52 protein-coding genes, 6 tRNA genes and 1 riboswitch (1 of these 59 only partly in view) are annotated in these 56,493 nt (G+C 53.4%); of the genes, 32 read left to right on the forward strand and 26 right to left on the reverse strand.

Annotated features, from left to right (window positions below; translation table 11 throughout):
• Positions 1-194: 194 nt before the first annotated feature.
• Positions 195-1,439 carry a serine hydroxymethyltransferase gene (gene glyA / locus RMR24_RS08365; RefSeq protein WP_310614624.1) on the reverse strand — a complete coding sequence of 415 codons (1,245 nt, stop codon included), beginning with the start codon at positions 1,437-1,439 and terminating at the stop codon, positions 195-197.
• A 25-nt stretch (positions 1,440-1,464) separates the two neighbouring features.
• A riboswitch (ZMP/ZTP riboswitch) is annotated at positions 1,465-1,593 on the reverse strand.
• Positions 1,594-1,620: 27 nt separating this feature from the next.
• Positions 1,621-2,451, reverse strand: coding sequence for a lytic transglycosylase domain-containing protein (locus tag RMR24_RS08370; RefSeq protein ID WP_310614682.1), 831 nt, complete (start codon positions 2,449-2,451; stop codon positions 1,621-1,623).
• An 83-nt stretch (positions 2,452-2,534) separates the two neighbouring features.
• On the opposite strand from RMR24_RS08370, the gene RMR24_RS08375 reads away from it, so the two are divergent.
• Entirely contained in the window at positions 2,535-5,249 is a 2,715-nt protein-coding gene (locus RMR24_RS08375) for a DUF349 domain-containing protein (RefSeq protein WP_310614625.1), read from the forward strand.
• Here RMR24_RS08375 and RMR24_RS08380 read toward each other — a convergent pair.
• The 4 genes from RMR24_RS08380 to RMR24_RS08395 are packed head-to-tail and all read right to left on the reverse strand — an operon-like array spanning position 5,246 to position 7,915.
• A complete protein-coding gene (locus RMR24_RS08380; RefSeq protein WP_310614626.1) occupies positions 5,246-6,079 on the reverse strand; it encodes a UDP-2,3-diacylglucosamine diphosphatase in 834 nt (277 codons plus the stop codon). The genes RMR24_RS08375 and RMR24_RS08380 overlap by 4 nt on opposite strands.
• An 11-nt stretch (positions 6,080-6,090) precedes the next feature.
• The gene (locus RMR24_RS08385) at positions 6,091-6,597 is read right to left on the reverse strand and encodes a peptidylprolyl isomerase (RefSeq protein WP_310614627.1); all 507 of its coding nucleotides are present in this window, start codon (positions 6,595-6,597) and stop codon (positions 6,091-6,093) included.
• A 53-nt stretch (positions 6,598-6,650) separates the two neighbouring features.
• Positions 6,651-7,253 carry a peptidylprolyl isomerase gene (locus tag RMR24_RS08390; protein WP_405023327.1) on the reverse strand — a complete coding sequence of 201 codons (603 nt, stop codon included), beginning with the start codon at positions 7,251-7,253 and terminating at the stop codon, positions 6,651-6,653.
• Positions 7,250-7,915 (reverse strand): tetratricopeptide repeat protein, encoded by a 666-nt coding sequence (locus RMR24_RS08395; protein ID WP_310614628.1) that lies wholly within the window; start codon positions 7,913-7,915, stop codon positions 7,250-7,252. The genes RMR24_RS08390 and RMR24_RS08395 overlap by 4 nt, the downstream gene beginning before the upstream one ends.
• Before the next feature lie 101 nt (positions 7,916-8,016).
• On the opposite strand from RMR24_RS08395, the gene cysS reads away from it, so the two are divergent.
• The 6 genes from cysS (at position 8,017) to RMR24_RS08425 (ending at position 13,387) form a co-directional block, all read left to right on the forward strand.
• Positions 8,017-9,390 carry a cysteine--tRNA ligase gene (gene cysS, locus RMR24_RS08400; RefSeq protein ID WP_310614629.1) on the forward strand — a complete coding sequence of 458 codons (1,374 nt, stop codon included), beginning with the start codon at positions 8,017-8,019 and terminating at the stop codon, positions 9,388-9,390.
• A gap of 2 nt (positions 9,391-9,392) precedes the next feature.
• Positions 9,393-10,037, forward strand: a complete 645-nt coding sequence (locus tag RMR24_RS08405; protein ID WP_310614630.1) for a DNA-3-methyladenine glycosylase 2 family protein — start codon at positions 9,393-9,395, stop codon at positions 10,035-10,037.
• A gap of 21 nt (positions 10,038-10,058) precedes the next feature.
• Complete coding sequence (locus RMR24_RS08410; protein ID WP_310614631.1) at positions 10,059-11,036, forward strand: acetyl-CoA carboxylase carboxyltransferase subunit alpha; 978 nt, start codon at positions 10,059-10,061, stop codon at positions 11,034-11,036.
• A complete protein-coding gene (tilS, locus tag RMR24_RS08415; protein ID WP_310614632.1) occupies positions 10,999-11,967 on the forward strand; it encodes a tRNA lysidine(34) synthetase TilS in 969 nt (322 codons plus the stop codon). Before RMR24_RS08410 ends, tilS begins: the two co-directional genes overlap by 38 nt.
• A 35-nt stretch (positions 11,968-12,002) precedes the next feature.
• Positions 12,003-13,271 carry an aspartate kinase gene (locus RMR24_RS08420; protein WP_310614633.1) on the forward strand — a complete coding sequence of 423 codons (1,269 nt, stop codon included), beginning with the start codon at positions 12,003-12,005 and terminating at the stop codon, positions 13,269-13,271.
• 23 nt (positions 13,272-13,294) lie between these two features.
• Positions 13,295-13,387: transfer RNA gene (locus RMR24_RS08425), tRNA-Ser, on the forward strand.
• Between the two features lie 254 nt (positions 13,388-13,641).
• Here the strand turns inward: RMR24_RS08425 and RMR24_RS08430 are convergent.
• Positions 13,642-14,127: an Lrp/AsnC family transcriptional regulator gene (locus tag RMR24_RS08430; RefSeq protein ID WP_310614634.1), complete on the reverse strand. Its 486-nt coding sequence runs from the start codon at positions 14,125-14,127 to the stop codon at positions 13,642-13,644.
• A 108-nt stretch (positions 14,128-14,235) separates the two neighbouring features.
• On the opposite strand from RMR24_RS08430, the gene mdeB reads away from it, so the two are divergent.
• Entirely contained in the window at positions 14,236-16,839 is a 2,604-nt protein-coding gene (mdeB, locus tag RMR24_RS08435; RefSeq protein ID WP_310614635.1) for an alpha-ketoglutarate dehydrogenase, read from the forward strand.
• A 12-nt stretch (positions 16,840-16,851) separates the two neighbouring features.
• Here mdeB and RMR24_RS08440 read toward each other — a convergent pair whose 3' ends face one another.
• The gene (locus RMR24_RS08440; protein ID WP_310614636.1) at positions 16,852-17,037 is read right to left on the reverse strand and encodes a hypothetical protein; all 186 of its coding nucleotides are present in this window, start codon (positions 17,035-17,037) and stop codon (positions 16,852-16,854) included.
• A gap of 274 nt (positions 17,038-17,311) precedes the next feature.
• On the opposite strand from RMR24_RS08440, the gene RMR24_RS08445 reads away from it, so the two are divergent.
• The gene (locus RMR24_RS08445; protein ID WP_310614637.1) at positions 17,312-18,361 is read left to right on the forward strand and encodes a S8 family serine peptidase; all 1,050 of its coding nucleotides are present in this window, start codon (positions 17,312-17,314) and stop codon (positions 18,359-18,361) included.
• A gap of 157 nt (positions 18,362-18,518) precedes the next feature.
• Positions 18,519-19,925, forward strand: coding sequence for an EAL domain-containing protein (locus tag RMR24_RS08450; protein WP_310614638.1), 1,407 nt, complete (start codon positions 18,519-18,521; stop codon positions 19,923-19,925).
• An 18-nt stretch (positions 19,926-19,943) separates the two neighbouring features.
• Here RMR24_RS08450 and RMR24_RS08455 read toward each other — a convergent pair whose 3' ends face one another.
• The 6 genes from RMR24_RS08455 to RMR24_RS08480 form a co-directional block, all read right to left on the reverse strand.
• Complete coding sequence (locus RMR24_RS08455; RefSeq protein WP_310614639.1) at positions 19,944-20,399, reverse strand: hypothetical protein; 456 nt, start codon at positions 20,397-20,399, stop codon at positions 19,944-19,946.
• A gap of 8 nt (positions 20,400-20,407) precedes the next feature.
• Entirely contained in the window at positions 20,408-21,547 is a 1,140-nt protein-coding gene (locus RMR24_RS08460; RefSeq protein WP_310614640.1) for a S8 family serine peptidase, read from the reverse strand.
• Between the two features lie 86 nt (positions 21,548-21,633).
• Positions 21,634-23,853 (reverse strand): CHASE2 domain-containing protein, encoded by a 2,220-nt coding sequence (locus RMR24_RS08465; protein WP_310614641.1) that lies wholly within the window; start codon positions 23,851-23,853, stop codon positions 21,634-21,636.
• On the reverse strand, positions 23,850-25,175 hold the full coding sequence (locus RMR24_RS08470) for a FecR domain-containing protein (RefSeq protein ID WP_310614642.1): 1,326 nt from the start codon (positions 25,173-25,175) through the stop codon (positions 23,850-23,852). Before RMR24_RS08470 ends, RMR24_RS08465 begins: the two co-directional genes overlap by 4 nt.
• A complete protein-coding gene (locus RMR24_RS08475; protein ID WP_310614643.1) occupies positions 25,168-25,875 on the reverse strand; it encodes a response regulator transcription factor in 708 nt (235 codons plus the stop codon). The genes RMR24_RS08470 and RMR24_RS08475 overlap by 8 nt, the downstream gene beginning before the upstream one ends.
• Before the next feature lie 9 nt (positions 25,876-25,884).
• A complete protein-coding gene (locus tag RMR24_RS08480; protein WP_310614644.1) occupies positions 25,885-26,721 on the reverse strand; it encodes a shikimate dehydrogenase in 837 nt (278 codons plus the stop codon).
• A 194-nt stretch (positions 26,722-26,915) separates the two neighbouring features.
• Between RMR24_RS08480 and RMR24_RS08485 the strand changes: the two genes are divergently transcribed.
• From RMR24_RS08485 to RMR24_RS08500, 4 genes are read left to right on the forward strand one after another with little or no spacing between them, the layout of a single operon-like run.
• The gene (locus RMR24_RS08485; protein WP_310614645.1) at positions 26,916-27,287 is read left to right on the forward strand and encodes a polymer-forming cytoskeletal protein; all 372 of its coding nucleotides are present in this window, start codon (positions 26,916-26,918) and stop codon (positions 27,285-27,287) included.
• A gap of 15 nt (positions 27,288-27,302) precedes the next feature.
• Positions 27,303-28,343, forward strand: coding sequence for a M23 family metallopeptidase (locus RMR24_RS08490; RefSeq protein WP_310614646.1), 1,041 nt, complete (start codon positions 27,303-27,305; stop codon positions 28,341-28,343).
• The gene (locus tag RMR24_RS08495) at positions 28,312-28,815 is read left to right on the forward strand and encodes a polymer-forming cytoskeletal protein (RefSeq protein ID WP_310614647.1); all 504 of its coding nucleotides are present in this window, start codon (positions 28,312-28,314) and stop codon (positions 28,813-28,815) included. The genes RMR24_RS08490 and RMR24_RS08495 overlap by 32 nt, the downstream gene beginning before the upstream one ends.
• A 26-nt stretch (positions 28,816-28,841) precedes the next feature.
• Positions 28,842-29,570 carry a hypothetical protein gene (locus RMR24_RS08500; RefSeq protein WP_405023328.1) on the forward strand — a complete coding sequence of 243 codons (729 nt, stop codon included), beginning with the start codon at positions 28,842-28,844 and terminating at the stop codon, positions 29,568-29,570.
• Between the two features lie 69 nt (positions 29,571-29,639).
• On the opposite strand, the gene hemH is transcribed toward RMR24_RS08500, so the two are convergent.
• Positions 29,640-30,737, reverse strand: coding sequence for a ferrochelatase (hemH, locus tag RMR24_RS08505; RefSeq protein WP_310614648.1), 1,098 nt, complete (start codon positions 30,735-30,737; stop codon positions 29,640-29,642).
• A 20-nt stretch (positions 30,738-30,757) separates the two neighbouring features.
• On the opposite strand from hemH, the gene RMR24_RS08510 reads away from it, so the two are divergent.
• Entirely contained in the window at positions 30,758-31,453 is a 696-nt protein-coding gene (locus RMR24_RS08510) for an HAD-IA family hydrolase (RefSeq protein WP_310614649.1), read from the forward strand.
• Here the strand turns inward: RMR24_RS08510 and hpnE are convergent.
• From hpnE to RMR24_RS08525, 3 genes are read right to left on the reverse strand one after another with little or no spacing between them, the layout of a single operon-like run.
• The gene (hpnE, locus tag RMR24_RS08515; protein WP_310614650.1) at positions 31,406-32,680 is read right to left on the reverse strand and encodes a hydroxysqualene dehydroxylase HpnE; all 1,275 of its coding nucleotides are present in this window, start codon (positions 32,678-32,680) and stop codon (positions 31,406-31,408) included. The two genes, RMR24_RS08510 and hpnE, sit on opposite strands and share 48 nt — an antisense overlap.
• Positions 32,681-32,697: 17 nt before the next feature.
• The gene (gene hpnD / locus RMR24_RS08520; RefSeq protein ID WP_310614651.1) at positions 32,698-33,537 is read right to left on the reverse strand and encodes a presqualene diphosphate synthase HpnD; all 840 of its coding nucleotides are present in this window, start codon (positions 33,535-33,537) and stop codon (positions 32,698-32,700) included.
• 46 nt (positions 33,538-33,583) lie between these two features.
• The gene (locus tag RMR24_RS08525) at positions 33,584-34,363 is read right to left on the reverse strand and encodes a squalene/phytoene synthase family protein (protein WP_310614652.1); all 780 of its coding nucleotides are present in this window, start codon (positions 34,361-34,363) and stop codon (positions 33,584-33,586) included.
• A gap of 94 nt (positions 34,364-34,457) precedes the next feature.
• Between RMR24_RS08525 and RMR24_RS08530 the strand changes: the two genes are divergently transcribed.
• The 9 genes from RMR24_RS08530 (at position 34,458) to RMR24_RS08570 (ending at position 44,841) form a co-directional block, all read left to right on the forward strand.
• Positions 34,458-35,546 (forward strand): efflux RND transporter periplasmic adaptor subunit, encoded by a 1,089-nt coding sequence (locus RMR24_RS08530; protein ID WP_310614653.1) that lies wholly within the window; start codon positions 34,458-34,460, stop codon positions 35,544-35,546.
• A gap of 7 nt (positions 35,547-35,553) precedes the next feature.
• On the forward strand, positions 35,554-38,673 hold the full coding sequence (locus RMR24_RS08535; RefSeq protein WP_310614654.1) for an efflux RND transporter permease subunit: 3,120 nt from the start codon (positions 35,554-35,556) through the stop codon (positions 38,671-38,673).
• Between the two features lie 53 nt (positions 38,674-38,726).
• Positions 38,727-38,813, forward strand: a tRNA-Leu gene (locus RMR24_RS08540).
• Between the two features lie 60 nt (positions 38,814-38,873).
• Positions 38,874-40,187 carry a trigger factor gene (gene tig / locus RMR24_RS08545; protein ID WP_310614655.1) on the forward strand — a complete coding sequence of 438 codons (1,314 nt, stop codon included), beginning with the start codon at positions 38,874-38,876 and terminating at the stop codon, positions 40,185-40,187.
• 20 nt (positions 40,188-40,207) lie between these two features.
• Complete coding sequence (gene clpP, locus RMR24_RS08550; protein WP_310614656.1) at positions 40,208-40,816, forward strand: ATP-dependent Clp endopeptidase proteolytic subunit ClpP; 609 nt, start codon at positions 40,208-40,210, stop codon at positions 40,814-40,816.
• A gap of 28 nt (positions 40,817-40,844) precedes the next feature.
• Positions 40,845-42,110 carry an ATP-dependent Clp protease ATP-binding subunit ClpX gene (gene clpX, locus RMR24_RS08555; RefSeq protein ID WP_310614657.1) on the forward strand — a complete coding sequence of 422 codons (1,266 nt, stop codon included), beginning with the start codon at positions 40,845-40,847 and terminating at the stop codon, positions 42,108-42,110.
• 57 nt (positions 42,111-42,167) lie between these two features.
• Positions 42,168-44,585, forward strand: a complete 2,418-nt coding sequence (gene lon, locus RMR24_RS08560; RefSeq protein ID WP_310614658.1) for an endopeptidase La — start codon at positions 42,168-42,170, stop codon at positions 44,583-44,585.
• Positions 44,586-44,642: 57 nt separating this feature from the next.
• Positions 44,643-44,718, forward strand: a tRNA-Gly gene (locus tag RMR24_RS08565).
• 49 nt (positions 44,719-44,767) lie between these two features.
• Positions 44,768-44,841 (forward strand) — tRNA-Cys (locus RMR24_RS08570).
• A 55-nt stretch (positions 44,842-44,896) separates the two neighbouring features.
• Here the strand turns inward: RMR24_RS08570 and RMR24_RS08575 are convergent.
• The 3 genes from RMR24_RS08575 to RMR24_RS08585 are packed head-to-tail and all read right to left on the reverse strand — an operon-like array spanning position 44,897 to position 45,857.
• Entirely contained in the window at positions 44,897-45,298 is a 402-nt protein-coding gene (locus RMR24_RS08575) for a hypothetical protein (RefSeq protein ID WP_310614659.1), read from the reverse strand.
• Positions 45,295-45,591 (reverse strand): DUF1330 domain-containing protein, encoded by a 297-nt coding sequence (locus RMR24_RS08580; protein WP_310614660.1) that lies wholly within the window; start codon positions 45,589-45,591, stop codon positions 45,295-45,297. Before RMR24_RS08580 ends, RMR24_RS08575 begins: the two co-directional genes overlap by 4 nt.
• 14 nt (positions 45,592-45,605) lie before the next feature.
• Entirely contained in the window at positions 45,606-45,857 is a 252-nt protein-coding gene (locus tag RMR24_RS08585) for a DUF3297 family protein (RefSeq protein ID WP_310614661.1), read from the reverse strand.
• A 49-nt stretch (positions 45,858-45,906) separates the two neighbouring features.
• Between RMR24_RS08585 and RMR24_RS08590 the strand changes: the two genes are divergently transcribed.
• On the forward strand, positions 45,907-46,362 hold the full coding sequence (locus RMR24_RS08590) for a hypothetical protein (protein WP_310614662.1): 456 nt from the start codon (positions 45,907-45,909) through the stop codon (positions 46,360-46,362).
• Between the two features lie 134 nt (positions 46,363-46,496).
• Here the strand turns inward: RMR24_RS08590 and RMR24_RS08595 are convergent, their stop codons facing one another.
• The gene (locus RMR24_RS08595; RefSeq protein WP_310614663.1) at positions 46,497-47,075 is read right to left on the reverse strand and encodes a twin-arginine translocation signal domain-containing protein; all 579 of its coding nucleotides are present in this window, start codon (positions 47,073-47,075) and stop codon (positions 46,497-46,499) included.
• Between the two features lie 155 nt (positions 47,076-47,230).
• Here RMR24_RS08595 and RMR24_RS08600 point away from each other — a divergent pair, with 155 nt between their 5' ends.
• From RMR24_RS08600 to RMR24_RS08610, 3 genes are all read left to right on the forward strand, one after another.
• Positions 47,231-49,159 carry a radical SAM protein gene (locus RMR24_RS08600; protein ID WP_310614664.1) on the forward strand — a complete coding sequence of 643 codons (1,929 nt, stop codon included), beginning with the start codon at positions 47,231-47,233 and terminating at the stop codon, positions 49,157-49,159.
• A 75-nt stretch (positions 49,160-49,234) separates the two neighbouring features.
• A tRNA-Gly gene (locus RMR24_RS08605) sits at positions 49,235-49,310 on the forward strand.
• 63 nt (positions 49,311-49,373) lie between these two features.
• Complete coding sequence (locus RMR24_RS08610; protein WP_310614665.1) at positions 49,374-50,300, forward strand: DUF535 family protein; 927 nt, start codon at positions 49,374-49,376, stop codon at positions 50,298-50,300.
• Positions 50,301-50,323: 23 nt separating this feature from the next.
• On the opposite strand, the gene RMR24_RS08615 is transcribed toward RMR24_RS08610, so the two are convergent.
• Entirely contained in the window at positions 50,324-50,707 is a 384-nt protein-coding gene (locus RMR24_RS08615) for a hypothetical protein (RefSeq protein ID WP_310614666.1), read from the reverse strand.
• A 154-nt stretch (positions 50,708-50,861) separates the two neighbouring features.
• Here RMR24_RS08615 and RMR24_RS08620 point away from each other — a divergent pair.
• Together RMR24_RS08620 and RMR24_RS08625 are read left to right on the forward strand one after the other, a co-directional pair.
• Positions 50,862-50,951, forward strand: a tRNA-Leu gene (locus RMR24_RS08620).
• 29 nt (positions 50,952-50,980) lie between these two features.
• On the forward strand, positions 50,981-51,610 hold the full coding sequence (locus tag RMR24_RS08625; RefSeq protein ID WP_310614667.1) for a DUF6806 family protein: 630 nt from the start codon (positions 50,981-50,983) through the stop codon (positions 51,608-51,610).
• Between the two features lie 85 nt (positions 51,611-51,695).
• Here RMR24_RS08625 and RMR24_RS08630 read toward each other — a convergent pair whose 3' ends face one another.
• The 3 genes from RMR24_RS08630 to ilvD all read right to left on the reverse strand — a co-directional run bounded on the left by RMR24_RS08630 (position 51,696) and on the right by ilvD (position 55,356).
• Positions 51,696-53,246, reverse strand: a complete 1,551-nt coding sequence (locus RMR24_RS08630; RefSeq protein WP_310614668.1) for a fumarate hydratase — start codon at positions 53,244-53,246, stop codon at positions 51,696-51,698.
• A gap of 87 nt (positions 53,247-53,333) precedes the next feature.
• Complete coding sequence (locus RMR24_RS08635; RefSeq protein WP_310614669.1) at positions 53,334-53,639, reverse strand: c-type cytochrome; 306 nt, start codon at positions 53,637-53,639, stop codon at positions 53,334-53,336.
• Between the two features lie 25 nt (positions 53,640-53,664).
• A complete protein-coding gene (gene ilvD / locus RMR24_RS08640) occupies positions 53,665-55,356 on the reverse strand; it encodes a dihydroxy-acid dehydratase (protein WP_310614670.1) in 1,692 nt (563 codons plus the stop codon).
• 83 nt (positions 55,357-55,439) lie between these two features.
• On the opposite strand from ilvD, the gene lgt reads away from it, so the two are divergent.
• Both lgt and RMR24_RS08650 read left to right on the forward strand, forming a co-directional pair.
• On the forward strand, positions 55,440-56,255 hold the full coding sequence (gene lgt / locus RMR24_RS08645; RefSeq protein WP_310614671.1) for a prolipoprotein diacylglyceryl transferase: 816 nt from the start codon (positions 55,440-55,442) through the stop codon (positions 56,253-56,255).
• Between the two features lie 108 nt (positions 56,256-56,363).
• A protein-coding gene (locus tag RMR24_RS08650; protein ID WP_310614672.1) for a GntR family transcriptional regulator crosses the window boundary here: on the forward strand, positions 56,364-56,493 show its beginning. 539 nt of this gene lie beyond the right edge of the window; only the first 130 of its 669 coding nucleotides appear in the window; the start codon lies at positions 56,364-56,366; the stop codon falls past the right edge of the window.

The following is a 56,493-nucleotide window of genomic DNA, read 5'->3' on the forward strand; positions in this document are numbered from 1 at the left end:
AAAAACCCCCCTGGGGGGGGGGTGGTGTTGGGGGGGGTTTTTTTTTCCCACCCCTCATTAACCACCCCCCCCCCCCCCCAACCCGTGCTGTCTCCGGCTAGAAATCTTCACGAGCGAACCCCTCACGAAGACCAAATACAAAACGAAGCAGACAAACAAAAACCCCGCCACAAAGGACGGGGGTTAAGGAAAAGTTACTTGTAAACAGGAAACTTAGAGGTCAGTGCATGCACCTTGGCACGCACAGCGGCCAAGTTGGCTTCATCGTGCGGGTTGTCCAACACGTCAGCAATCAAGTTAGCCGTGATACGGGCTTCTTCGTCCTTGAAACCACGCGTTGTCATCGCTGGCGTGCCAATGCGCACACCGCTGGTGACGAATGGTTTCTCTGGGTCGTTGGGGATGGCGTTCTTGTTGATCGTCATGTGGGCTGCACCCAAAGCCGCTTCGGCTTCTTTGCCGGTGATCTTCTTGGAGCGCAAGTCCACCAACATCACGTGACTTTGTGTGCCACCGCTGACGATGCGCAAGCCGCGTGCGGTCAAAGTTTCGGCCACGATCTTGGCGTTCTTCACCACTTGAGCTTGGTAGTCTTTGAACTCAGGTTGCATGGCTTCTTTGAAAGCCACGGCCTTGGCCGCGATGACGTGCATCAAGGGGCCGCCTTGCAAGCCTGGGAAGATGGCGCTGTTGATGGCTTTTTCGTGTTCAGCCTTCATCAAAATGATGCCGCCGCGTGGGCCGCGCAGGCTCTTGTGGGTGGTGGAAGTGACCACGTCAGCGTGCGGAACGGGGTTGGGGTATTGGCCTGCGGCGATCAAGCCTGAGTAGTGGGCCATGTCGACCATGAAGATCGCGCCAACTTCCTTAGCAATTTTGGCAAAGCGTGCCCAGTCGATGTGCAAGCTGTAGGCAGAGGCGCCAGCAATGATGAGTTTGGGTTTGTGCTCGCGGGCTTTGGCTTCCATCGCTTCGTAGTCGATGGCTTCGTTGGCATCCAAGCCGTAAGAGACGGCGTTGAACCACTTGCCAGACATGTTCAGCGCCATGCCGTGGGTCAAGTGACCGCCTTCGGCCAAGCTCATGCCCAAAATGGTGTCGCCGGGTTTCAAGAAAGCGAGGAAAACCGCTTCATTGGCAGATGCGCCGCAATGGGGTTGCACGTTGGCGGCTTCAGCGCCATAAATTTGTTTCAGGCGGTCGATGGCCAATTGCTCGGCCACGTCCACGTGCTCGCAGCCACCGTAGTAGCGCTTGCCGGGGTAGCCTTCGGCGTATTTGTTGGTCAGTTGCGAGCCTTGGGCTTGCATGACGGCAGGAGACGCGTAGTTCTCGCTGGCGATCAGCTCAATGTGGTGCTCTTGGCGCGCGTTTTCGGCCTGAATGGCGGCCCAAACTTCGGGGTCGGTTTGTTCGATCAAGATGTTGCGGTTGTACATACTGGCAGTCCTAGAAAAAGGTGTTGTTGGCTGCCCAGGCGAACGGCAAAACACCTCTATAAATAGAGGCTGTGCGCTTCCCAGTGGTCATACATCCACGTCAGCGGTGTGCGGCAGATGCCCCACACGCCTATCGCCAGTTGCGCACACTTTGGAGTTTACCGCGCTTCCAAGGCCTTGTTTATTCGGCCTCGTCCTTGCCGAAGGGGGTCAAGCGCTGGGCTTTTTCCCACAAACTCTCCAAACGGGCAGTAGCCGCTTGGGCTGCGGTGGAGGGTGGTGGTGTCAAGGGCACTTTCACGCCTTTGGCCACTTGCTGTAAGCGAACGTTTTCAGCCAGTACTTTGGCCGTATAGCCTTGGTCGTCTTTCAGGTTGCCCGCGCCCACATAAAGTTTGAGGCCGCCCTCGGTGCTGCCCGCGCGGTTGATGCACTCTTTGAGCACGATCACGCCCACTCGCAAGTTAGCCACAGGGTCAAATGCGGCCAGGGTACCGCCAAAGCCTTGGTACTTTTGTTCGTGCACCTTGGTCATGACTTGCATCAGGCCTTGTGCCCCAACAGGGCTTTGGGCGAAGGGGTTAAAGCCCGACTCCACAGCCATCACGGCCAAGATGAGGGTGGGTTCAATTTGGTTGTCTGGTCCCACATCGTAGGCTTCAGCCACCAAGGCGCTCAAAGGCTCTGGGGCTACGCGGTATTTTTTGCTCAACCAGTAGGCAAGGTTGGCTTGCTGTTTGGGTAGGTCGCGGGGGTCGGTGGCGGTGGCGCGGTCGACCGCATCGGCATCGGTCGCGATGCCTGTTTCGTCATATTGGCGCTCTTGCAGCCAGCTGATGACCTTGGCTTCGGTCACCACGCGCAGGTCGGGGCGCACGGTCAGCGCCACGACGAAAAAGAAGATAGACAGACCCACCACGGCCAAGCCATTGTGAGAAATGGCAAAAAAGCCTTGCGCCACGTCAGCTGCAAAGGTACGTAGACCTAGCTGTAATCGGGCGATGAGGGTAATAGACATAAATTTATTAAATAGGAAGTAGCTGAAATTTTAAAGCCTCGGCGACAATCTCCTCTAATTTACTGTGAGCCCTACTTGTGACTGATTCCTCTAACAAATCCATCGACCTCGCCACCCTAGATACTTTGACCGGTGGCGCCTTTACTGTTTCTACCTCGGCTGACCGCACTGCGCGCTTGCGCGACTGGCTGGCTGGTCAGCCCACCTTGGCGCAAGTGCAAGCCGCATTTGACGAAATGAGCCACCGAGACAAAGGTGCTGCCAAAGTGCTGCGCGAAAAGCTGGACGAGCTGCGTCGCAGCAAAGACCAAGACGCCTTGATAGTCGAGTGGGCCGCCAAAGGCGAAGCCCTTCGCGATGCGCCCCATATCAATTTGGCAGACGCCATGGGCTGGCAGCGCGATGCTGCCAAAGCAGGCGCTCCGTTGTCTCGCGAACCCTTGGCCGGTTTGAAAACCGCTTTGGCCGAGCGCGTGAAAGCCATTGAAGACTTGCAACACCAAACCCAAGTGCAGCGCGAAGCCGCTGTGCTGTTGGCCCAACGCATTGAAGTGTTGTCGACCAAACCTTGGCAAGACGCACTGGCCCAGCGCGAAGCGCTGCAAGTTGACCTCGACCGTTGGGTTGCCCAAGCCCAAGCCTTGGCCGCAGATGCCCAATGGCCCAGCGTGGACGCCAAGTTTGCGTCTGCTTTGCAAACCAGCACCCAACAAGTGCAAGCCGTGTGGACCGCTTTTGGCGAAGCTTTGACCTTGACTGAGGCTGCTGCAGCCGATGCAGCCGCACCTTTGCCTGCTGTGCCTGCATGGTCTGACCAAATTCGTGTGTCACGTGGCGAAGTGCTGCCGCAAGCTGCTGCACCTGCCAAAGCTACGAAGCCAGCGGCTGCTGGTGTGGATGCGACCCGCAAGGTCAAGCCCACCGCTGACAAAGCCGTGGTAGACCAAAAGCGTTTAGAGCTGGCCATGCAAGCCGAGGCTTTGTTCAAGCCTGCGCCTGCGGCCAAGCCTGCCAAAGCCAAAGCACCTAAGGCTGATGAAGTGACGCCAGTTCAAGAGGTTGAGGTTGTCGAGCCAGTGGCAGTTGAAGTCACGCAGCCAGCACCTGTTGTGATTGAAGTGACTGCACCTGAAACAGCGACAGCCGATGTGATCACGCCAGCCGCGCCCAAAGCCGACGACGTGGCCCGCGTGCCAGCCGTGGGTGGCCGCAAGATGCAAGAAACCTTGCGCAACTTGCGCGAGCAATGGAAAAAAATCGACAAAGAAGCGGCGCCCAACCCCGCGTTGTGGAAGCGCTTTGACAGCGCTTGCAACCGCGCCCACGAAGTGGTGGACGCATGGCTCAAGGAGGCCCGAGCCCAAACCACCGCGCACAAAGCCCAACGCTTGGCTTTGATTGAAGAAGTCAAAGCATGGGCGGTTGAGCATGCCAACGGCCCCGATTGGAAAGGCGTCGCACGCCAATTGCACCAGTTCGCCCAGCGCTGGCGCGAAAGCGGCCACTTGAGCGAAAAAATGTTTGCCGAGTTGCAACCCGTTTGGAAAACCGCCATCCACGCTGCACACGAGCCGCTGGAAGCGATGCAAAAAGCCAGTCTTGCCCGCCGTCATGCCTTGATTGCCGAAGCACAAGCTTTGGGGGCAGGGCCATCGCTGCGCGTGGACGCTGTCAAAGCTTTGCAACAACGCTGGCAGGAAGAAGCTCATGCTGTGGTGCTCGACCGCAAGCAAGAGCAAAAACTGTGGGATGCCTTCCGTCAACCGATTGACGAAGCATTTGCCCGCAAGTCATCGGTGCGCGAGCAATCGCAAGCCGCACTGACACCGCACGACAAGGCCGTGCTCGATGCTGCCAAGGCTTTGGATTCAGCCACCGCCAAAGGTGATGCCTCCGCCATTCGCGCGGCCATGCAAATGCTGGAGCAAATCGCACGCGGTGAAGCGGTCGCACCAGTGGCAGCCCCTGCGCATGCAGCGGCAGAACCCGCTGCTGAGGTTGCGACAGATGCCTCAGCTGATGCTGCATCAAGCGATGCAGCGCACAGCTCGGACGATGCAAGCTCTGAAGAAAACGCAGAAAACACAGCCGATCACTCTGCCGAAGCTGCAGAGCCTGCGGCAGAAGTCGCACCCGTCAAACCTAAAGCTGCGCCACGCCCTGTGGTGGCTGTACGTGGTGACGACCGTCCAGGCCAAAAACGCACCGAGGCCGCGCCTGCTGGCCGTGGCCGCGATGGCAAGCCTGGCGGCAAATTTGGCGACAAGCCAGGTTTTGGCCGTGACGCTAAACCCGGTCGCGATGGTGGCCGCGAAGGCTTCGCACCGCGTGGTCCACGTTTGGGTGATGCAGCTTTCCGCGCCCAACGCTTTGCCTTGGAATCAGCCCAAGACGCGCTGCGTCGCTTGGCTGCACAAGCCCACGGCGAAGTTTTGACCCAACTTATGCACGCTTGGGAAAAACGCGATGCAGCTCAATTGCCAGCGGCGCAAGCCATTGGCAACAAGCTCAGCCCCGCACAACGCACGCAATGGTCGCAAGCTTTGTCGGCTCAGCCGCAAGGAGAGGCGGTCACGTCCTTGTTGCGTTTGGAAGTTGCCGCTGATCTACCCACGCCTGCTGCGCAAATGGATGCACGTCGTGCCTTGCAGTTGCAAATGCTCACACGCCGCAATGACCCATCGCCTCAAATGACGTGGGCCGCTGATGCGGCGCAGGTCTTGGGTGGTGCGTATGACGAGGCGGCAGCGCGTCGTTTGCAAGCTGCGCTTAAGGTGTTGTTGAAGCGTTAAACAGCGCTCAGTGGCAATCGACAAAGCCCCCTCGTGGGGCTTTGTGCTTTTTGGCGAAGCCAACTCAAGGTCTCAAGCCGAGGTGGCTTGGCATCAGCATGCCAATCGCTCAATACCCAGCGGCTTAAGCCCTGGCCCAAGTCGTGCACCGCAGGCTTGTGGGTGTGGCCGTGCAGCAGCACTTGGGCGTCAGCAGCAATCAGCCATGCGATAGCGGCTTGCGTGTCTACGTCGGCATAACCAGTGGAGTTTGGGTTGTTGAGGTGGCTTTGTTTGCGCGCTTCGCTTGTGTTTCGAACGTTGCGCGCATAGGCCTGGCGATCGGCTAAAGGTTTGGCCAAGAATGCTGTTTGCCAATCGGGCTGGCGCACCTGAGCACGAAATGCCAAGTAGTCGTGGTCGTCCAAACACAGGGCGTCGCCGTGGCTGAGCAGGATGCGCGTTGGGTTTGCACGATCCGCAGAACCAAAGTCAAGCACCGTGGGGTCGCTCAAGGCTTGCATGCTCGTCGCGTTCAGTAGCGCATTCCCCACCAAAAAATCGCGGTTGCCGCACATGAAATACACAGGTATGCGCTGCGCCGTGGCTTTGAGCACGGCGATGCATTGCAGGGCGAATGGGTCATGGGTGTCGTCTCCTACCCACACTTCAAACAAATCGCCCAAGATGAACAGGGCGTCTGCTGGTGTGTGCGCCATGTGCAGCGCCCACGCGTCAAACGTGGCGGGCTCTCTGGCGTCTAGGTGCAGGTCTGAGATGAAGTCAACGCGTTGCCAATTTGGCTGTGCTTGTACGCAGGGCACAGGCTGGGGCAGCGGCGGCGTTGACATCAGCTGAGGGCTTACAGCGCAACAGCTTTTTCGATGACCACGTCTTCTTTTGGCACGTCGTCATGGAAGCCTTTGCGGCCAGTTTTGACGGCGGCGATTTTGTCGACCACGTCATTGCCACTCACCACTTTGCCAAACACGGCATAGCCCCAACCTTGTTGGCTTGGTGCTTTGTGGTTCAAAAACTCGTTGTCAGCCACGTTGATGAAGAACTGCGCGGTGGCCGAGTGTGGGTCAGAGGTGCGGGCCATGGCCAGCGTGTAGTGGTTGTTTTTGAGGCCATTGTTGGCTTCGTTCTCAATGGGAGCATCGCACTCTTTTTGCGTCATGCCAGGTTCGAACCCGCCGCCTTGCACCATGAAGCCGGGAATCACACGGTGAAAAATGGTTTTGTCGTAGTGACCTTTGTTCACGTAGTGCAAGAAGTTCTCGGCGCACTTCGGCGCTTTTTCAGCGTCGAGTTCGATGGTGATGACGCCGTGGTCCAAGATGTGCAGTTCGACTTGTGGGTTGCTCATGGTGTGTTCCTTAAATGAAAGAGGGGGTGTTTTTGATTGCTGCAAGCCCGTGCTTAAAGCACGCTGGCCGATTGGATGATGATGGGTGTGCGTGGCACGTCCGATGGGAAGGGCCCGCCGAAGCCGGTTTGCACCGTTTTAATTTTGTTGATGGTTTCCATGCCAGACACCACCTTGCCAAACACGGTGTAGCCGGGTTGTTGGGGGGTAGGGTCTAAAAAGCCGTTGTCCATCACATTGATGAAAAACTGAGACGTGGCCGAGTTCGGCACATTGGTGCGCGCCATGGCGATGGTGCCCACGGTGTTGCGTGGTCCGCCTTTGGCTAAGGCTTCTCGGCCTTCATGCTCAACGGGGGCACGTGTGCGGCGTTCGATATAGCGCTGGTCGTAGCCGCCGCCTTGCACCATGAAGTTGCCAATCACGCGGTGAAAAATGGTGCCGTCGTAGTGCTTGTCGCGCACGTATTGCAAGAAGTTGTCCACAGTTTTGGGGGCTTTGTCGGGGTAGACCTCGACCACAAACTCGCCCGCGTTTGTGAAAAATTTCACGCGGGGCGCGTCTTGAGCCGTGGCGGTTTGGGCCAAGCCCATAAAGGCTAGGGCGCACAAGCTAACTGTGCAAAGTGCACGACGGGTCAATGATGAAGGTGTCATGGTTTGTCTTGGGTAAGGTCTAGGACGGGTTTGAGTCGTTCAATTTTCAACCCGATGCCACGTTGCTTAGGGTCAATGCTCAAAGATCGCTCATACGATTGACGCGCCATGTTGACCAGCAGGTCGCCCATGTTTTCGTGGGCTGCCGCGTAGTTAGGGTTGGCACGTAAGGCCGCATCCAGAGACGCTTTGGCATTGGGGTAGTCACCTTTGGCTGCGTAAATCACGCCCAAGTTGTTGTGGGGCTCAGCCAGTTCTGGGTATTCACGGGTGAGGTCAAGGTAAACCTGTTGCGCCATGTCGGGTTGGTTGAGCTGTTCAAAAAGGAAGCCTTGCCAGAAACGCATTTGCGGGTCACGTGGGTTGTTTGCCAAACCTTTGTTGACCAACATCAAAGCTTGTGGGTACTTGGCTTGGCGCAGTAGCTTGCGCACATCGTTGTGTGGTGTGCTGATGACGGTGGGCATCATCGACTGGCCAGGCAGCCACTCCAAAGCCTCTACGCTTTGGGCTTGTGCGGTTCCCGCTCCAGCAATCATCAGTGTCAGGCCCAGCGTCAGGCAGCGCAGCCCTTGGGTATTCCAAAGCTTGTGTGTGCTGGCCTGATGCGCTGGAAGCGAAGCCAATGACTTGGCTTGGGAGGGGATGTGAGGGTTTGTCATGTGCTTTGTATACTGGTGGCATTGTAAAACAGAGGGTCTGAACGACTCTTTGGCTTTCACCTCATTACCGACCCTTCATTGCGGTCTCTGACCATTCACTCATGACGCTTCGCATTCACAACACGCTTTCGCGTGCGCTGGAGACCTTTTCGCCGATCGAACCTGGCCATGTGCGCATGTACGTGTGCGGCATGACCGTGTACGACTTGTGTCATTTGGGTCATGCCCGTTCGATGGTGGCGTTTGACGTGGTGCAGCGTTGGCTCAAAGCCAGTGGCTACCGCGTGACTTATGTGCGCAACATCACAGACATCGACGACAAGATCATCAAGCGTTCTCTTGAAAACGGCGAAACCGTGCGCGGCCTAACCGACCGCATGATTGAGGCGCTCCACCAAGACGCCGACGCTTTGGGCATCGAGCGCCCCACCCACGAGCCGCGTGCCATGGACTATGTGCCGCAAATGCTGTCGATGATTGGCACTTTGCAAAACAAAGGTTTGGCCTACAAAGCCAGCAATGGCGATGTGAACTACGCCGTGCGTAAGTTCGCGGGTTACGGCAAGTTGTCAGGTAAGTCGTTGGACGAATTGCAAGCGGGTGAGCGCGTGGCGGTAGACGACGGCAAGCAAGACCCACTGGACTTTGTGCTTTGGAAGTCTGCAAAGACAAGCGAACCCGACGAAGTGAAATGGGCCAGCCCCTTTGGCGCAGGCCGTCCTGGCTGGCACATCGAGTGCTCGGCGATGAGTTGCGAGATGTTGGGCCAGAGCTTTGACATCCATGGTGGTGGTGCTGATTTGCAGTTCCCACACCACGAAAACGAAATTGCCCAAAGCGAAGGTGCGAACGGCCAAAAAATGGCCAACGTGTGGATGCACAACGGCTTCATCAACGTGGACAACGAAAAAATGTCCAAGAGCTTGGGCAACTTCTTCACCATCCGTGATGTGCTCAAAGAGTTTGACGCCGAGACTGTGCGGTTCTTTGTGGTGCGCAGCCACTACCGCAGCCAGCTCAATTACAGCGACGTTCATTTGAACGATGCCCGCGGCGCGTTGAAGCGCCTTTACACCGCGCTGGGCACGGTGAGAGCTGATGCCGTGACGATTGACTGGGCCGACCCACATGCCGCACGCTTCAAAGCAGCGATGAATGAAGACTTTGGTACGCCTGACGCCGTGGCGGTGTTGTTTGAACTTGCCAGCGAAGTCAACCGCACGGCTTCAACTCAAACGGCAGGCTTGCTCAAAGCCTTGGGTGGTGTGTTGGGCTTGTTGCAAGACGACCCCAAAGCCTTTGCCCAAGCAGGCGCAGGCGTGGACGAAGATGCCATTCAAGCGCAAATCGCGGCACGCGCAGCTGCCAAATCTGCCAAGAACTTTGCTGAGGCCGATCGAATTCGCCAAGCCTTGGCCGCCGAGGGCATTGTGCTCAAAGACTCGCCCACGGGCACCACGTGGGAGCGTGGCTAACTATGGCCACCACCGAAAAAATCATCATCGCCACACCCGAGTATTGGGCAGAGGCTTGTAAACACCTGATGAAAAAAGATCGGGTGATGAAGCGCCTCATCCCTCAGTTTGGCGAAGCCTCTTTGCAGTCCCGCGGCGATGCGTTTGTGACGCTGGCACGCAGCATTGTGGGGCAGCAGGTTTCGGTCAAAGCGGCACAAACCGTGTGGGACCGCTTCGCTTTGCTACCTCGCAAAATCACACCCGCCAATGTGCTCAAGCTCAAAGTAGACGACATGCGTGCCGCTGGTTTGTCGGCCCGCAAGGTCGAGTACATCGTCGACTTGGCGCTTCACTTTGACAACGGCGCCTTGCATGTCAAGACATGGTCGGAGATGACGGACGACGCCATCATCGACGAACTGGTGGCCATTCGTGGCATTGGTCGTTGGACGGCTGAGATGTTTTTGATGTTCCACCTCATGCGGCCCAATGTGCTGCCGCTGGACGATGTGGGGCTGATCAACGGCATCAGTCGCAACTATTTTTCGGGCGAGGCGGTCAGCCGCAGCGAAGCACGAGAAGTGGCGGCACCTTGGGCCCCCTATTGCAGTGTGGCGACTTGGTATATTTGGCGATCGCTGGATCCGCTGCCCGTGTCTTATTGAGCAGCTAAGGAGTATTTGATTTTGGCTAAAAGAACTTTCCTCGACTTTGAACAACCGATTGCTGAACTAGAAGGCAAGATCGACGAGCTGCGCTATGTGCAAAGCGAGTCTGCGGTAGATATTTCGGACGAGATTGACCAGCTCAGCAAGAAAAGTATGCAGCTGACCAAGGACATTTACAGCGACCTCACGCCTTGGCAAATCACCAAGATTGCGCGTCACGCTGAGCGCCCTTACACGCTGGACTACATCAACGACATCTTCACCGACTTCGTGGAAATGCACGGCGATCGCCACTTTGCGGATGACATGAGCATCGTCGGTGGTTTGGCCCGCTTCAACGGCAATGCTTGCATGGTCTTGGGTCAGCAAAAGGGTCGCGACACCAAAGAGCGTGCTTTGCGCAACTTCGGCATGAGCAAGCCCGAGGGCTACCGCAAAGCCTTGCGTTTGATGAAGACCGCTGAGAAGTTCAAGCTGCCCGTGTTCACCTTTGTGGACACACCTGGCGCTTACCCCGGGATTGATGCCGAGGAACGCAGCCAGTCTGAAGCGATTGGCCGAAATATTTTTGAAATGGCCCAACTCGAAGTGCCCATCATCACCACCATCATTGGTGAAGGTGGGTCGGGCGGCGCGTTGGCCATCAGCGTGGCTGACCAAGTGTTGATGCTGCAGTACTCGGTGTACTCGGTCATTAGTCCTGAAGGCTGCGCCTCGATTTTGTGGAAAACCTCTGACCGTGCTGAAGACGCGGCCGAAGCCTTGGGCATCACCGCCCATCGCCTGAAGGCATTGGGCTTGGTTGACAAAATCGTGAACGAACCTGTGGGCGGCGCACACCGCGATCCCAAGCAAATGTCGGCTCAGCTCAAGCGTGGCTTGAACGACGCTTGGCGTCAGGTGAGTGACCTCAAAGTCAAAGAGTTGCTCGACAAGCGTTACGACCGTTTGCAAAGCTATGGCCGTTTCACCGACACCAAAGCTGACGCCCGCTAACTTCCCCTCGCTGGACGCGCTCCAGCATCTTGGTCCTTTTGCCGTTGCGCTGAGCGGTGGGGCCGATTCGACCGCCTTACTCGTTGCTTGTGCCATTCGTTGGCCGGGCAGGGTGCATGCGGTGCATGTGCATCACGGGCTGCAAGCGGCTGCAGATGGTTTTGAAGCACATTGCGTAGGGCTATGTGAACGCCTGCAAGTGCCACTGGTGGTGCAGCGGGTCAACGCAGCCCACGCCGCCGGTGAAAGCCCAGAAGACGCTGCCCGTCAAGCCCGCTACCGCGCGTTAGCCGAAGCGCTGCAATGCAACTGGGGTGGACACATTCAACACATGGCCTTGGCCCAGCACGCGGATGACCAAGTCGAAACCTTGCTGCTGGCGCTTTCACGAGGTGCAGGCTTGCCGGGCTTGGCATGCATGCCGGCAGTGGCTGAGCGCCATGGCTTGACGTATCACCGTCCTTGGTTGAATGTGCCCGGGCAGGTCTTGCGCGATGCCTTGAAGGCCGCAGACGAAGCGTGGGTAGAAGATCCCAGCAACACCGACACGCGCTACACGCGTAACCGCATCCGTGCCGAGCTGTTGCCTGTCATTGAGCAAGCGTTTCCCGCATTTAGGCAAACCTTTGCACGCAGTGCTTCGCATGCGGCGCAGGCCCAAGCCTTGTTGCAGGAAGTGGCTGAACAAGATTTGCAGCAAGTGGGCCATCCACCTGCCATTAAAGCGTTGCAGCTGCTGAGCGAGGCTCGGCAATCAAACGTGTTGCGCTACTGGCTGGTGCTAGAGCACTCTCAAGCCAGTGCCGCGCAATTGCAGGCATTGCTGGTGCAGGTGAAAGCTTGCACCACAGGTGGTCATCACATCGACATCAAGGTAGGCCGTGGCTTTGTGCGGCGTGATGGGGCGGTGTTGCGTTGCTACAATCTGTAGGTTTTTTGCCCATAACACAACAGTTTTAAATAAATATGGCATTGATTGTTCATAAATACGGCGGTACGTCGATGGGCTCGACAGAGCGCATTCGCAACGTCGCCAAGCGCGTAGCCAAGTGGGCCCGTGCAGGTCACCAAATGGTGGTGGTGCCTTCTGCGATGAGCGGTGAGACCAACCGGTTGCTCGGCCTCGCCAAAGAATTGGCGCCCTCCAAAGCCGACTCGGCCTACAACCGCGAACTCGACATGCTTGCCTCCACAGGTGAGCAAGCGTCTTCTGCGTTATTGGCTATTGCGCTGCAAGCCGAAGGCCAGCCTTCTGTCAGTTACGCTGGCTGGCAAGTCCCGATTCGCACCAATAATGCCTACACCAAGGCCCGCATCGAGTCGATTGACGACAAGCGCGTGCGCGCCGATTTAGACGCAGGCAAAGTGGTCATCATCACGGGCTTCCAAGGCAAAGACGAAAACGACAACATCACCACCTTGGGCCGTGGCGGCTCTGATACCTCGGCCGTGGCCGTGGCAGCAGCGCTCAAAGCCAAAGAGTGTTTGATTTACACCGACGTCGATGGCGTGTACACCACCGACCCGCGTGTAGTGCCCGAAGCGCGTCGCTTAGAAACACTGTGTTTCGAAGAGATGCTGGAGATGGCATCTTTGGGTAGCAAAGTTTTGCAAATTCGCTCGGTCGAGTTTGCAGGTAAATACAAGGTGCCGCTGCGCGTGCTGTCCAGCTTCACCGCGTGGGATATTGACATCAACGAAGAAGCCAAATCGGGCACGTTGATCACCTTTGAGGAAGACGAAAAAATGGAACAAGCAATCGTATCGGGCATCGCATTCAACCGCGATGAGGCCAAAATTTCTGTGGTCGGCGTGCCAGACAAGCCAGGCATCGCGTATCAAATTTTGGGCGCTGTGGCTGAAGCGAACATTGAAGTGGACATGATCATTCAAAACATCAGCAAGGATGGCAAAACTGATTTCAGCTTCACCGTGCATCGCAACGACTTTGCGCGTACTACTGATTTGTTGAAAGAAAAAGTGCTGCCAGCCTTAGGCGCCAGTGATGTGCAGGGCGACACCAAGATTTGCAAAGTGTCTATCGTTGGCATCGGCATGCGCAGTCATGTTGGGGTGGCCAGCAAGATGTTCCGCTCATTGAGCGAAGAGGGCATCAACATCCAAATGATCTCAACATCTGAAATCAAAACTTCTGTGGTGATCGACGAGAAATACATGGAACTCGCGGTTCGCGCGTTACACAAAGCTTTTGACTTGGACCAGCCTGCCGCCTAAGTTAAGGCATAATATGCCCTGCTGGAAACGTGACCGAGTGGCCGAAGGTGCTCCCCTGCTAAGGGAGTATGGGGTGTAGAGCCTCATCGAGGGTTCGAATCCCTCCGTTTCCGCCAAGCTGTTGTTTGTAGAAGTCTCTGGAAGTCTACAAACACCCTGAGAAGCCCCGTAAACACTACGTTTCGGGGCTTTTTTTGTCTCTGAAGGTATTTCTAGGTCTCTCCAAATCCACACCCTTTTGTTGGTAGATTTGTGGGTATTCTCACAATCACTTGTTGGTATTTCTGGAAAACATGGCACTTGCAGACATTCAGATTAGAAAAGCAACCAGGCCTTCCCCCAAATCTTAAGGTTGCAACCGATTTTGCAATTAAAGGTTATGCAAAGGAAGTGCAGTTTTGTAGCGCACTTGTTTAAGTGCAAAACTGGATCTGATTTTTTCTACTTGTGCAATTGGAGAAATTTGTTCAAGTATGAAGCTCTCTAATGCGGGCATATCAGACACTGCTACGCGCAACAAGTAATCTGCATCGCCCGTCATCAAGTAGCACTCCATGACCTCGTCGCGTAAAGTGATTCGCTCTTCGAACTCTTGAAGTGCTTGGCGGCTTTGCTGTTTAAGACTGATTGAAATAAATACGTTCAGATGGAGCCCGAGTTGCTTTGCTTCTAGCAACGCAACATATTTACGAATTAAACCGCGTGTTTCCAGCGCCCGCACTCGAGCGAGACACGGGGAGGGGGAAAGGTGAACCCGGCGGGCGAGTTCCACATTGGACAGGCTAGCGTCAATTTGCAGTTCTTCCAGAATCTTCAAATCGATCGCATCTAAATTATTTGTGCTTTGATTGATCATAAGTTTGAAACTATATGCTGAAATTCGTTCTTTTCATGCTGCATTTCAACATCAACTGCCTAGCGATTGTCCCTACAGTGATATCCATCATTTCGGTTAGTCAATGCCATGAACACTAAGTCAAATCAAAGTTATTACAACCCTTCCACTGTTGATACTGATCCCGCAGAAACGCAAGAGTGGCGTGACGCCTTGTTGTCACTCGCAGTGACTGATGGCCCGGTCCGCGTTCGTCACATTCTCGATGAACTGGTCCGATCAGCACGAATACAAGGGATTGGCTGGCAGCCTGAACTGAACACGCCCTATATCAACACAATTGCAATCGAAGACCAACCGGCTTTTCCCGGTGATCTCGCCATAGAGGAGCGCTTGGCCTGTTTTATGCGATGGAACGCCTTGGCTATGGTGGTGCGTGCAAACAAAGCTTATGGCGAACTCGGCGGACACATCGCAAGTTACGCCAGTGCAGCTGATTTGTTCGAGATGGGGTTTAACCATTTCTTTCACGCGCGGACCGCAACGCACCGCGGAGATCTCGTTTTGTTTCAGCCACACAGTGCACCCGGTGTGTATGCCCGTGCATTTCTTGAAGGTCGTTTGAATGAAGCCGACTTGCTGCATTACCGCCAAGAGATCACAGCGCCTTCAGTGGGTGCACGAGGACTCTCCAGTTACCCGCACCCTTGGTTGATGCCAGATTTTTGGCAGTTTCCAACAGGCTCAATGGGTATTGGTCCGATCAGCTCCATCTATCACGCTCGTTTCATGCGATACCTGACCCATCGCGAATTGTTGAATTGTGATGGTCGCAAAGTTTGGGGTGTCTTTGGCGATGGAGAAATGGATGAACCAGAAAGCATGAGTGCGCTCACTCTCGCTGCTCGAGAAAAACTCGACAACTTGGTGTGGGTCGTTAACTGTAATTTGCAGCGTTTGGATGGCCCTGTTCGTGGCAATGGTCGAATCATCGATGAGCTGGAAAAACTCTTTGTGGGTGCTGGCTGGAACGTCATCAAGTTGGTTTGGGGCAGCGACTGGGATGGTCTATTTGCGCGTGATACGACTGGCGCTTTGGCGCGTGCCTTTGCTCAAACTGTGGATGGTCAGATGCAAACTTTTGCAGCTAAGGACGGTCGCTTCAATCGCGATAACTTCTTTGGCCAAAACGAAGAACTCTCACGCTTGGTCGAGGGCATGACGGATGAGCAAATTGATAACCTTAAACGAGGTGGTCACGATTTAGTAAAAATTCACGCTGCTTACGCAGCTGCCGCAGCCCATAAAGGCCAACCCACTGTGATCTTGGCTCAAACCAAAAAGGGTTATGGCATGGGTTCTGCCGGTCAAGGCAAGATGACGACGCATAGTCAAAAGAAATTTGATGAGACCGATCTCATTGAATTTCGCAACCGATTTGACCTTCCGTTGAGCGATGAACAAGCAAAAGGTTTGGAGTTCTTGAAACCTTCAGAAGACAGCGCTGAGATGCGCTACCTGCGTGAGCACCGATCGGCACTTGGTGGGGCTATGCCAAAGCGCGAAACCACTTGCGAATTGATTCCTGTGCCAACGATTGAAAGCTACGCTCAGTTTGCCCTCAAGGCTGATGGCAAGGAAATGAGCACCACCATGGCGTTTGTGCGCATGCTCGGCACACTCCTGAAAGATCCAACCTTGGGTCCACGCATTGTGCCTATCGTCGCAGACGAGGCACGTACATTTGGCATGGCCAATTTATTTAAACAGGTTGGCATTTACAGCAGCGTTGGACAACGTTATGCGCCTGAGGACATTGGTTCTGTCCTCTCGTATAGAGAAGCCTTAGAGGGACAAATTTTGGAGGAAGGTATCAGTGAAGCCGGCGCTATTGCCAGTTGGACTGCTGCTGCCACAAGCTACAGCGTTCACGGCTTAGCTATGCTGCCGTTCTATATTTACTATTCCATGTTTGGATTTCAACGTGTGGGCGATGCAATTTGGGCGGCTGCTGATCAGCGTGCAAGAGGTTTTCTGCTGGGTGCCACTTCAGGTCGTACGACCTTAGCCGGCGAGGGTCTTCAACATCAAGACGGAAGCAGCCATTTGGTGGCAGCAACGATCCCAAATTGCAAGGCCTACGATCCTGCTTTTGCAGGTGAACTCGCAGTGATTGTTGATGCGGGAATGCGAGAGATGTTGATTGAGCAAAAAGACGTTTTCTATTACGTCACGCTCATGAACGAAAACTATGCAAATCCAGATTTGCCAGAAGGTGCTGCTGAGGGGGTGTTGCGCGGGGGCTACCACTATGGCAGCTATGGCCCCAAGGATGCTCAGCGTGTTACCTTGCTTGGCTCTGGAGCTATCTTCACTGAAGTGATCCAAGCGGCTCAAAAATTAGCTGAGAGTGGCATAGGCGTTGATGTTTACAGCATTACAAGTTGGAGCCAATTGGCCCGAGATGGTATCGAGAACGAAGGCGAAGATTCCAAACCTTACTTGGCTCAACTGCTCAGGGGTAGTGCTGGTCCCATCTTGGCTGCCAGTGATTATGTGCGTGCTTTGCCTGAAAGCATTCGTGCTTATTTACCCGCAGATCGCGCTTACCGTACGCTTGGTACAGATGGTTTTGGCCGCAGTGATACCCGTGTTGTGTTGCGTTCGTTTTTTCAGGTGGATGCTCAAAGCATCATGTCTCGAGCCATTGTTGAGTTGGGTTTGAGTTCATAAGCTAATAGGTATTTACAGATAAGGAGGATTGCCACTGGTTCTTGAAATCAAGACGGCAATTGGTAACAAACCAAGCGAAAACACAATCGCGCCAATATTCTTCCAATCGTCGGTTTGCATCAAGCAAAAACCAACTGCCACTATTGCCAGCGCAAAGGGCACAGACTGACTTAACTGAATGTTAGGTAGCTTTCTCATGCAGTGAATTTTGCACTCAAAAAGTGATTACTTTTTTTGGAAGTGCAAATCTTAAAAATTAACAAATTCAAAACCTAAATGATTCACGTCAAATCACGCGATGTGTCAAATGGCAACAGGGGTTGATGAAAGTAATCATATTGGTGGAATTGCAGTTTTAAATTGATAAAACTAACATTCGTTCAGCAAAAGCAATTTTTCTGGATGTTGTTAGATAAGGTCAATTTCAGTGGTTTCTTCGTCGCTTTTTACGCGTCAATGTCTGTCAATTTTGGTGCTGCTTGCTACATCATGTGCCGCGACTGCGCAAGAGTTGCCTTGGCACCTGGGTGCATTGAATCCTTCTGCTGAAGTTGCCCCATCTGCGATCAATACCGCATCGGTTAAGCCTGGACCGCATGAGGTGGTGGTGGCTGTGATTGACAGTGGCGTACTGGCAAGCCATCCAAGTTTAGAGGGCCGTTTGCTGCCCGGCTTCGACATGTTGTCTGCGCCGATGAATTTGCGTGGTAAACGCTCAGCCGATTTTTCACCCGATGTCCGTGATGCCACATGTGGTGACCGCGTGACTTCCGCCATCTTTCGCACGCATGGCACTGAAGTGTCGAGTTTGATCGCGGGTAACGGCAAAGATGGCGTTCGAGGTGTTAACCCCAATGCCAAAATTTTGCCCATTCGTCTGTTTGGTTCTTGCCCCATGACGCGAGCCGATTTGTTAGATGCCATGGCTTGGGCCGGTGGTTTGCGTGTAGCTGACGTGCCGGCTAATCCTCATCCAGCTCGCATCATTAATTTGAGTTTTTCAGGCGGTAAACGTGTGTGCGGACCAGATTTACAAGCTTTGGTAGATCGTTTGACCAAAAAGAACATTTTTGTGGTCGCTGCTGTTGGAAATACATTCGGCAAAAAGTTAGTAGAACCATCAAATTGTGACGGCGTCATCTCTGTGGGAGCCATCGATGCCGAGAACAACATTGAGAACTACTCAGCCTTGGATACACGCACAGTGATTTATGCCCCGGGTGGCGGCAAGAACTTAAGCGGAAGTGCGCCCTGGCACGCAAACAAGCTTAAAGTGGCTTCGTTTGATGTGGATTTCAAAGGCGATGAGACCCCCATGGGTGCTGCGCGCGGTGTTGGGACAAGTTATGCAGCGCCATTGGTGTCGGGCTTCTTGTCATTGCTGCTGTCAACGCGTGCGGATATGACGCCTGCAGAATTCCTGGGTGAGCTGCCTAAATTCACACGACCTGTTAACCGGACCGATAAATGCCCTGATTGCATGCCAAAGGGCTTAGCAATGGCACCTGTGACTTCTCGTTGATGTCAAAATCAAGCGCTTTGATCTCTTGACGCTTGAATTTGTGTTATTTAATAGTTTTAAAGTATTATTTAAAGTCGTTATGACTTAACAAGATTTATTATTATTCTTGTAAATCTACTTCTAAAATTCTTCGAAATCGATTGGTTTGGAGAGTTTTATGAATAAAAGTTTTATTAGATTAGCAGTCATCGCTACTACTTTAATTGGTTCTTTAGTATTGATTTCATTGCTTGTGTTCGGTGCTGTACGTCATGTCGTTATCAAAGGCAATGAGCGGCTCGTTCATTCTGTCGCGCAAAGTGTATTGCCGGCATTGTTGGTCAATGACACCCAGCAGGTCGAAACCATCATCAAAGCTTTAGCAGGCTATCCAAACATTCAGACGGTCGATTTAGTGAGTGCTCAAGGCGAGCCGATTGCAAGTTATGCACGAGCCGGCTCAGCGCACGACTTGATGGGCGCTTCATTCAAGTTGGCATCAGCAGAGAATGACTCAAATCAGGTCTATCTGACAGCTCCAATTACCTTTGATACCTTAATCGTTGCCAATTTACACATTGCTTTGAACTTGTGGCCAACGTACTTACGCATCATGATTTGGTTAGGGGTTTTGTTGATTGTGCCCAGCATCATTTATGTTTTTATCAAGCAGTATCGAGTTAAATTGCGTTTCGAGATCTTAAAAAGCCATGATGGTTCTGATCAAGGCAGTGACTCATTTGATATGAAGCATGCAGTGAGTTCAGCCATGGAGGATGCTGGCATCAGCCTTGAGTATCAGCCAATTCAGCGCATGAGCGATTCAAATCTGTTTGGTATTGAGGCCGTGGTTTGCTGGCGCCATCCTTCAGGTCAAACGCTCCACGTTTCGCCTTCTAATTTTGTGACATTGGCTGAAAGCAGTGGCATTTGTTTGCCATTTGATGACTGGTTTTTGACCATGGCATGCATGCAGGCTGCAGCTTGGCAAGATCGATATGGTCCTTTGATTTTGACCCTCAATATCAGTGCAGCGCAATTTAGCAATCCTGCTTTCGCCCAAAAAATACGCACTGTTTGTGAAGCTACCCAATATCCTTATCAACTGCTTGAGTTAGAGGTTGATGAGTCTGTGATGTCTCGTGAACCACGGCGTGCGCAGTCATGTGTTCAGAACTTCGCAGCCCTGGGCTTAAGCGTAACGGTCGATAATTTTGGCTTATTGAAAAGTTCGCTTGATTTGTTAGAGGTGTTGCCAATTGATAAAGTAAAACTTAGTCATAAGCTGATCAAAGGTATGTTGTTCGATGCGCCAATTTCAGATTTGGTTGAGACATTAATCAAGCATGCAGCTGTGCATGATGTCCAAGTCATGGCAGATGGTGTTGAGTTTGGCGATCAGTGTCATCTTTTGCAGCGTATGGGTTGCGTCTTGGGGCAGGGGACTTTCTTTTACTCCCCGCTAACAGCCAGTAACTTTGAGTCTTTTTTGGCATCACGCCCATTCGGTGTGTCTGCAAGCTTAGTGCAACCGATGAATGGCAAGACCAATTCCCAAGACTCTCTCGGTTTTTCGATCGTGTGAATTAGGAAGATCGCCGCTTTAGAAACAAGGTTGGACCTCATCGGTATGGATAGCTTCGTCTAAATAGCCAACAGCTGGAAAATGCTGCGCAATACAACCGATCATCTGCTGCTCAGTGACAACAAAGTGCAAATTGTTCTGAACGATTGAGCTCTTTCGCGCCAGCGCTTGAATTGCCGAGGTTTGAAGCCCGAGCGATGCCAACGCATCTGAAGTCAGACCCTGATGACTAGGCATGAAGCAGGACGATAAAGGCAGACCACCGATACGAACTGGAATACCCGAATAAATATCAATCAAATCGCTTACGGATACACCAATCACATCGGCTGATGAGTTGAAGGATGCGATAAAGAACTCGCTTTCTTGCAGGTGGCGCGATGAGGATACGTCTTCAGCTCTTTGTTTATTTCGTGAGCAATGCCATACGGGATCTGCCCAGGCCGTAAAACTGAAGGTGAGGGTACAAATCAAGAACCATCTCATGGTTTAGCTACCCCAGAGTTGGCGGTCAGTCCTTTTGGGAAGCAGTCAGCACACTTGTCTGATGAGGGAACTTGTCGCAAAAAGTTGGGTAGTTCCTTTGATAAATCAGCGGGTTGTTTGTTTGGATGGTGCGATAACCATAAAGATATGAAGCCTGCAACGATAGGCGCCGCATAGCTTGTTCCAACACCTCGTTCGATTGCGGCTGCACGTTCATTGCCTAGAAAATCTAAATCGTAGGTAGCCACCATGAGTTTGTTGACTGCCCAGTGCGCATCTACTGAAAGTCGTTTGCCACCTCCAGGTGCGTACAGACTTATGCGTGGATCTAAGGCTGAATAAATTTCGATGTTGTTTTCTGCATCAAGTGCACCTACTGAAAAAACGCCGTTGCAGTTGGCCGGTTCTGGTAGCGGTTTGTGGAAGTTGTTTCCTGCTGCTGCAACGATGAAGATGTTCTTTTCAATCACACGGTTGAGTAGTCGTTGCAAATCAGCGCTACAAACAGACAAGCCTCCGGCAATGCTCATGTTGATGATGTTGGCTGGGTATGGGTTATCGGGAACGCCTGCGACAGGAAATCCGGCTGCCCATGCAATTGAATCGAGTAGGTCTGTGCGCGTCATGCTGCACGCGCCAAACAGTCTGACAGGTAAAACGCGAGCTGAAGGATTCACGCCATAAACGCCATCTACGCCGTTCGCGGCAATGAGACTGGCAACTTCTGTACCGTGCGTTCTGAACGCACCTGAAACGAGGCGTTGGCTGCATCGAGAATCGCGCGGGTCTGGTGAAAAGTCTGTTGATCGACCACCTCGAAGATTGTTAGGGGCCGAAAGCATGTCATATCCAGGGAGCAGCTGGCCATTCAAACTGGGGTGGCTGGCGATGACACCACTGTCAATGACTGCAACGACGATTCGATGCGCGCCAGGTTTGATATGAGTCGTATTGATGGCTGCTGGTGCTGCGTTCTTGGGCTGCAGGCTGCCTAGGTGCCAAGGCTTGTCTGAAGCAGCTTGAGTTAAGGCTGCAAAGACAAGTACGCCCGCTGAAACGATGTGTTTTAGAAGTACGGCCCCACAACTTTGCAGGCCGCCATTCATGCAAGAGGGGAGTTTTGCATCACTTTTCATACCCTCCGATTTTACATTTAGAGGAAAAATATGAGTACTAAAAAGCTATTTTATTTTAATTGAACTTGACAAATCTCTGCACAGGGTCATTCAGATGAGTTTGTGATCTCGCAGGGCAGTGTGATCGTGACCGTTGCAATCCCATGTGTTGGAATTGTGCGTTCGATGGTGCCATGGTGTTTTTGAATCACGTTGTCCACAAAGTCTAGGCCCAAACCAAAGCCTGGCATCGATGGTATGAGGTGTGAAGAGTTTTGCGCATCTGCCACTTGATTGGATATGGAGATAGCAACTCGTGCAGAGTCTTTTTCAGTGCGCTCGCTGCAAGTGGTTTTTATTTTGATGCTAGTTTGGGGCGCGGAAAATTTAACGGCATTAAAGACTAGGTTGATCAATGCACGCACTAACAGTCGTGTGTTGGCCGTCACAAAGACGGTTGATGCATCGCTGTGGTCTTGGAGCGTAATGTCTTTGGCTTTAGCTAAGTCTGCAACTTCTTCTAATGTGTCATTGATTAGATTGTCCAGAAGCACTTGCTGAACCGTATATTGGGACGCTTCAGCTGAGATGGTGAGGATGAAGTCATCCATCATATTGAGCAAGGCTCTCGCATGATGCGTGATTTTTTTCTCAACGTCATCAGCCGCATTCATGGCTCGGTTTGTGAGCGACAAAATAGATGCGATCGGTGTACGCATGTCATGCGATAAAAATTGCAATGCACGGTCGCGTTGTGTTTGTGATTGTCTTAACTCAGAGATATCCATCAAGATAATCAACCGAATGTTGCTTTCGTTAGGGGAGTTGAGTTTTGTAGCTTTGAGTATGAAGTCACGTCGGCCCATGCTTGTGTTGAGTTGCAATACGCTTTGAGTCGAAGCGCTTGCATCTATTTTTTCTAGATGTGTGACGGGGATGTTCAGATGCTTTGCAAACTCTGCCAAGCCGCTGCCTACTTGGAAGGCGTGTGCCGTGAAAAGTTGCCTTATTTTTTGGTTGCAAAGTAAAAGCTGATCTTGTGCGTCGTATATCAACACAGAGTCAGGCATCTCATCCACGATGACAGATAAAAAATCTAGCTCAGATCGTGCCGTTGCAACTGCATGATCAAGGATGTTTGCATATTGCAAAACCACTTCGCGTGACGGCTTCACATGTTGTGCTGCGCGATTGCTTGGTTGAAATTGTTGCAAGTCAGCAGCTTTGTCTTGTACGAAGTGAACAATGGCTTCTAATCTTCGCCAGGCCCAAAGTGGTTGAAGCACGATGGCAATGATGAGAAATGGAATTGGATCTATCCAATAGTCCCAAAACATCAGCAAACCGTAACTGGCAAGAATGCCGCCAAGCATCATGGCGACAGCAAGTAGTAATACATATCTTGGGGATAGTCTTAGCAAGCTATTGAGCATGATCAGCAACGGCATCAGCGTTGCTGCAAATATGACCCAAGGAGGTGCCTCATTGATTAATGCGTTATTCAAAGAGGCATTCAATGCGCTGGCCAAAATAGCGACGCCTGGTGTGCTCGCACTGTTTCTACCAGAGTAAAGCGTTGGGTATCGATCTCCTAGGCTAGGTGCTGTCACACCCACCAAAACGTATTTGTCTTTTAATAGCGTCCGAGTGGCACTGCTATTGATTGCGTCGGCAAGTGAAACCACGGGAAACCCCACCCGCGGATCAACCATGCGAAAACGGCGATAGTTTTTGTCTTCGCCGGTGAAGACACCAGATTGCTCGTTCGAATCCTGCATAGCGAGTGCAAAATGCGGCCAGCCTTGCTCGTGGGTGCGAAAGCCACGTATCACGCCATCTGTGTCGAAAGAAAGATTGATGTGTGCCAGTGTGGCTGCTTCAGAGATAGGTGCCACGGGGGGCGTGGCTTCTAGCAAGGTTGGATCGTCTTCTTGAACCTTAAAAGCCAGCGGCAGCACGCTTTTTTGTTGCTTCAATTGACGCGCCAGCGTTGCATCATCTTCTGTCGGATCAAAGAACAGTAAATCAAATCCGATCACTTTTGGGCGGCAGCAGGCCTCATTCAGTTGTTCAAGGAGTTGGCTGTATCGATGGCGTCGAATGGGCCATCCGCCAAGTTCTTGGATGGATCGGTCATCAATGGCGACGATCACAATATTTTGCGTTGCTTGAAATCCTTGCCAACGCATCAGGTGGTCGTACAGAACATTCCCAACTGGGCGCGCTAAGTCTGCAAAGGTTAGCAGTGCCAGAAGAGAGAGGGCGACGGCAGTCGTTACCAGCCATTCACGACGTAACCGTTGCTTTCGTTGGGTGTGGTTATTCAAGGCGTAACTGCTGTGAGCGCAATTAAGTCAAACGAGCCCGATTGCTTGGTGATCGTCGAGTTGGCGCTAGGCTGCGAAGTGCCATAACTCATGTCCCATTTGTACTGGCCTGAAGGTAGTCCATCGATGGTGAATTGCCCATTTCGTGCTTGCAGTTTTTGTGTTGATACCAACTCTTGGATGCCCCCTTGCGAGTGCCGAATCAGTGAAAATTTAATCATGACGTTTTCACTCATTGGGGCATCAAAAACGGCGCTGCATCGGCCTGCTTTGACTTCTGGTTGACTCGTACAAAAACCATATTGGCGCGGCTCTCCAACAAGACCAGCTTTTGAGACCGCCGTAAATTGATAAAAGGTGACAGATGAGGTTAGATTGGATGTCGTTATTTCTGGTGTGCGCATGATCTGAGATTCATGCGACCCCAAAAAATTGGCACTTTTTGCGCTGATTGCCGCGTAGTGTTTGGCTTGCGAGTTACCGATTAATTTGATGTTGTAAGCGGCGAGGGTGCTGTTGGCAGGTTCTGCTTGTTCAAAGGCAGGCGCAGATAACAGTTGCTCAATTGGCAACGCCTTACCAGAACTGTCGAACGGCACGCCTTGTCCTTTTTTAACAGCGCTAGATTTGGTGTCGCTCATGCCCATTGCCTGTACAACGCCACCTAAGACTTCGACCTGTCCTGCTTGCTCCGTTGGGTCGTAGCCAACCCGGAATTCAGTTCCTCTAACGCCTGTCATGGACAGTGGGGTGCGAACTTCGAAGGGCGTGGCTTGTGCGCGCCTTTTATAGACTTCGAGTTCGACTCTTCCTTTGACTAAATCCAGTCGAACTTCAGGACTTGATTCAAGCGCGTTTTTTCTCAGGGTCGCGATTTTCATGGCTGCACTTGAAGGAAGTCGAATCACAGAGCCGTCTTCTAGCAGCATAGCGATGTGGCATTCGGCTGGAATGTCAATGATGGCACCCTCCGTTAACACGCTACCCACTGACATGGGCTGGGGAGGCGTACCTGCAGCTATTGTTCTTGCGCATGACAGGCTGATGATGGTTGCCTGAGATGGCCTTTGTTTTACGGATAGGCGCGGTATTTTGAGAAAGTCGCCCGTTGGTAAAACATCAATACTACGCAGATGGTTTAGATGACGAATCGCTTGAAGATCAGTTGGTTGTTTTAGATATTTTCTAGATAATTGACTCAGCGTGTCGCCTGCTTGAATTTTGTAAACAATAAGGGCGTCTTCAGGCTTGTTGTCATTGAGTTGTGCAAAGCTTGTGCCGCTGAGCAGCATGGTGAATAAAAGCCCCCAAGTCTTACGCATCGTTGTGTTCTCCAACAGCCATGAGCCGGTACCCAAAGCCGTAAATGGGTTTAAGCCTCAAGTTTTTTGATGTCGCAGCTAAGTCTAGTTTTTTGCGTAGCCAAGATACGTGAACATCCAATGAGCGTGAGAGTGCATCACCTTCTCCGCCCCAAACCTCTTGCATGAGTCGATCTCTCGAAACTGCGCGTTCGTGATTTTCAAAAAGAAACAAAGCGAGCTTGAATTCTTTCTCAGACAAATTGACCTCTGTCGTCGCAAATTTGACAGAGTTATCGAGCTTGTTGAATGTGTAGCCCAACAAGTTTCGGGTTGTGTCTTGGTCGTTTCGGTCTGGATAGGTTCTGCGCAACAGTGCAGCAATTCGCGCTAAAAATTCTTGTGGGCGAACGGGCTTCGTGCAGTAATCATCAGCGCCTGCATTGAGTGCCTCTGTGATGTCTTGCTCATCTGTTTTACTGGTTAGAAATAAGACGGGTTCTTTGAGTCCGCGCACTTGGCGAATGTGCTTCAGCACCTCAAATCCCGACAGGCGCGGTACTCGCCAGTCCAGCACAAAAAGGTCAATTGTGTCGCGTCCAATGGCTTTCACCATGTCCGCCCCATTGTTGAAAACGCTGGTTGTATGACCCGCTTTTTCAAGAATTTCGCACACATATTGCGCCAACTGTGGCTCGTCTTCCAATAATCCAATGTACATATTTTGAGGCTAGAGTGTGGCGATGATTGTTTGTCGCAGTTCGGGAGTGACTTCTGGCATCACACCAAACCAGGCATGGAAAGCAGGGCGCGCTTGATGTAGCAGCATGCCAAGTCCATTGACGGTCGAATTCCCGCGTTTGCGAGCCTGGGCCAACAGCGGTGTTTCAAGCGGAACATAAATGGCGTCGGATACAAGTGCTGACGTCGGCAATTGCGCCAAGTTGATTTCAAGTGCTTCTTGACCGTGCATGCCTAAGCTCGTTGTATTGACCAATAGAGCGCAGCCACTCAGTGCCTCATGACGTTCCCGCCATTCATATGTGGTGATTCGGGAGCCAAACTCTTGTGCCAGCGCTTCGGCTTTGTCTCTTGTTCTGTTGAGTATTCGGATTTCTTCGGCTCCAGCGTCCAGCAAGCTGACAACGATGGCCCGCGCTGCACCGCCTGCGCCAAGAATCACAACTGGCCCGGCGTTAGCCTGCCAAGATGGTTGGGCTTCATGCAAACTTTGGATGTAACCAAATCCATCATTGTTAAATCCATGTAACGCGCCGTCAGCTTGCACCACGATGGTGTTAATAGCCCCCATTCGTTGCGCAAGGGGATCGATCCAGTCCATGTGGCGCATGGCAGCAACTTTGTGTGGAATTGTGATGTTGCAACCCGCAAGTCCTAAGGCCTTTAGGCCTTGGATTGCCATTTCTAAGTTGTTTATCTCAACAGGGAATTGTCCATAGGCGCCACACAGGTTGTATTGTTGGATCCAATGGTTATGAATTGCAGGGGAGCGAGAATGCGCAATGGGCCAACCAATGACTCCCGCCATGATGTATTTCTTGTTCATGATGCATATGTGAAAGGGTTCCTCTATGGTATCTAAAGCATGAGGCGCTTTTCAGTGATAGTGTTAGGAAGCACATTCAAAAAATACGCTAAGTGGTTGCATTAAATGATTTTTTTCTACAAATAAACAACATAAAAAAGCTAGAAATGTAGTTTTTGATAGTTTGTTTGTTAAAATTTAGAGAAGGAGTCCATATGTCTAATCAATCTGATTCGCTCGAAAGTGTTGTCATCGGTGACGGCGTTGTCGTCAAAGGTACGTTCACAGTTCCATCAAAAGCTATTATTAATGGCGTTATTGAGGGTGATTTAACTGCAGAAGAGGTGTTGATCGGCCCAACTGGCAAGATTACTGGACGCGTTTCTGCCAAGGTGATCGATGTGCGTGGTCAGCTCCACAACACCATCATTTCTGAAAAGAGCCTGATCGTTCGCTCAACTGGCAAGATTGCCGGCAAAGTTCAATACTCTGAAATCGAGATTGAAAAAGGCGGCGAAATTGAGGGCACATTGAGCCAAGACGCCAATGGCCCAGTCGTGAACATGGGCGGTACTTCCGCAGCTTAATTGCCTCACAAAGCCATGTTGCCACGCGTCTTGTCTGCTGTTCGTCAACTGCCTGGGCTTGTTTCCAGTGGGTGGACACGTCAGTACGACGATGCGCGAGTCATTCTTGAGCAAAACGGCGATCTTCACTACCTCAATATCAGCGCGCGGGTGCAACGCATTTTGGTGCGTGGCGGTATTTTGGCTACAGGTGCGATGCTGGTGGCGATCTGCGTTTTGCTGGCAACAAGTATCAGCTTGATGTTGAGTCGTTCAAAGCTTGAGCGTTCTCACGAAGAGGTCTACCGAGCTTTGTTGAGCAGCGCCTCCGATGTAGAGGGCGGTGATCAGCTAAGCATGAGTGATGAACAAATGGTCGCTTTGGCTCAAACAATTCGTGACCGTGATATGAGTATTCGACGCTTTGTCGATACCTCCATGGTGGCTGTTTCGCAAGAGAACGTGACAATGAAGTCGCAGCTTGAATCCTCAGGCTTGACTGAAAAGATCGTCAAAATCATTCAACAAAATGCGGCTAACGGTGGTTTTAACTTAGAGGACGATGTCAAAAGCAATCCTTTGCTGCGTGGCAAAGTTGCTGATGAGTTGTCGACCAACCGCGGCCTGCGCGAAGTTTTGTATGCGCTGCCTAGCGTAATGCCGATACCCAACTACAGTGTGACTTCCGACTTCGGCGTTCGCCGTCATCCCATCTCTGGCCAAACACACTTTCATACGGGTTTGGACATGCTGAGTCAAACGGGTGATGAGAAAGTTCATCCTGTGAAGCCTGGTGTGGTCGTGTTGGCGCAGTTTCATACGCAATACGGCAACACGGTGGTGATTCGCCATACCAATGGCGTAGAGTCTCTTTATGCACATTTGGCAAACATTGAAGTGAAGTTGGGTGATAAGGTCACTAACGAATCTGTGTTGGGCAACATTGGAAGCACAGGTTCTTCGTCAACAGGTAAGCACCTGCATTTGGAAATTTTGATTGGTGGATACCCAGTCAACCCACAAAAAGTTATACGGACGGCACAATATGTTCAACAAATCCAAAACCAACAACGTTAATCAACCTCAAGTTGGCGACACTTCGTCTGACATCGAAGACATGGGCGCAGAGGAAGAAGTTGAACTGAATGAGATCGCGGCTCAACCCGTGTCCGTTGCCCCCACACCTACACCAACACCAACTCAGCGAAACAGCATGATGGACATGATCACTACAGCCGCTACAAAACCTTCTATCTTGAGCGAGGGTTTTTCTTTCCGTGGCGAAATTGCAGCCAAAGGTGCGATCCACGTCGAAGGCGCTTTGAATGGCCAAATTCAAGTTGATGAGCTCACCATTGGTGCTCGCGGTCAAGTTGAAGGCGTGGTTACTTGCACCAGCTTGCACATCAAGGGTAAGTTCTCAGGCACTGCGACATGCAACGAGTTGATCGTGACATCTTCAGCGTCAGTGGATGGTCATGTGGTTTACCAAACCTTGTCTGTCCAAAAAGGTGCTTCTATCAAGGGCGAACTCCTGTTGGTCAAGTAAGTTTTTACGACTAAAGCAAGCATCGTTTGCCAATGAGCCAAGACGACATCTTTATCAATGGCGAGTTGTTGCGCCTGCGTCGCGAAGCTCGCGGTTGGGCGCTGAACGACATGGCCACGCGTGCTTGTATGTCTGTGAAGCAAATTCGACAGCTTGAAGAAGGCGGTATCAGTTGCTTTTACAGCGTTGCTGTGAAAGCGACCTCTGCAAAAAAAGTAGGCGCCTTGTTGGGTTTGTCCCCCGAAGAGATATTTGCTCAAGAAATTGAATCTACACCTGAGCCAGAAACTGCTGATGTTGAAATGGCAGCTATCGAAGTAGAGGCGGCTTCTTCCGACAGTCCGTTGATTGAGGCACAGTCTGTTGCACCAGAGGATGCTCCGGCTGAGGCTGACTCTGCCGTGACAGATGCACCTGTTGTACCCGCACCTGCTGTTGAAGTGCCTAAATCAAAGGCCTCGCTATGGGTGATTGCTGCTTTGTTTGTTGCTGCATTGGCTGTTGCCGCTTATATGCAGCCCCAAGACGTGCCAGTCGTTGAAGCTGCACCACCCCTGCAAACTTTGCCCACCGATGTGGCAGACCCTGCCAGCGCTGCTGATCTTTCTGCATCCTCAGCCGAGGTTGTGACTGTGCCAGCATCTGCCACTGCCACTGCCGTTCCAGTGGCCAGCGGTGCAGCCGCAGCGATGTGGCGTCCCTCTGGCTCCAGCATGGCAACACCAGCCTCGTCTAGCGCGAGCAAAGCGCCCTGAGCGAAATGCCTTAAGCCAACTGTCTCAGTTACTCAATTTAAAAAGCCGCTAGTAAGCGGCTTTTGTTTTTTAGTTTTTTGCGTTTAACGCCAAGGCTTCAGCTCGACTTTGGGCAAGTTGCTGCTGGTCGGCTGCATGCATAGGCCAGCCCCCCATGTGTGACTGGCAAAGTTCATGCATGCCTGCCACCCACTTGGCACTGTCGTTCAAGCAAGGGATGTAATGGAATGTTTCACCACCTGCGTGCAAATAAGCCTCTTGCGCTTCTTGCGAAATTTCTTCCAAGGTTTCTAGGCAATCGCTGGTGAAACCAGGACAAATCAAATCGACCCGCTTCACGCCCTGCTGCGCCAAAGCGATGAGGGTGGGCTCGGTGTAGGGCTCAAGCCACTTGGCTTTGCCAAAGCGAGATTGGAATGTCACCATATATTGCGCTTTGCTGAGGCCCAAAGCTTCACCAAGCAAGCGCGCAGTTTTATAGCACTCGCAGTGGTAGGGGTCGCCCAAGTGCAGTGTGCGTTCCGGCACGCCATGAAAGCTCATCACCAAACGCTCAGGCTGGCCGTGCTCAGCCCAGTGCGAGCGCACGCGCTCGGCCAACGCTTGAATGTAGGCAGGATGGTCGTGGTAGTGGTTGATGAAGCGAAACTCTGGCAATACACGGCTGCGTAAGCCCCATTGGTAAACGGCATCAAACACGCTGGCCGTGGTGGTGCCTGAGTATTGGGGGTAGGCGGGCAGTATCAATACGCGCGTGAAGCCTTCGGCTTTCAGGGCATCCAATTGGCTGGGCATCGACGGGTTGCCATAACGCATGGCATAGCGCACGGTCACAGCTTCACCCTTTGCATTGAAAGCTTCTTGCAACGCCAATGCTTGTTTGCTCGTCCATATTTTTAGTGGTGAGCCTTCATCGGTCCAAATGGTGGCGTACTTTGCCGCCGACTTGGAAGGGCGCACCCGCAAGATGATGCCGTGCAAGATGGCCATCCACACCAAACGTGGAATTTCGACCACACGGTGGTCACCCAAAAACTCGGCAAGGTAGCGGCGCACAGCAGGGGCTGTGGGCGCGTCGGGTGTGCCTAAGTTGCACAGCAACACAGCCGTGCGTGGAGTTTGCCCGTGGGCAAAGGGCGGTTCGGGATTGAAGGCAGGTTTAAACATGTGCGATATTCTCGCTCAGCATGCTGAACCTTTCCAAAATCCAAGCCATAACATTAGATCTTGACGACACTTTGTGGCCTGTCTGGCCCACCATCGCCCAAGCGGAGGTAGTTTTACAAGATTGGCTTAGTCTGCATGCCCCGCAAACGGCATTGCTGTGCAGTGACGGCGAGCAGAAAAAACGCATCCGTGCCGAAGTAAATCAGCGCCATGCTGACAAAGCGCATGACCTGAGTTTTTTACGCCACGAGTCCATCCGTCAGAGTTTGCTGCGTGCGGGCAACTCGCCGCATTTGGCCGATGAAGCGTTTGAGGTGTTTTTCGCAGCGCGCCAAAACGTCACCTTGTATGACGGTGTGCAGCAAGCGCTTGAACGTTTGGCAGCGCGTTACCCGCTCGTGGGTCTGTCAAATGGCAATGCCGATGTATTTCGTACGGCAGCTGGTCCGTATTTCAAAGCCTCGTTGAGTGCTCGCCAATTTGGCGTGGCCAAGCCTGATGTGCGTATTTTTCATGCGGCTGCAGCGCAGTTGAATGTGTCTGCCGATGCGGTTTTGCATTTGGGCGACGACGCGCACACCGATGTAATTGGCGCCATGAATGCCGGCATGCAAACCGCGTGGGTCAATACACAAGCCCAAGAGTGGACATATGACGTCGCACAGCCTTTAACGGTGCGTCACTTGGCTGAGTTGTGTGATCACTTGCTGGCCTGAGCGCACAGCCCCTTCAAGGGTGGACGGGTAGGGTCCACGGATGTAGTCGCCGCAGGCCCATAGGCCATCTGCTACAAAAGATGCAGGTCTGTCGAGCATGGGTGTGCAAGCAAGGGTGGCGCGTTTTTCGACGATGGTTTGCACCACCTCAACGTTCAACAGTTCAAGCTGCTCGCAGACTTGGGCGTGTACTTGTTCGGTCACGTCATCGCGCTCAGCGGTGCATGCGCTGACCACAGCAGCCAGCAGACCGTGCTGTGTAGACAACGCGCCTTTGTCAAACACAAATTGAGCGGGCGATTTTGCGTCGCTGTGCAAGGCCACCATGGGGCGAGTCAGGCCTTTGAACAAGTCATCTTTGCAATGCAAGTACACCGTGGCTATGGCTGTGAAGGGCAGCTCGGCACAGAGGGTGGACCACACGGGTGCAATGTCAGCTGTGAGACGTGCCGCTTCCCAAGGTGGGCAAGCGAGCAGCACGGCGTTATCTGGTGTGGCGTCTTGATGCATTGCTTTCAGCTGCGCGGTAGTGGTCCGCGTGCCTAAATGAATCTCTGCGCCATTTGCCCACAGCCATTGCAAACACGCCTCAGGTAGCAGTGCACCCAAATCCACGCGAGGCACCAGCAGGTCAGAGCTTCCCGCGCCACCCAGCAACGCGTCGTGCAGGACGCGCAAAAATACCGCAGCACTTGCATCCTGCAAAGGTGTGTTGAGTGCAGACAGGCATAAAGGTTCGATGAGTTCGTTCATCACACGGCGGCTCAGACCTGAGGCATCGCACAGCTGCGCCACAGTCCAAGTCATGTCGCATTCAAACTCAGCGCGTTGCCAACCCCATGCAGCTAGGGTGAGGCTGACTTTGTCTTTCAAGGTCCAGCCTTGTGCGCGGCTTAATCCTGCCAACAGATTAAGTGGTGAGGGCCAATTCGGCAGGCTCAAGCCTTGGCCATTTGCGAAACGTAAATCGAGGGGGATGCGTTGCAGCAGCACCTCTGGGTTCAAACCCACGGTGCGCATGAGCGTCAATGTGTCGCGGTAAGCGCCAATCAAAATGTGCTGGCCATTGTCTAAAGGCTTGCCCGCAAAGCTTTGTGGCAAGCTGCGTGCGCGGCCTCCGGCGATGTGGGCAGCTTCATACAACTGCACACGCCAGCCCGCTTGGGTAGCAGCTACGGCGGCAGCCAAACCCGCCCAGCCTGCGCCCACGATGGTCAGTTGTTTCATGCCTCTGTTCGTGAAGCTTAGAAGCGACCTAGCGCTTGCATCTTCCAAGCGAGCCAGAGTTTGTGCAGCGGGGTGAGTGCCACGCGTTGGCTGAGCACAGGGAACTTTTTAGCCTCTATTTCACGCAGCAAGGTGCGGTAAATGCTGGCCATCATCAAGCCTGGCTTTTGGTGTTTCCAGTCGTTGGCAGGCAGCAGAGCCAAGGCTTCGTCATACAAAGCATGTGCACGCGCAGCTTGGAACTGCATGAGCGCTTGAAAACGGTCAGAGTCCAAGCGGTTCAAAATTTCGTGGGCCTTCACATCAAATTGCTGTAGCTCATTCACGGGCAAGTAAATGCGACCACGCAAAGCATCTTCGCCCACATCGCGAATGATGTTGGTGAGCTGAAACGCTTGGCCCAGTTTGTGGGCATACCCGGTGGTGCTTGCCTCGGTTTGGCCAAAAATCTTGGCCGACACTTCGCCCACCACGCCCGCCACCAAATGGCAATAGCGGGTGAGGTTGGGGTAGTCGAGGTAGCGGGTTTGCGTCAGGTCCATCTCGCATCCCTCAATCACCGATTGCAAAGACGCTTCTTCAATGCCGAACTCGGCCACCAAAGGCATCAGCGCTTGTGTGACGGGATGGTTGGGCTTGCCGGCAAAAGCTTGGTGGACTTCGTTGTGCCACCAGGCCAGTTTGGTGGCGGCCACGCCTGGGTCGGTGACCTCGTCCACCACATCGTCCACCTCACGGCAAAAGGCGTAAAACGCAGTGATGGCCGCGCGGCGCTGTGGCGGTAAAAAGAGGAAGGCGTAATAAAAACTGCTGCCCGAGGCAGACGCTTTTTGCTGAACGTAGTCTTGAGGTGTCATGTATGCCTGATTATCGGACACGAGGGTGTTGGCTTAGGTGCCCGATTCACATGCGAATGCAGCGCCATGCCATGCGAACAAAGTCTGATTTTTTCAGCGTGGGCCGTGCGAGTTGCCTGTGGTCGGCGGTTTCATCTCGTGCATCTAATTTGTCCAAGATGCGCAAGCCGCCTTGCACCATCGCACGCAGTTCCCAGCCAGCGCGTCCTTTGACGCGTCGCGCCAGTGGAGCGCCTTGCATCATCAGCTTGCGTGCAAAGCGCAGCTCTTGCGCAAGTGTGTGGCCTTGGGGTAAGTAGTCGCGGCCACGGCGCAAGTCTTCAGCCCGGTCTTGCCAAAAATTGATGAGCTGCAAGGCGGTGCAAATGGCATCGCTTTGCGCAAGCGACGTTGCATCAGCCACGCCATACAAATGCAGCATCAAGCGGCCCACGGGGCTGGCGGAGCGGCGGCAGTAGTCCAGCAGCTCGGCATGGTTGCGATAGCCTTGGCCCACGCTGGTGTAAACCACGTCTTGCTCAAACGCATCGAGCAAATCGAACAGTGGTTGAGCTGGTAATTGGTATTGCGCTATGGCGAGTTGCAGCGCGCCAAATACTTTTGGCCAGCGAACACTCGTTGCTCCTGAGTTGTCAAGGCAGTTTTGCAAGTCTGCGCGGTATTCGCCCAAAGCATCGAGGCGGTGGTGTGCGGGGTCGTTCCCTTCATCGGCCAAATCATCGGCCGTGCGGGCAAAGTGGTACAGCGCTGCGACGGCGGGACGCAAAGGTGCAGGGCATAGCCAAGATGCGACGGGGAAGTTTTCGTAGTGGTCGATGCTTGACATAAGGGGATAGATTGTCGCTCGCCCTTGTTAACGCAAGGTGAATTGAGATCAGCTACATTACTAACCAACTAGTCATTAATAAAGTCAATACTTTATGTTGTATCAAAATCTGCTTTCGCGACGCTTTTCAATCGTGTTTTTAATAGCGCTCGCTTTGACCGCTTGCGGCAAGGGGCAGGCGCCACAAGAGCCTGTTCGCGCGGTCAAAATTCTGACGGTGGGCGCATCCAGTGCGATCTCAGATTTAGAGTTTTCTGGCGAGGTGCGCGCCCGCATCGAATCCAGCCTTGGCTTTCGCGTGGCGGGCAAGCTGCTCAGCCGCCCCGCAGAAATTGGTCAGCGCGTGAAAGCTGGCCAGCTCTTGGCGCAAATGGACCCGCAAGACTACCGCGCCACCGCCGATGCCGCCGAGGCGCAATTGGTTGCGGCTCAGACCAACCGTGATGTGGCTGGCGCTGACTTCAAGCGCTACCAAGATTTGCATGCGCAAGGCTTCATCAGTGTGGCTGAGTTGCAGCGCCGTGAGGCCGCCTACATTTCGGCTCAAGCCCAATGGAAACAAGCCCAAGCGCAAAACTCCGTGCAAGGTAACCAGTCGGCTTACACCCGTTTGTTGGCCGATGGTGCGGGTATCGTGACTTCGGTTGACGCCAGTGCGGGCCAAGTGGTGGCCGCGGGTCAGGCCGTGGTGCGCTTGTCCTTGGACGGCCCACGCGATGTGGTGTTCTCTGTGCCCGAAGACAAACTAGGCCTGTTGAAAACAGGCGACAAAGTGAAGGTGCGTCAATGGGTGGACGGCCAAGTGCTAGAAGCCGTGGTGCGCGATGTGTCGGCCAGTGCCGACTCGGTCACACGCACTTTTGTGGCCAAAGCCGCATTGCCTAAAGATGCCAGCCCTGTATTGGGCTCTACCGTGACGGTGAACTTGAGCCTTGACAAAGCTGTCGCCAAAAGCATCAAGTTGCCTACCAGCGCATTGCGCTTAGAGGCCGGTGCTACCTCTGTGTGGGTGCTTGACCCGAACACTATGACTGTGAAGGCGCAAGCCATTGAGGTCAACACCGCCGAGGGCAACGACGCTGTGGTGACGTCGGGTCTGCAAAACGGCGATCAAGTGGTCTTGTCGGGCGTGCATGTGTTGACCGCTGGCCAAAAAGTGTCGGTGTTTGGTGCCGCGAAGTGAGTTGAGCATGGACGACAAATTCAACTTATCCAAATGGGCCATTGACCATCCGGCTTTGACCCGGTACTTGATGATTGTGCTCATGGTCTTGGGCGTGGCTGCGTATTTCCAGCTTGGCCAAGATGAAGACCCCCCATTCACCTTCAGGGCCATGGTGGTGCGCACGTATTGGCCGGGTGCCACTGCTCAGCAGGTGGCAGAACAAGTCACCGACAAAATTGAGCGCACGCTCCAAGAAGTGCCCTATGCCGACAAGATTCGCAGCTACTCCAAGCCCGGTGAATCGCAAATTATTTTTCAAATCAAAGACTCGTCCAAACCCACCGATGTGCCCAATGTTTGGTACTCGGTGCGCAAAAAGATTGGCGACATCCGCTACACCTTACCGCCCGGCGTGCAAGGCCCATTTTTCAACGATGACTTTGGTGATGTGTATGGCGTGATTTACGCGCTCGATGCGCCAGGCTTCAACCCTGCCGAAGTTAAAAAGTTTGCTGACGACGTGCGTCAACAACTGTTGCGCGTGAACGACGTGGCCAAGGTCGAGCAGTTTGGTGTGCAAGACGAAAAAATCTTCATCGAAATCCCACAAAAGCGCTTGGCGCAATTGGGCTTGGATGTAGGCGCTGTGCTGGCGCAACTGAGCCAAGAAAACGCCGTCGAAAATGCAGGTACTGTGCAAGCCCCGCTCGATGTGCTGCAAGTGCGCATTGGCGGGCAGTTTGAAACCGAAGCGCAGTTGCGTGCCATGCCCATTCGTGGCAGCTCTGGTCAGCAGACCAAGCTGGGCGACATTGCCACCGTCACTCGCGGCTATGTGGATCCTGCAACCGTGAAGGTGCACCACCAAGGTAAACCTGTGATTGCCTTAGGCGTGTCCATGGCCAAGGGCGGCGACATCATCACCTTGGGTAAGGCCTTGCAAGTGGCCACCACGCGCATCGAAAAAACACTGCCTGCGGGCGTGAGTTTGCTCAAAGTGCAAGACCAACCCAAGGCAGTACAAAAGTCAGTGGGCGAGTTTGTGAGCGTGCTGATTGAGGCTGTGCTGATTGTGTTGGCCGTCAGTTTCGTGGCTTTGGGTTTGCACAAAGGCGGGCGGTACGGCTGGTATGTGGACATGCGTCCAGGTTGGGTCGTCGCCATCACGATTCCGCTGGTCTTGGCCATGACGTTTTTGGCCATGAACTACTTGGGCATTGGCCTGCACAAAATTTCGCTGGGCTCACTCATCATTGCGCTGGGTCTGTTGGTGGATGACGCCATCATTGCGGTGGAGATGATGGTGCGCAAAATGGAAGAGGGCTACGACCGTGTGCGAGCCGCGACCTTTGCGTATGAAGTTACCGCCATGCCCATGTTGACGGGCACGCTCATTACCGCCGCAGGCTTCTTGCCCATTGGCATGGCCAAGTCGACCGTGGGCGAGTACACCTACGCTATCTTTGCGGTGACGGTGATCGCGTTGGTGCTGAGCTGGTGGGTGTCGGTGTACTTTGTGCCTTATTTGGGCACGCTGCTGTTAAAGGTCAAGCCGCATGGCGAAAACGGCGGCGAGCACGAAATCTTCGATGGCCCTTTCTATCGCCACTTTCGCACGGCAGTGACGTGGTGTGTGGAATACCGCTGGAAAGCCATTGGCATCACTATCCTCATTTTTGTGCTCGGCATTGTGGGCATGGGCCGTGTGCAACAGCAGTTCTTCCCGGACTCGAGCCGTCCTGAAATTTTGGTTGATTTGTGGTTCCCAGAAGGCACCGCCTTCAAAGCCAACGAAGCTGTGGCTCAGGCGGTTGAGCAGCGTTTGCTCAAAGAGCAGGGCGTGCAAAGCGTGAGCACTTGGATTGGCTCTGGTGTGCCACGTTTTTACTTGCCACTGGACCAAGTGTTTCCCCAAGCCAACGTCTCGCAAATCATTGTGATTCCCGAGAGCTTGGAGCGCCGCGAGTCCTTGCGTTTGGCTTTGCCAGCAATCCTGGCGCAAGAGTTTCCAGAAGCCCGTGCACGTGTGAAGCTTCTGCCCAATGGTCCGCCTGTGCCATATCCCGTGCAGTTTCGCGTGGTGGGTCCTGACCCCAAAGTGTTGCGCCAGCGTGCCGACGAGGTAAAAGCGCAAATGCGTACCAGCGAGAACACACGCGGCGTGAACGACAACTGGAACGAATCCATCAAAGTGGTGCGCTTAGAGGTAGACCAAGCCAAGGCACGATCTTTGGGTGTGACCAGCCAATCCATCGCCCAAGCGGTGCGCACCTTGCTGGTGGGCTCGACGGTGGAGCAGTTCCGTGAGGACAACAAGCTGATCGACATCGTGTTACGCCAACCATTGAACGAGCGCGATGCGATCAGCGACTTGGCCAGCGCCTACATACCAACGGCATCGGGTCGCATGATTCCAGCCACGCAAATTGTGAAACCTGTGTTCACTTGGGAGCCCGGTGTGATGTGGCGCGAAGGGCGTGAGTACGCCATCACGGTGCAGTGCGACATCATCGAGGGCTTGCAAGGTGCCACCGTCACGCAGCAGCTGTTACCCGAGTTGAAAAAGATCGAAGCCAAATGGCAAGAAACCGACACGCAGCCCTACCGCATTGAAGTGGCGGGCGCGGTGGAAGAGAGCTCCAAAGGCTCCAGTTCCATCTCGGCGGGCATGCCTGTGATGTTGTTCATCACCTTCACCTTGCTGATGTTGCAGCTGCACAGCTTCAGCCGCGCTTTGCTGGTGTTCCTCACTGGCCCGTTAGGTTTGGCGGGTGTGGCTGGCGCTTTGTTGGCACTTAACCGACCTTTTGGCTTCGTGGCTTTGTTGGGTGTGATTGCCCTGATGGGCATGATCCAGCGTAACTCGGTCATCTTGATTGATCAAATTGAGCAAGACCGTGCCAATGGCGTGCCGGCTTGGGAGGCGATTGTGGAGTCGGCTGTGCGCCGCTTGCGTCCGATTGTGCTAACAGCTGCGGCTGCCGTGTTGGCCATGATTCCGCTCACGCGCAGCGTGTTTTGGGGGCCCATGGCCGTCGCCATCATGGGTGGCCTGATTGTGGCCACCGTCTTGACGCTTCTTGCCTTGCCTGCTATGTATGCAGCGTGGTTTAAGGTCGAAAAGCCGTCTAAAATGTCAAGCTGACCGATTTCAAGCGGGTGGTCTTTTCAGGACCACCCGTTGTTATTTAGAAACCCGCGCGGGTGGCGAAATTGGTAGACGCACCAGGTTTAGGTCCTGACGTCCGCAAGGATGTGCGGGTTCGAGTCCCGCCCCGCGCACCACTTGATTGATAGCAAGCGGCCAAAAGGCCGCTGCTGACCATGCCAAATTAGGAGAAATACATGGCTGTGACCGTTGAAACTTTGGAAAAACTGGAACGCAAAATCACTTTGTCGTTGCCTGTGGATGTCATCACCAAGGAAGTGGACGTGCGTTTGAAGCGCGTGGCACGCCAAGTCAAGATTGACGGTTTCCGCCCAGGCAAAGTGCCAATGAACATCGTGGCCCAACGCTACGGTTACTCCACCCAATTCGAAGTGATGAATGACAAAGTGGGCGAAGCTTTCCAATTGGCAACCAATGAAGCAAAGTTGCGTGTGGCCGGTCAACCTAGCATCACGGAAAAAGAAGGCGCTCCAGAAGGCCAAATGCAATTCGATGCCATCTTCGAGGTGTACCCAGAAGTGACGTTTGCCGACATGGCTGCTGTGGAAGTGGAAACCGTGTCTGCCGAAGTGACAGACGCTGCCATCGACAAAACCATCGACATCTTGCGTAAGCAACGCCGCACCTTTGCCCAACGTGGTTTGGACGGTGCAGCTCAAGACAACGACCGCGTGACCATCGACTTCGAAGGCAAGATCGACGGCGAACCCTTCCAAGGCGGCAAAGCCGAAGACTTCCAGTTCTTGCTCGGCGAAGGCCAAATGCTCAAAGAATTTGAAGATGCGGTGCGCGGCATGAAGTCTGGCGAAAGCAAAACTTTCCCACTGAGCTTCCCCGCCGACTACCACGGCAAAGAAGTTGCTGGCAAGCAGTCTGATTTCTTGGTGACTCTGAAGAAAGTCGAAGCCGCTCACTTGCCAGAAGTGACCGACGAATTGGCCAAGTCATTGGGTGTGGCTGAAGCCACCGTGGCTGGTTTGCGCGCTGACATCAAGAAAAACTTGGAACGCGAAGTGAAGTTCCGTTTGCTGGGCCGCAACAAGCAAGCCGCTTTGGACGCTGTGGCGACTAAGGCCGAGCTCGACTTGCCAAAAGCCAGCGTGCAAGCTGAACTCGACCGCATGATCGAAGGCGCTCGCGCTGACCTCAAGCAACGCGGCATCAAAGACGCTGACAAGGCACCAATTCCTGACGACATCTTCCGTCCACAAGCTGAAAAGCGCGTGCGCATGGGCTTGGTGGTTGCCGATTTGGTTCGTGCCAACAACTTGCAAGCCACGGCTGAACAAATCAAAGCCCACATCGAAGAGTTGGCCTCTAGCTACGAGAAGCCAGCCGACGTGGTGCGTTGGTATTACGGTGACATGAGCCGTTTGGGCGAAGTTGAAGCCATCGTCATTGAAAACAACGTGACTGACTTCATCTTGTCTAAAGCCAAGGTCAACGCCAAAGCGATTTCATTCGACGAATTGATGGGTCAGCAAGGCTGATCCACGCACAAGGAAACAACATGAGCGCACTGGATACACAAGCTTTGGGCATGGTCCCCATGGTCATTGAGCAGTCGGGCCGCGGCGAGCGGTCTTACGACATCTATTCACGTTTGCTCAAAGAGCGCGTGATCTTCTTGGTGGGCGAGGTCAACGACCAAACCGCCAACTTGGTGGTGGCTCAGTTGTTGTTCCTTGAGAGTGAGAACCCTGATAAGGACATCTCGCTGTACATCAACTCTCCTGGTGGCTCGGTGAGCGCTGGCATGTCGGTGTTCGACACCATGAACTTCATCAAGCCCCATGTGTCCACGCTGTGCATCGGCATGGCTGCCAGCATGGGAGCCTTCTTGTTGGCCGCAGGCGAGAAGGGCAAACGTTTCTCGTTGCCCAACTCCAAGGTCATGATTCACCAGCCTTTGGGCGGGACACGTGGCCAAGCCACTGAGATCGAAATTCACGCACGCGAGATTTTGAAAACCCGCGAGCAATTGAACAAGATCTTGGCTGAGCGCACAGGCCAGCCTTTGGAAAAAATCCAACGCGACACCGAGCGTGATTACTACTTGAGCGCCGACGAGTCCAAAGAATATGGTTTGATTGACCAAGTGATCAGCAAGCGCGCCTAAAAGCCACACACCTCACATAAGCACTTACATGGTTGATAAAAAAAGCGCTTCTGGCGAAAAAACGCTGTACTGCACCTTTTGCGGTAAGAGCCAGCACGAAGTCAAAAAACTCATCGCGGGCCCCTCGGTCTTCATTTGCGACGAGTGCATTGACTTGTGTAATGAAATCATCCGTGATGAGTTGCCGGGCTTAGAGGCGGCCAAAGAAAAAGGCAGCGACCTGCCCACGCCCGCAGAAATCAAAGCCAACCTCGACAACTATGTGATTGGCCAAGAGTTGGCCAAGCGCACGTTGGCGGTGGCGGTGTACAACCATTACAAGCGTTTGAAGCACAAAGAGTCGTCCAAAAAAGACGACGTTGAGCTGACCAAAAGCAACATCTTGCTGATCGGCCCCACAGGCTCGGGCAAAACCTTGTTGGCGCAAACCTTGGCGCGCATGTTGAATGTGCCTTTTGTCATGGCCGATGCCACCACCTTGACCGAAGCCGGTTATGTGGGCGAAGACGTTGAGAACATCATTCAAAAGTTGTTGCAAACCTGCGATTACGACGTGGAACGTGCTCAGCGCGGCATCGTGTACATCGACGAAATCGATAAGATTTCTCGCAAGTCTGACAACCCCTCCATCACGCGTGATGTGTCGGGTGAGGGCGTGCAACAAGCGCTGTTGAAGCTGATCGAAGGCACGATGGCCAGCATCCCTCCTCAAGGTGGCCGCAAGCATCCCAACCAAGACTTCTTGCAAATCGATACGACCAACATCTTGTTCATTTGCGGCGGCGCGTTTGCAGGGCTTGAAAAAGTCATCGAAAACCGCACCGAAGCTTCGGGCATTGGCTTTGGCGCCACGGTCAAGAGCAAAGAGTCACGCAGCCTGACCGAAGTGTTTGGCGAAGTGGAGCCACAAGACATCATCAAGTTTGGCTTGATTCCCGAGTTGGTGGGGCGCATGCCCGTGATCGCTGCCTTGGCTGAGTTGACCGAAGACGCCTTGGTGCAAATCTTGACCGAGCCAAAGAATGCATTGGTCAAGCAATACAGCAAGCTGTTGGCCATGGAAGGCGCTGAGCTGGAAATTCGCCCTGCCGCGCTGCGTGCCATTGCCAAGAAGGCTTTGGCGCGTAAAACCGGTGCGCGTGGTTTACGCTCTATCCTTGAACAATCACTGATCGACACCATGTATGAGTTACCCAATTCATCCAATGTCGAAAAGGTGGTGGTCGAAGAGGCCACCATCGACGAGAACAAGCCACCTTTGTTGGTGTACCGAGAAGCTGCCAAGAAAGCTTAAAGATTCATCTCGGGGACGGTGCCTAGCACGCGTCCCTTTTTTACAGGAAGGCTGACCATGTCTGGACAACCCCCGCTGCCCGCTACCCCTCTTGAACTGCCACTATTGCCTTTGCGTGACGTGGTGGTGTTTCCGCACATGGTCATCCCCTTGTTTGTGGGCCGACCTAAGAGCATCAAAGCCCTTGAAGCTGCTATGGCTGCAGAGCGCCGCATCATGTTGGTGGCGCAAAAAGCTGCAGCCAAAGATGAGCCCTCTGTGGCTGACATGTTTGAAGTGGGTTGTGTATCTACCATTTTGCAAATGCTCAAGCTGCCTGATGGCACCGTCAAGGTGTTGGTCGAAGGTCAGCAACGAGCCAAGGTGGATGGCATTGAAGATGGTGAATCACACTTCACCGCGCACGTCACGCCCATCGAAGTGCAGCCTGCTGAGACTGGCAGCGAAGTTGAGGCTTTGCGTCGCGCGGTGATGCAGCAGTTTGACCAATACGTCAAACTGAATAAAAAGATTCCACCAGAAATCTTGACCTCTATTTCCAGCATCGACGATGCAGGTCGCTTGGCTGACACCATTGCCGCGCACTTGCCGCTGAAGCTCGAAAGCAAGCAAGTCGTGCTCGATTTGTCGCCCGTGCGCGAGCGCTTGTCCAACTTGTTTGAGCAGATTGAACGCGAAGTTGAAATCCTCAACGTTGACAAAAAAATCCGTGGCCGCGTCAAGCGCCAAATGGAGAAAAACCAACGCGACTTCTACTTGAACGAACAGGTCAAAGCCATCCAGAAAGAACTGGGTGAAGGCGAAGAGGGCGCTGACATTGAAGAGATCGAGAAAAAGATCAAAGCCGCCCGCATGCCGCAAGAAGCACGCAAGAAGGCCGAGTCTGAGTTGAAGAAGCTCAAGCTCATGTCCCCCATGTCTGCCGAAGCCACCGTGGTGCGCAACTTCCTCGACGTGTTGGTGGGCTTGCCTTGGAACAAGAAAACCAAAATCAAGCACGACCTTGGTAATGCCGAAGACGTGCTGAACGAAGACCATTACGGCCTCGACAAAGTCAAAGACCGCATCTTGGAATACCTTGCTGTGCAACAGCGCGTGGACAAGGTCAAGGCGCCCATTCTTTGTTTGGTTGGGCCCCCTGGAGTGGGTAAAACCTCGCTGGGTCAGTCCATCGCCAAAGCCACAGGCCGCAAGTACGTGCGCATGGCATTGGGCGGTATGCGCGACGAGGCCGAAATTCGCGGCCACCGCCGCACCTACATTGGCGCAATGCCAGGCAAGGTGCTGCAAAGCTTGACCAAGGTTGGCACGCGCAACCCTTTGTTCTTGCTGGACGAAATCGACAAGCTAGGCATGGACTCGCGTGGCGATCCATCAAGCGCTTTGTTAGAGGTGCTAGACCCCGAACAAAACAACAAGTTTGCAGACCACTATGTGGAAGTTGATTACGACTTGAGCGACGTGATGTTTGTGGCAACTTCTAACTCGATGAACATCCCGCCAGCGCTGCTCGACCGCATGGAAGTCATTCGTTTGTCGGGCTACACCGAAGACGAAAAAACGCACATCGCCATCAAATATTTGCTGCCTAAGCAAATGAAAAACAATGGTGTGAAAGACGAAGAGCTGTCGGTGGATGAAACCGCCGTGCGCGATATCGTGCGCTACTACACCCGTGAAGCTGGCGTGCGTTCGCTAGAGCGCGAAATGTCCAAGATCTGCCGCAAGGTGGTCAAGGCTTTGTTGCTCAAGCAAATGACGCCGCAAGTCAAAGTGACTGCAGACAACTTGCCTGACTTCTTAGGCGTGCGCAAGTACACCTATGGTCGTGCGGAGGCTGACAACCAAGTGGGCCAAGTCGTTGGTTTGGCATGGACCGAAGTGGGCGGTGATTTGCTGACTATTGAGGCTGCCATCATGATTGGCAAGGGCACCATCACGCGCACGGGTTCTCTGGGCGATGTGATGAAAGAATCTGTCGAAGCTGCACGCACGGTGGTGCGCAGCCGTGCACGTCGCTTGGGCATCTCGGAAGAGCTGCTGGAGAAGCGTGACATCCACATTCACGTGCCAGACGGCGCAACACCTAAAGACGGCCCAAGTGCAGGCGCAGCCATGACCACTGCTTTGGTTTCGGCCCTCACAGGTATTCCCGTGCGTGCTGACGTGGCCATGACAGGTGAGATCACCTTGCGTGGTGAAGTCACAGCCATTGGCGGCTTGAAAGAGAAGCTGTTGGCGGCATTGCGCGGTGGCATCAAGACCGTGTTGATTCCCGAAGAAAACGTGAAAGACTTGCAAGAAATTCCGGAAAACGTGAAGAACGGTTTGGAAATTGTGCCGGTGCGTTGGATCGACAAAGTGCTTGAAATTGCGCTCGAAAAAATGCCAACCCCTTTGCCCGATGAAGTGCCTGCTGTTGCTGCCGCACCTGTGGTGGACGCAGTAGTTAAAACTGAAGCTGTGAAGCATTGAGATTTTTCTAGTGCACGCCTAAACAGGGCGAAAAATGCACTAGAATATGCGTCTTACGCGGGAATAGCTCAGTTGGTAGAGCGCAACCTTGCCAAGGTTGAGGTCGCGAGTTCGAATCTCGTTTCCCGCTCCAAATTCGATCAGGGAAGCACACCATGCTTCCCTTTTTCGTCAAAGTGAATGGCGCGATAGCAAAGCGGTTATGCACCGGATTGCAAATCCGTTTAGCCCAGTTCGACTCTGGGTCGCGCCTCCAAACAAAAAGCCGTTACTGTTCGCAGTAACGGCTTTTTTATTGTTTTTGAATCGAGTTAATTGACTTCTTGCTTAAGAAGCACACTCGCGCGATACAAGAAAACTGCCAATAAATTCAAGAGCAGAGCCGTCAACGCAAAGTTTCGGTACCACTGAGTTTCATTGCTTGCTTTTTCTAGCTTGAGCAAAGTCATCGCCTGTTCTGTGTGCTCATGAATGTGCGAGCCTTGGTCACAAACTTGATGCGTAGCGTCATAAGGGTTGGCTTTGGTCGCTGCAATTTTCTCGCAGTTATCCAAAAGCTTGTCAGTGCTCAGGTGCAGTGTTTGTTCTTTCTCAAACATGTCGTTGAGGCTGGCCAGTTTGCTGTTGTAGCGCCAGTTGGCGATCAGCGTTGCTGGTAGCAAGCTCACGACGAAGATCGCAATGGCGATCTTTTGAACGCGTGTGAGCGTCATGCGTCGTAGCCATCTACTAACGCCAGTGAGCCCGTGGAGTTGGCTGTTCGGTGCTGGATGATGGCTTGATACGCTTCGCTGTGGTACCACGCTTGGGCTACCTCACGGCTTGGAAACTCAATCACCACGTTGCGTTCGCCTTGGGCCTGACCTTCTAGCTGCGCGGCATGTCCTCCGCGCACCAAATATTTGCCACCAAAGGCGGCAATGGTTTGCGGTACTTGGGTTGAATACACCGCATAGGCTTGAGGGTTGGTGACGGTGATCTGTCCAACCAGATAGGCTTTACTCATACGAATTCCAGTGCTTATTTGTAAAAGGCTTCGACTTTGCCCTTGATCTTGAACAGCAGGGGTTTGCCTTTGCGGTCTAGCGTTTTGTTGGCGGGGACTTTGACCCAGCCTTCAGACAGGCAATACTCTTCGACGTCGAAGCGTTCTTTGTCATTGAAGCGAATGCCGATCTCAAATTCAAACACAGCAGGCGCATAGTGCGGGCTGCGTGGGTCGATAGACAAATGGTCGGGAAGGGCGGGGCGTTGGGTTGTTGCGTCAGTCATAGGCTAGATTTTCCATGATTTACGTTTGCAAATAAAATGAGTGCAACTTATGCACAAATATTTACTCATACTTTTCTCATTGGTGTTGCAACCGAGTGCATGGGCGGGTTGGGTGTTCTTGACGAACAACAACCATGGGGCGAATGACTATTACTTTTCGCCCGTTGAGGACAAAGGCAAGGTGAAGGGTTTGCGCACGTTCACGCAACTGCCAGTGGATGCCAAAGTGCCTTTTCATACGCCCAAGGCGGTGGTCAAGGTGACTTTGTATAACTACACGTCCGAACAGTCCACGTATGAGATCAATTGCCAAGAGCAATCGATTCAGTTGATGGAACGGATTTTTTACCGCGATATGGCTGGCAAGGTGCCGTTCATCACCCACAAGGTGAAAGACACATTCATTGAACAAAGTAATTCAGAGTTTGCAAGGCAGTTCATCAAGACACCGCTGCACTTTGATGACATCCGGCATTCGCGGATGTATGAGGCTGCTTGTCGATAAAAAAGGGGACCGCTCTCGGCGGTGAATTGGAGTCCACACGCGCCCTAAAACTTCGGGCTGGTGGCGAGAGCGGTCATAAACCTAAGCAACCTTGAACCCTATATATCGGCGCAAGGTGCTCGGGCTTTAGTGATTTAGCCAATCAAATCGACGCGGCCATCCAAACTCATCACGCCGGTGATGACGCTGAGTTTGGGATGACGCTTTTGCACTTGACGACGGAACTCGTTCAAGGCTTCTGCGTGTGACTCGGTTTCAATTTCTTTGTTGGCCACTTTGTCGTCGCCGAATGCCAGCTTGGCTGCACCGCAGTCGCGGTGCGTGATGCCCACCACGCGTTTGATGTGGTGCAAAGACACGGTGATGTCCAAGTTGTCCCAATAGGCTTTGTGCCAAGCTGAGAACTTGGGATGCACCGCGCCAATGGGGCCACCAGCAATGACGAACTGGCTGTAGTTGTCGGTCAGCTTTTCACGGCTGATGCCCTGCAACAAGCCCATGTATTGCCAACTGAGGGTGGTGAAGCGTGGATCAATGCAGTTGACCAACATGGCTTCGTAGTTGCCGCTGGCCGCTTGGGCTTGAAAAGGGGCGAGGCCCATCAATCCAGCGGCCGCTGTGGCTGCACCGGCGGCCAAGAAGCCGCGGCGAGAGTGGTGACCGGCCAATTGAAGCGGGCCGCAGCAGGCGCAAGAAGGTGTTAAGTTGCTCACGGTGTTGTCCTTGTTGTGGTTAAAAAAGAAAAATTAGCCAGAAGGTATCGGCATCAAACCAATATGTTTTAGTGGTTTTGATGATTTTTACAGAATTTACGTTTCAAGGTCATGCTCGTCTCGTTTTGGATGGGCGTCGATAATGTCGGCACATCATGTCTGCAAGCCCTTCACTCGCCCCATCCTTTCGTGTTTTAAGCCTCATCCCGCCGATGACGCAGCTCAACACGCCATACCCCTCCACCGCTTATCTGACTGGGTTTTTGCGCTCACAGGGCGTGGATGCGGTGCAGGAAGATTTGGCCTTAGCGTTGGTGCTGGCCTTGTTCACGCCTGAAGGCTTGGGCCAAGTGCGTGACTGTGCCTTGGCACAACCCGAGGCAGAACGCACAGCTTGTGTGAACTACTTTCTAGATTATTTCGACCGTTATCAATCCACCATCGCCCCCACCATTACATTCTTGCAAGGGCGCGATTCCACGTTGAGCCATCGCATTGTGGGGCGTGGCTTTTTGCCTGAAGGCCCTCGCTTTGCTTCGCTCGACGCCTATGAAGATGACGGCAGCGGCGACCCGCTTGCTTGGGCCTTTGGTGCCTTGGGGCAACAAGACCGTGCCCGGCACCTGTCCACCTTGTATTTGAACGACCTCGCCGATGTGCTGCGCGATGCCGTTGACAGTCGTTTTGAGTTTGTGCGTTACGCAGAGCAACTGGCAGGCAGTCAAGCCACGTTTGAGCCCTTAGCCCAAGCGCTGGCTGAGGTGCCCACCTTGGTTGACAACACGTTGCAAACGTTAACGCTTGAGGTGATTGCCAAACACCAGCCGCAACTGGTGTTGCTGTCGGTGCCATTTCCCGGTGCGGTGTATGCAGCGTTTCGCATGGCGCAGACCATCAAGGCGCATCACCCGAACATTCGCATAGGTTTAGGCGGCGGTTTTGTGAACACCGAGTTGCGCGAGCTGACAGAGCCCCGCGTGTTTGACTATGTGGACTTCATCAGCCTAGACGCAGGCGAGCGGCCTTTGTTGGCGTTGCTCGAGCACTTGCAAGGCAAACGCAGCGTGCAACGCTTGGTGCGCACCTTTGTTCGCAACGATGAAGGCCTTGTGCAATACATGAACTGGGCGCAGCCCGATGTGCCGTTTGAAGACGTGGGCACGCCCACATGGGATGGGCTGCCTCTAGACCGTTATTTGTCGCTGCTCGACATGCTCAACCCCATGCACCGCTTGTGGAGCGATGGCCGTTGGAACAAGCTGACCGTGGCGCACGGCTGCTATTGGAAAAAATGCAGCTTCTGTGATGTGAGCCTCGACTACATCTCACGCTACGAAACCGCATCTGCCACCACGCTAGTAGACCGCATTGAACAAATCGTGGCGGAGACAGGGCAAACTGGTTTTCATTTCGTGGACGAAGCCGCACCTCCCAAAGCGCTTAAGGCATTGGCCGAAGAACTGTTGCGCCGTAAGGTGCACATTTCGTGGTGGGGCAATATCAGGTTTGAAAAAACCTTCACGCCTGAGCTGGCCGAGTTGTTGGCCGAGAGCGGCTGCATTGCCATGTCGGGTGGTTTGGAGGTGGCGTCAGACCGGTTGCTAAGCCTGATGAAAAAAGGCGTGTCGGTTGAGCAAGTGGCGCAAGTCACCAAAGGCTTTTCGCAAGCGGGCATCTTGGTGCATGCGTATCTGATGTACGGTTTTCCCACGCAGACCTTGCAAGACACCGTGGACGCGCTGGAATATGTGCGTCAACTCTTTGAGAATGGTTGCATTCAAAGTGGCTTTTTCCATCGCTTTGCTTGCACGGTGCATTCGCCTGTCGGTAAGAACCCTGCAGACTATGGTGTGCAGGTGGTGCCTCTGCCTGAGGTGAGTTTTGCCAAGAACGACATTGCCTTCATCGACCCCACGGGTACAGACCACGACACCTTAGGTCATGGCTTAAAAAAAGCCATTTACAACTACATGCACGGCGTGGGTGTGGAGCAGGACGTGCGTCAGTGGTTTGAGTTACCCAAAGGTCAGTGCCCTAAAACAACGGTACCTCGTCACAAAATAGCCAAGGCGCTCGGCTATTGAAAATTTCTTCACACCTCACTCGAAAAACGATTGAATTCGCGTTTAGAATCACTGCTTCGGAATTAAATACTCCACGCGGGAATAGCTCAGTTGGTAGAGCGCAACCTTGCCAAGGTTGAGGTCGCGAGTTCGAATCTCGTTTCCCGCTCCAATTTCAAAGAGCCCCTGAAACATATGTTGCAGGGGCTTTTTTGTATCTCTCTAAGCAATGCCGATGACCCACATCAATTTGGATGCACAGACCGCGGTAGAGTTATTTCGCCAAACCGATAACGGTTCTGGTGGTTGGTTGCAAACAGCCAAGCGACGCTTGAAGTTTCGTTTGCGCTTTTGGATGTGTGACAAGCATCTGCAACGCATTCGCAGTTTTTTTCATGAGCACGGGTTGACAGAGTTGACCTACACCGAATTGCCTGTGATGTTGCGACCCATGCGGCCATACCTGTGGGGCGGCTTAAATCCTGAAGCTCGCACCAATGCCATGTTGGCGCATTTCGAGTGGATGATGGCGCGTCACTCTTCACAGGCTGTTGTAGATTTCTACAAGCGTGGCTCATTTGTCTATTTCACGCAAACCTACCCCGAAGGCGATATCACCATTGAGCTCGAGCCTGGCCGAGGCTTGGGTCGCGAAGGTGAGTTTGAATTGCACCTCAAATTCAATGGTGCTGCTGTCATGCGCGCTGCATTCAGCGTCTTGCCTGCGGAGATGGTGGGCATTCAAGAGCCGGGGTTTGTGATGGCCATTGGCAATATGCAGGGCCAGCGCTTCCTGAATCAAGAAATCAAAATCGTCACGCAAAAGATGGAGCGTACGCGGCCGCAAAACATCCTCATGACGGCTTTACAAGGGTTGGCTTCGGGTTGGCAACTTGTCGCCATGGTTGGGGTGTCTGACTTCGCGCACGTGTATTCGAGCTACCGCAGCTTGTCACAGCGCGTTGGTTTAAGTTACGACAGCTTGTGGGAAGAGATGGGAACCACTGGCGCGCTGTCTAAAACACACTGGAAACTGCCTATTCAATGGGTGGCGCGCTCAGAGCAAGACGTGCCGTCCAACAAGCGCTCACAACTGCGGCGCAAAAACGAAATTCGTCAAAAAATATTTGACGAAGTCGCAAGCAACAGCGCAGGCCTATAAGCGCTGCGCTGTTCATCTCGTGCTTACTTCTTTGGCAAAGTGCCGCCGCTCTTCACGCATTCGTCCACCGTTTTGAATTCGGTGAACTTTTTTGTTTGCCCATAGCTGACGCTGTTTTTGTCGTGGCAAATGCCTGAATCAGACTTTTTCACAACCGGCTCGGCAGCTGCTGCGGTTTGTCCTGCCGCGGGGCGGCCACCACTTTTCACACATTCGTCCATTGATACAAATGCGGTGAACTTTTTGGTATTGCCAAAAGACGTGCTGCTTTTGTCATGACAAATACCCGCGTCTGATTTTTTCACCACAGGATCTGCGGCTTCTTTTTTGTCTGCTGCGTGAGTCAAGCTCAGACTTGAGGCGAGTAAGGCGGCCAACCAAAAATGGTGTGTGGTGCGTTTTGTCATGAATAGTCTCCTTTAGGTCGTAGAGTAATTTGATGCTTTAAGCTGTGCTCAAAATTTCCCTTCGCAAATATAGACTAAAAACATGACAAATCAGCGTTAAAAGTGCTCAAGTCGCAGGAGCGGCTGGCGTAAAATCAATGCTCACAACGACACTGCCCGAGTGGTGAAATTGGTAGACACAAGAGACTTAAAATCTCTCGCTTCCGTAAGGGGCGTGCCGGTTCGATTCCGGCCTCGGGCACCATCACATAAGCACAAGGAAGGAGTTTCGTCATGGCACGCTACAACGCCGCGTATGAAATTCATGTGCATGGGTTGGTTCCCCTGCAGCCCGAAGTCGGCTTGGACCAGTTGCAAGACGCGCTGCGCCCTTTGTGGCAATACGCAGGCGCCACGTCCCTCGAAGATGGCGCGACCAGCTCATACCCCGAAGAGCCAGGCATTCGTTTCAACCCCGAAGAACGTACCCTGCAAATGTGCTGGACAGTTTCTGGCGACGACGATTTTCGCCAAAGCTTGGACGAAATGTGCATGAGCTTGAACGAGCTCACCGCCGCGGGCGCACCGATTGAAGTCACTTTTTACGACAACGACTTTGACGAGGAAGATGACTCTCGTGGTGAAGATTCCCGCGATGACTTTGTCATGTTGTTTGTGGGCCCCACGCCCGCCGACATCATGCAAGCCCAGCGCGATATGTTGGTCAACGATGTGATCCACCTGATGGAGCGCCACTTTGACGGTGCTGAGTTGAGTGGTGTGGTGAACGAAATTGACAAACTCTTCTCAGATCGTTTTGACAACCTAGTGAATTCACTTGATTTGGGGCGTCCACCGCGTGGACCCAATGGCGGCCACGGTGGTGGCGGTCATGGTGGCCGCAAGCCGCGTCACTTGCACTGACAAGACATTAAAAAAACCGGCCTCTGTTTAGAGAGCCGGTTTTTTATTGGGCGCTTCAAACGCTGCGCGTTTTAAAAATTCAAACTCAGTTGGACTTGATGCCAATGCCTTTGAACTCACCCGTGGCAATGCGCTTTTCCCACTCGGCGGGGCCGGTGATGTGGGCGCTGGTGCCGCCAGAATCCACCGCCACTGTCACGGGCATGTCGACCACATCGAACTCGTAAATGGCTTCCATGCCGAGGTCAGCAAAGCCCACCACTTTGGCGTGTTTGATGGCTTTGGACACGAGGTAAGCCGCGCCGCCCACCGCCATGAGGTACGCCGACTTGTGCTTCTTAATCGCTTCAATGGCGGTTGGGCCGCGTTCAGCTTTGCCCACCATCGAGATCAAGCCGGTTTGCGACAGCATCATCTCGGTGAACTTGTCCATGCGTGTGGCGGTGGTGGGGCCGGCGGGGCCCACGGCTTCGTCGCCCACGGGGTCCACAGGGCCCACGTAGTAAATCACGCGGTTGGTGAAGTCCACAGGCAACTTCTCGCCTTTGGCCAGCATGTCTTGAATGCGCTTGTGGGCGGCATCGCGGCCAGTGAGCATCTTGCCGTTGAGCAAAATGGTTTGGCCTGGCTTCCAGCTCGCCACTTCTTCTTTGGTCAGGGTGTTGAGGTCCACACGCTTGCTCTTTTGTGTGTCAGGTGTCCAGTTGACGTTGGGCCACAAATCGAGTGAAGGCGCTTCCAAGAACACGGGGCCAGAGCCGTCCATCACAAAGTGCGCGTGGCGTGTGGCCGCGCAGTTCGGAATCATGGCCACGGGCTTGCTGGCCGCGTGCGTGGGGTACATCTTGATCTTCACGTCCAGCACCGTGGTCAAGCCGCCCAAACCTTGTGCGCCGATGCCAAGTGCGTTGACCTTGTGATACAGCTCCAAACGCAGTTCCTCAACTTGGCTGAGCTTGTCACCCTTGCTGGATTTCTCCAGCAATTGGTACATATCTAGGTCGTCCATCAAGCTTTCTTTGGCCATGAGCACTGCTTTTTCAGCGGTGCCGCCAATGCCGATGCCCAGCATTCCAGGCGGGCACCAGCCCGCGCCCATGGTGGGGACAGTTTTCAGCACCCAATCCACCACGCTGTCGCTGGGGTTGAGCATGACCATCTTGGATTTGTTTTCGCTACCGCCACCTTTGGCCGCCACGGTCACATCCACTTTATTGCCAGGCACGATTTGGGTAAAGATCACAGCGGGTGTGTTGTCTTTGGTGTTTTTGCGGGCGAACTGAGGGTCATCGACCACTGAGGCGCGCAGCATGTTGTCGGCAAAGTTGTAGCCACGACGCACGCCTTCGTTGATGGCGTCTTCCAAGCTGCCGGTGAAGCCTTCCCAACGCACGTCCATGCCCACTTTCAAGAACACGTTCACGATGCCGGTGTCTTGGCAAATCGGGCGATGGCCGAAGGCGCTCATCTTGCTGTTGGTCAAAATTTGCGCGATGGCATCTTTGGCCGCAGGGCTTTGCTCACGCTCGTAGGCGCTGGCCAAGTGAGAAATGAAATCAGCAGGGTGGTAGTAGCTGATGTATTGCAGAGCTGCAGCGACCGATTCAATCAGGTCGTTTTGGCGGATCGTGGTCATGGATGAAGTCCTGAAAAAGGCCAGAGGTAAAACAGCGGCTGAGTTTACTCAAGGCCGCTGTCGCAATGCTTGCAGCGCGTGGCTTGATTACTGGATGGTCAGCACCCAGGCAGCCAATTTTTTGGCATCGGCGTCGCTGACTTGGGTGTTGGCAGGCATGGGCACGGGGCCCCAAACGCCTGCGCCACCTTTTTGAATTTTGATAGCCAGTTTGTCGACTGCCGTTTTGTCGCTCGCGTATTTAGCGGCTACATCTTTGAAGGCGGGGCCCACAAGTTTTCTTTCTGTCGCGTGGCAAGCCATGCAGTTTTTAGAGGTCGCCAAGACTTGATCTGCGAATGCGGGAACGATTGATAAAAAAAGTCCCGCAATCGTCAAGGTGATGTGTCTCATATTGCTTCTAAATGACTTAAGTGGATCAATAGTCGTCTAGCACCGCACCTTTGCTGGCGCTAGATGCATTGAAAGCAAACTTGGCTTGCACACCACGCATGTAACGTGGCACAGGTGCTTTCCAGCCTTCACGTCGCTTGGCCAATTCGGCTTCGGGTACGTTCAGCTCCAAAACAAGCTTGTGGGCGTCGATGGTGATGCTGTCACCCTCATGAACAAACGCAATGGTGCCGCCGGCTGCGGCCTCGGGTGCAACGTGGCCCACCACCATGCCCCAGGTGCCGCCTGAGAAACGGCCATCGGTGATCAGGCCCACGCTTTCGCCCAGACCTGCGCCAATCAGCGCGCCCGTGGGGGCCAGCATTTCAGGCATGCCGGGGCCGCCTTTGGGGCCGAGGTAGCGCAAAACCATCACATCGCCTGCTTTGATCTTGCCCGCCAAAATGGCTTCGAGGGCCGATTGCTCGTCGTCAAACACGCGAGCGGGACCGGTGATGACCGGGTTTTTCAGGCCGGTGATCTTGGCCACAGCACCTTCGGGTGACAGGTTGCCCTTCAAGATAGCCAGGTGGCCTTGCTTGTACATGGCGTTGTCGATGGTGTGGATGACGCTTTGCTCGGGCGGCGCGTCGGGCACATCCTTGAGCACCTCGGCGATGGTCTGACCTGTGATGGTGATGCAGTCGCCATGCAGCAAGCCGGCGTTGAGCAAAATCTTCATGACTTGCGGAATGCCGCCGGCCACATGCAGGTCAACGGCCAAAGCTTTGCCGCTGGGCTTGAGGTCGCACAACACGGGTGTGCGCTGGCGGATGCGTTCGAAGTCGTCGATGGTCCACTCCACGCCTGCGCAATGGGCAATCGCCAAGAAATGCAGCACGGCGTTGGTTGAACCGCCGGTGGCCATGATCACGGCCACGGCATTTTCAATGGACTTGCGGGTCACGATGTCGCGCGGCTTGATGCCTTTGCGGATGGCTTGTACCAAAACACGGGCCGACTCTTTGGCCGAATGGACTTTTTCTTCGTGCACGTTGGCCATGGTGGAGGAGTAGGGCAAGGAGATGCCCAATGCCTCGAAAGCCGAAGACATGGTGTTGGCGGTGTACATGCCACCACATGAACCTGCGCCAGGAATGGCGCGCTTTTCAATTTCTTTCAGGTCAAAGTCGCTCATCTTGCCCGCGGCGTTTTCTCCCACGGCTTCAAACACGCTCACGATGTTCAGGTCTTTGTTTTGGTAGCGACCCGGCAAAATGGTGCCGCCATAGACGTAAATCGCTGGCACGTTGGCACGCAACATGCCCATCAGGCCGCCGGGCATGTTCTTGTCGCAACCGCCCACCACCAATACGCCGTCCATCCACTGGCCTTGCACGCAGGTTTCGACGCAGTCAGCAATCACTTCACGCGACACCAGCGAGTACTTCATGCCTTCGGTGCCCATGGCCATGCCGTCCGAAATGGTGGGGGTGCCAAACACCTGTGCGTTACCACCGGCTTCTTCAATGCCCTCTATGGCGGCGTCAGCCAGTTTTTGCAAGCCGCTGTTGCAGGGAGTGATGGTGCTGTGGCCGTTGGCCACGCCCACCATGGGTTTGACGAAGTCACCCTCTTCGTAGCCCATGGCGTAGTACATCGACCGGTTGGGAGCGCGCGATTTGCCCTCGGTGATGTTGGCAGAACGGCTGTTGATTTTGATGGTTTTGTTGTCCATGGTGTCTCAGAATTTTGTTTGAGGCTCAAGTTTAACCTTGGTCTGATCATGAAAAGGTCAGCAGGCCAAGGCACAATTGATCCATGATTTTGCACCCCACGATCGATACTGTTGCCCTTCAATTGGGCCCCTTGTCCATTCACTGGTACGGCTTGACTTACTTGGCCGCGTTTGCCTTGTTTGTCGGTTTGGGTCATTTGCGTTTGAAGCACGAGCCCTATGCTGCGCAAGTGGTGTTGGGTTCGTGGTCCAAGCAAGACATCGAAGACATTTTGTTTTACGGTGTGATGGGCGTTGTCTTGGGTGGACGCATTGGCTACTGCGTGTTTTACAACCCCAGTTATTACTTGATTCATCCGCTTGAAGTCTTGGCCGTGTGGCAAGGTGGCATGAGTTTTCATGGCGGTATGTTGGGTGTGTTTGTGGCGACGGCACTGTTTGCTCGGCAGCGTCACCGTCCCTGGCTGTGGGTGACCGATTTCATTGCCCCTTGTGTACCGACTGGCTTAGCCGCAGGCCGTGTGGGCAACTTCATCAACGGCGAGTTGTGGGGCAGGGCAGCAGACCCGTCCCTGCCCTGGGCCATGGTGTTTCCGCAAAGTGGCAGTCTCATCCCCCGTCATCCATCGCAGATTTACCAGTTCTTGGGTGAAGGCATTTTGTTATTCATCGTCTTGTGGCTTTACGCGCGCAAGCCACGCGCCATTGGTGCTGTGTCGGGTGTGTTCATGATTGGCTATGGCAGCTTGCGCTTCATGGCCGAATACTTCCGCGAACCCGATGCTCATCTGGGCTTGTTGGCACTTGGTATGAGCATGGGGCAATGGCTGTGCGTGCCGATGGTGGCCATTGGTGTATGGCTTTTGCTTCGCGCCAATCGATCCCCCGAAACCGTATAAATTTATATTGAATATCAGGGTAAGTCCCTGAGGTTTTCTTGCATTTTCTATCAATTAATTCTTCATAATTACGTGTAATTACAGAGAAACTAGCAGCACACCAAATCCATGCGCACGCTTCCCAGCTCCTTGCACGACGATGTGGCCACACAGCTGCGTAGCTACATCTTTGATGGCCAGCTTCGCCCTGGTGACTTTATTGATGAAGTGACCTTGTGTGAGCTGTGGTCCATTTCGC

Origin of the sequence: Limnohabitans sp., assembly GCF_031539105.1 — a bacterium.
In the GTDB taxonomy this organism is placed as follows: domain Bacteria; phylum Pseudomonadota; class Gammaproteobacteria; order Burkholderiales; family Burkholderiaceae_C; genus Limnohabitans.

What these genes read in the sequence shown, in the direction of transcription:
- RMR24_RS08535 (WP_310614654.1), top strand. Translation starts at nt 35,554, where the DNA reads ATGGACGACAAATTCAACTTATCCAAATGGGCCATTGACCATCCGGCT.
- RMR24_RS08580 (WP_310614660.1), bottom strand. Translation starts at nt 45,591, where the DNA reads ATGAGTAAAGCCTATCTGGTTGGACAGATCACCGTCACCAACCCTCAA.
- RMR24_RS08470 (WP_310614642.1), bottom strand. Translation starts at nt 25,175, where the DNA reads ATGCGTAAGACTTGGGGGCTTTTATTCACCATGCTGCTCAGCGGCACA.
- RMR24_RS08590 (WP_310614662.1), top strand. Translation starts at nt 45,907, where the DNA reads ATGCACAAATATTTACTCATACTTTTCTCATTGGTGTTGCAACCGAGT.
- tilS (WP_310614632.1), top strand. Translation starts at nt 10,999, where the DNA reads ATGGCCGTTTCACCGACACCAAAGCTGACGCCCGCTAACTTCCCCTCG.
- RMR24_RS08585 (WP_310614661.1), bottom strand. Translation starts at nt 45,857, where the DNA reads ATGACTGACGCAACAACCCAACGCCCCGCCCTTCCCGACCATTTGTCT.
- hpnD (WP_310614651.1), bottom strand. Translation starts at nt 33,537, where the DNA reads ATGACACCTCAAGACTACGTTCAGCAAAAAGCGTCTGCCTCGGGCAGC.
- RMR24_RS08495 (WP_310614647.1), top strand. Translation starts at nt 28,312, where the DNA reads ATGTTCAACAAATCCAAAACCAACAACGTTAATCAACCTCAAGTTGGC.
- hemH (WP_310614648.1), bottom strand. Translation starts at nt 30,737, where the DNA reads ATGTTTAAACCTGCCTTCAATCCCGAACCGCCCTTTGCCCACGGGCAA.
- RMR24_RS08630 (WP_310614668.1), bottom strand. Translation starts at nt 53,246, where the DNA reads ATGACCACGATCCGCCAAAACGACCTGATTGAATCGGTCGCTGCAGCT.
- RMR24_RS08490 (WP_310614646.1), top strand. Translation starts at nt 27,303, where the DNA reads ATGTTGCCACGCGTCTTGTCTGCTGTTCGTCAACTGCCTGGGCTTGTT.
- cysS (WP_310614629.1), top strand. Translation starts at nt 8,017, where the DNA reads ATGACGCTTCGCATTCACAACACGCTTTCGCGTGCGCTGGAGACCTTT.
- RMR24_RS08390 (WP_405023327.1), bottom strand. Translation starts at nt 7,253, where the DNA reads ATGACACCTTCATCATTGACCCGTCGTGCACTTTGCACAGTTAGCTTG.
- RMR24_RS08610 (WP_310614665.1), top strand. Translation starts at nt 49,374, where the DNA reads ATGACCCACATCAATTTGGATGCACAGACCGCGGTAGAGTTATTTCGC.
- RMR24_RS08600 (WP_310614664.1), top strand. Translation starts at nt 47,231, where the DNA reads ATGTCTGCAAGCCCTTCACTCGCCCCATCCTTTCGTGTTTTAAGCCTC.
- lon (WP_310614658.1), top strand. Translation starts at nt 42,168, where the DNA reads ATGTCTGGACAACCCCCGCTGCCCGCTACCCCTCTTGAACTGCCACTA.
- RMR24_RS08420 (WP_310614633.1), top strand. Translation starts at nt 12,003, where the DNA reads ATGGCATTGATTGTTCATAAATACGGCGGTACGTCGATGGGCTCGACA.
- RMR24_RS08380 (WP_310614626.1), bottom strand. Translation starts at nt 6,079, where the DNA reads ATGTCAACGCCGCCGCTGCCCCAGCCTGTGCCCTGCGTACAAGCACAG.
- clpX (WP_310614657.1), top strand. Translation starts at nt 40,845, where the DNA reads ATGGTTGATAAAAAAAGCGCTTCTGGCGAAAAAACGCTGTACTGCACC.
- RMR24_RS08530 (WP_310614653.1), top strand. Translation starts at nt 34,458, where the DNA reads ATGTTGTATCAAAATCTGCTTTCGCGACGCTTTTCAATCGTGTTTTTA.
- RMR24_RS08450 (WP_310614638.1), top strand. Translation starts at nt 18,519, where the DNA reads ATGAATAAAAGTTTTATTAGATTAGCAGTCATCGCTACTACTTTAATT.
- RMR24_RS08575 (WP_310614659.1), bottom strand. Translation starts at nt 45,298, where the DNA reads ATGACGCTCACACGCGTTCAAAAGATCGCCATTGCGATCTTCGTCGTG.
- RMR24_RS08480 (WP_310614644.1), bottom strand. Translation starts at nt 26,721, where the DNA reads ATGAACAAGAAATACATCATGGCGGGAGTCATTGGTTGGCCCATTGCG.
- glyA (WP_310614624.1), bottom strand. Translation starts at nt 1,439, where the DNA reads ATGTACAACCGCAACATCTTGATCGAACAAACCGACCCCGAAGTTTGG.
- tig (WP_310614655.1), top strand. Translation starts at nt 38,874, where the DNA reads ATGGCTGTGACCGTTGAAACTTTGGAAAAACTGGAACGCAAAATCACT.
- hpnE (WP_310614650.1), bottom strand. Translation starts at nt 32,680, where the DNA reads ATGAAACAACTGACCATCGTGGGCGCAGGCTGGGCGGGTTTGGCTGCC.
- RMR24_RS08615 (WP_310614666.1), bottom strand. Translation starts at nt 50,707, where the DNA reads ATGACAAAACGCACCACACACCATTTTTGGTTGGCCGCCTTACTCGCC.
- clpP (WP_310614656.1), top strand. Translation starts at nt 40,208, where the DNA reads ATGAGCGCACTGGATACACAAGCTTTGGGCATGGTCCCCATGGTCATT.
- RMR24_RS08405 (WP_310614630.1), top strand. Translation starts at nt 9,393, where the DNA reads ATGGCCACCACCGAAAAAATCATCATCGCCACACCCGAGTATTGGGCA.
- RMR24_RS08440 (WP_310614636.1), bottom strand. Translation starts at nt 17,037, where the DNA reads ATGAGAAAGCTACCTAACATTCAGTTAAGTCAGTCTGTGCCCTTTGCG.
- RMR24_RS08460 (WP_310614640.1), bottom strand. Translation starts at nt 21,547, where the DNA reads ATGAAAAGTGATGCAAAACTCCCCTCTTGCATGAATGGCGGCCTGCAA.
- RMR24_RS08510 (WP_310614649.1), top strand. Translation starts at nt 30,758, where the DNA reads ATGCTGAACCTTTCCAAAATCCAAGCCATAACATTAGATCTTGACGAC.
- RMR24_RS08475 (WP_310614643.1), bottom strand. Translation starts at nt 25,875, where the DNA reads ATGTACATTGGATTATTGGAAGACGAGCCACAGTTGGCGCAATATGTG.
- RMR24_RS08635 (WP_310614669.1), bottom strand. Translation starts at nt 53,639, where the DNA reads ATGAGACACATCACCTTGACGATTGCGGGACTTTTTTTATCAATCGTT.
- lgt (WP_310614671.1), top strand. Translation starts at nt 55,440, where the DNA reads ATGATTTTGCACCCCACGATCGATACTGTTGCCCTTCAATTGGGCCCC.
- RMR24_RS08385 (WP_310614627.1), bottom strand. Translation starts at nt 6,597, where the DNA reads ATGAGCAACCCACAAGTCGAACTGCACATCTTGGACCACGGCGTCATC.
- RMR24_RS08625 (WP_310614667.1), top strand. Translation starts at nt 50,981, where the DNA reads ATGGCACGCTACAACGCCGCGTATGAAATTCATGTGCATGGGTTGGTT.
- ilvD (WP_310614670.1), bottom strand. Translation starts at nt 55,356, where the DNA reads ATGGACAACAAAACCATCAAAATCAACAGCCGTTCTGCCAACATCACC.
- RMR24_RS08395 (WP_310614628.1), bottom strand. Translation starts at nt 7,915, where the DNA reads ATGACAAACCCTCACATCCCCTCCCAAGCCAAGTCATTGGCTTCGCTT.
- RMR24_RS08485 (WP_310614645.1), top strand. Translation starts at nt 26,916, where the DNA reads ATGTCTAATCAATCTGATTCGCTCGAAAGTGTTGTCATCGGTGACGGC.
- mdeB (WP_310614635.1), top strand. Translation starts at nt 14,236, where the DNA reads ATGAACACTAAGTCAAATCAAAGTTATTACAACCCTTCCACTGTTGAT.
- RMR24_RS08430 (WP_310614634.1), bottom strand. Translation starts at nt 14,127, where the DNA reads ATGATCAATCAAAGCACAAATAATTTAGATGCGATCGATTTGAAGATT.
- RMR24_RS08525 (WP_310614652.1), bottom strand. Translation starts at nt 34,363, where the DNA reads ATGTCAAGCATCGACCACTACGAAAACTTCCCCGTCGCATCTTGGCTA.